The organism is Commensalibacter sp. M0133, from assembly GCF_016101485.1.
GTDB lineage: Bacteria > Pseudomonadota > Alphaproteobacteria > Acetobacterales > Acetobacteraceae > Commensalibacter > Commensalibacter melissae.
In genome coordinates this window covers 1-49854 of record NZ_JACFQI010000006.1, presented here as the reverse complement: position 1 = coordinate 49854, position 49854 = coordinate 1, and the positions used below count along the sequence as shown (strand labels likewise).

Genomic DNA, 49854 nt, shown 5'->3' with positions numbered 1-49854 from the left:
CCAATAACAAAAATAATAGGTTATCAAGACCTTACACCTTAAATAACCATAACCCAGCCAACAATACATCCAAATCTCCGATTCCATCACTCTCAATTTTGTTAAATTATTTTTTTAAAAATTTTATTAATATTCATAAGGTTATAAGAAACTACACCTATAGAATCAAATAAATGCCAAGGCCTTTTATAAAGTAACCATGTTTTTTTAAATATATATGCCTTTAATAATTATTATTTTGTTTACAAAATGTTATAAATACGTAAATATTACTTATAAAGAATTATAAATATTAAATAAACTGCAACGATATTGCAAAAATTGTTTCGAAACATTTTAGAAAGAATTAATATATAATGGCAGACAATAATAAATCCTCAAAAATAGAGGAAGAAATTATACAAGATAGAAATTATCATATTACTCGTAGAATGGTAACCATTCATAACCAGAATACCACCTTCGTCAATGCGACAATTCATGCTTATTATGACCAGGCAACCGGAAAAACCATGTACAAAGTCATCGGTGCTGATACTTGTTTTGGCGCACCTGATGGTATTTATGAAGGACCCATCAATATATCTGGAGGTAAATTAATTGTAGAGAATGGTGCGGTTGCCACTGATTTGATAGTAATTACCAGTGATGGGCAATGGCCAACCGTTGACATTCAAAATGGTGGAATACTTCAAAATTCAAATGTTTATAACGCCTGGTTAAATATTGAAGATGGTGGTTTATCTCAAAACAACACGTATACATCAATAAATATGGCAGACATATGCAAGGGTATCCAAGGCATTTCAAAAAATGATACTTTTGGTGGATATAATAACGGGCAGATTTATGATTCACATCTTATCTCTGCGAATGGTGCCTATCATTTTACACCTGACAATGGCATTGTCAGTGGGTTCAATTTACTGAATAATGCCAAAATAATAAATCCTATTATCAAAGGTGAACCAACGGTTGGTAATTTCACATTAAATGGCGGTACAGAATTTGGAAATATAGATGTAAAAAATAATTATATAAATAATATAAACCAAACATTGGTAAGATTGAATGAAAATCCTGTTTTTATCGGTGGAGACTGGGTTGCAAGCCTGGATCCGGATACTGGAAGAACAGTTTATACAAATAATATCACGAAAATTATCGTTGAAGGCCCTATCAATCTTGTGGACATTAATTCCTTGACCATCAATAAAGGAGCTGTTGTTGAACATCTCAGGGTAACAATAAATACAAGATCAGCTGATTCCACCATTAATAATTATGGGACTCTTAAAGATTCCATATTATCAAACAGCACCATTAATAATCACGTTGGCGCAGTAACAGAAAATAACACCTTTTATTCCATAAATTACAATGGCGCAAAAGGCTCTGTTACTAAGCATGATTTTTTCTATCAATCTGCCACCGCTCCTTTTTGTGCATCAGATTCGAACGGTCAGAACCGAGTTGTCGATTTAACACAAGGGGGTGTTTTTGATGGATCTTATGTTGGTGTTGACAAGGGTGCCGGAACATACCAGGTATTGGTAAACGGTGGTATAATCAACAACCAGGACAATTCCGATCCTTGTTTCTTGGAAGGCACGATGATAGCCAGCCCTAAAGGTTTAATAGCCGTTGAACATATTAAAGAGGGGGACCAGATAACCACCTATCTTGACGGTAAAGAAAAACCATCTCCTGTTATTTGGGTAGGTCATCGTACAATCAAAGTCAAAACAACCCTTAATGACGAGAATGCCGGATATCCTGTACGTATTATCAAAAATGCGATCACTGATGGTGTTCCTTTTAAGGATATGTTGATTACAGCCGAACATTGCATGTTCTTTAAGAATCATTTCATTCCGGTTCGCATGCTGATTAATGGATCCACCATCTTTTATGATCATTCAATTAAAGAATATACCTATTATCACATTGAAACTGAAGAACACGCAATCATCAAAGCTGATGGCGCTCTGACTGAAAGCTATCTGGATACAGGACATCGCTCCGTATTCAATCACGACCAAAAAGTGATCAGCATTATCAATCGGGGAAAAAGCTGGAATATTGATTCAGCAGCTCCCTTGGGAACAACAAAGGAATTGGTTGAGCCTATTTTCAGTCACTTAATGGATAGGGCTAAAGATTTAGGTTATAAAATTGAACTGCCTGAAAAAAGCATCACCAATGACAGTGCATTGCGCCTGGTAACCAATACTGGAATAACTTTGACCAAACTATATCAAAAAGAAGGATATGTTGCTTTTAAGATTCCACCAGACACCGTATATGTACGTTTAGTTTCTCGTGCGAGCTGCCCAAACCGGGTTATCGGTCCCTACATTGATGACCGTCGCATACTCGGTGTTTTAATTGGAAATGTGACGCTTTTGCGTAAAAACCAAGCATTCTCCCTAACAGAGCACCTCTCCTCTCATACCTTGGATGGCTGGCATACACGGGAAAATGCCAATGCTCGCTGGACTAATGGTAATGCTGTAATAAATATTGACAATGGCAAAGCTGACAAACCCGGCATATTGATAATCCAAGTACTATCCCATGATTATTATATTAATGAAAAATCAGAGTATCAACAACAATTACATATAGCCTGATTTATTTAGAGTTTAAGATTTGGACAATAATCAGTCCAAATCTTAATCGATATTAAATATACCCCTTGAACCATCTGACAAAATATTCGACACCGTTTTTTAGGTTTGTTTTGGGTAACCAGCCCGTTTTTTGTTTGATTTTTCTGATATCTGAAAGTGTCGCCTCAATATCCGTATTAGGGCGAGTTACATAATTGATCAATGCTTTCTTACCGAGATAATTTTCCAAATATACAATAAGTTTTTCAACCCGTTCCTGACAATTATTCCCGATATTATATACGTCATAATCCTCCAAGGTAAAACAATCAAATAAACTTGTTAATGCACCCACTACATCATCAATGTAGGTAAAATCACGTGAAAGATTATCCCCTGTATATAATGTGATTGGCTGTTGATGTTCAATTGCCCTTGCAAATATATAGTATGCCATATCAGGTCTACCCCATGGACCATATACTGTAAAAAACCGTAATCCCGTTTGTTTCAGGCCATAAACATGACTGTAACTATAAGACAATAATTCGGCAGACCTTTTGGAAGCCGCGTAAACCGAACCCGGTTTATCGACGCGATCTTTTTCACTGAAAGGAATCTTTTTATTCAACCCATAGACGGAAGAAGATGAAGCGTAAAAAATGCGCTCCAGTTTTTCCAATCTACGTGCTTCCTCTAATATAACCAACTGTCCTGTAACATTGGTCTGGATATAGGCAAAAGGATTTTTCAGGGAATATCTTACCCCCGCTTGTGCGGCTAAATGAACTATATAATTAATATCTCTATATTTGTCGAATAATGAGGTTATCGCCTCTTGATCAGAAATATCAACTTGATGAAAAATAAAATTTTTATATTCTTTTAATCTGTCACATCGAGCATTTTTTAAACCGATGGAATAGTAATCATTAAGATTATCCAAACCAATAACCGTTTCACCACGTTCTAACAATTTTTTTGAAATATGAAAACCGATAAATCCTGCCGCACCCGTAATCAAAAAAATCACTTTTGAGCTCTTGTCACTTAAAATTATAAAAAACGGATTATAATCAGAATTTTCCCAGATCTTCAAGTCTGAAGCCTTGCTTAATTATTTTCTGAACACTTAACTTTACCATAAATAAATATTAATTAATTATTAAATAAAATCGACAACTCATAATTAAAAATAAACTATTATTGTATCATTACTTAAAATATTTTATAATTCTTACAAATAATTATTTTAGGAGATAGTCTAATGACCAAAACAAAATACCCGCTACATCCTACTCGTAATAATTTGCATTCCAATACTAAAACCGTTGTTATCCAACTATTAAATGCCCGTCTTGCGGATGGTCTTGATATCGCGCTTATTACCAAACAGGCCCACTGGAATATGAAAGGACACAATTTTATAGGCGTTCATAAAATGATGGATGATTTCCGCAGTGAACAAAACGAGCTGAATGATAAAATGGCTGAAAGAATTGCCGCCATCGGTGGAACAGCCTTGGGAACAACTCAGGAAATCGCCAAGAATTCAAGCATTGCTGAATATCCAACAGATATCATCAGTGTCGATGACCATTTGACCGCACTTTCTGAACGATTTGCAATCTATGCCAATGCCCTTCGCAAAGCTATTGATGAAGCTGATGAGGCTGGTGATGCGGATACTTCTGACTTGTTTACCGAGGTGTCCCGTGCAATGGATCAACAACTATGGTTCCTGGAGGCACATAAACCCTATCCATCCAAGTTACACGCCAAGTAGCTTTTATCTGAAATTTTGTTTTACATAATTTGTTTTATAATCTGCTGGTATTTCTTCCAGCAGATTTTTTTATTTTCTAAACTGTTATTATTGATTTTGTACAGATTTTTTTTTATTTGATATGGAATTATCAAAAATTGCACTATCAACCACATCCCCTACCTTGATCCCCAATTTTTCTGTTATCCCACCTTTCAACTCCAAGGTGGCGATGACCGGACCCTGGCTACTGACAGAAGCCAAACTATATGGCACCGTATTTTCAGCAATTGCTTGAATATGATGATCCGCACCAATAAAAACCATATCCAGGGAAACAAGTGTATTTTTCATCCACATCATGCTACGTTGCGGGGCTGGCCACATAAACAACATTCCGCCATTTTCAGGAATTGAAGTTCTAAACATCTCCCCTACCTCTTGCTCTTTAGGGGTTTTCGCAACTTCTATTATAAAACTATGCTTTCTTCCATCTTTAGAGGAAATTGTCAGAGGTTCTTTTGCCAATTCAGCCTGCGCTTTATTTATTACATGATCGGGATTTTCTGCAACAACCTCCCGGCTCATTCCTGTAAATAATCCTACAATTCCTACTAATACTGAACTATAGCGGAAAAAAAAATTTTTCATTTTAGACATCCTGAATTTTTAAGTTAATAATGGATTAGTCTTTTTTTCAACACCAATGGTGCTACCCATTCCATGCCCGGGTATAAAGTAAATATCATCTCCCAATGTTAATAAACGCTCTTTGATGCTTTTGATCAGCAGAGCTCCATTACCATATTCCCAATCAGAACGTCCTATCGTGCCCTTGAAAAGAGTATCTCCGGTAATTAACAAACGTGCAGAAGGTTCAAAATAAACTATATGACCTGGCGTATGACCAGGAATATGAATAACTTCAAAATTTATTCCATCAAATGTCAAACGCTCTTTATCCTTTAAAAAACGCGATGGTTTAACATCTCGGATCTCTGAAGTGGGAAAACCGAAATGGTTACAGTTTTCAACAACTTTACTTAACAAGAACAAATCCTCTTTTGATGGACCAAGAAGAGGAACCGCCCTATTATATATTTGCCCAAGTTTTTCCTGTAACAACATAGCCCCACCAACATGATCAAAATGACCATGCGTTAACAAAATAGCCTGTATATCTATATGATTGGTTTGAATTGCAGAAAGAATCGTATCAACATATGCACCCGGATCTATTGCAACTCCAATATTATTATCCTTGTTCCAAACTAGTGTACAATTTTGATAGATGGGTGTAACTGGAATAATTTCTATTTTCAAACTGGACATTTCTAAAAACAAAGCGTGTTCACCCTTAATATTTATAGCTTGTTACTTCAACAATATTCATTCTTTATACAAATATAAATAAATATTCAAATAATAACCTTAACCATACGATCGTTGCTATTTTGCACCATAACAGAACACATTCAGAGAAATTTTTCTAAAAAAATAAAAAACTCCCAAATTAATATTGCCCTTGATATACAGATCAGTATAAGTAAATTTTGTTCGTCGTAAAATCCAAGCCCTAACCTACCAGGATTCCAATGGAAAAGATTCAACCTGTTATTCCCAGAAGAATTAAAATTCTACTTTTTTCCCTTGTATCTTTTTACACTGTGTCAACAAATGTAGAGGCACGCTCCCCTGTTCATCATATACATAAAAGAATCCATAAAAAAGCGAATGTTCACAAGGTTTCTGCCACTCATCATACAAGAAATTCACATTTCAGAACCCGAATCTATAAATTCAAACACAAATCTTATGGTCATGTCATCCAGTGTGTCGCTTTTGCCCGATCCGCTTCTGACATTCAATTAAAGGGAAATGCAAGGGACTGGTGGAATAATGCGGAAGGCGTCTATAAACGTGGAAACACTCCGGAAGCAAATAGTGTTTTGAGTTTTCGTCCAACCAGAAGAATGCCCCTGGGACATGTTGCCGTCGTAAAACAAGTGGTTGATTCGCGAACAATCATAATCGACCAATCTCATTGGGCGCAAAGAGGTATCAGTCATAATACACCTGTCATAGACGTATCCGCAAACAATGACTGGTCAGCCGTTCGTGTGGCTTTAAATGGCAATAAAAATGCCTTTGGAAGTATCTATCCTACTCATGGATTTATATATCCATCCACTCAGGAAACAACCCGTCCTATTATTCGTGAAAATACAAAAGGAAATATACGGACGTGGACAGCTGACGCCGCTACAGCAAAAACAACAACTGAAGTTGCATTGGCGCCAAACATTTCTGACAGTGATCTCTTTGGATCTGACGCCCCTAACCGCTCTTTAAAATAGCCTACGGACGACCCTGTCGGTGATAGGGGTGTCCCGACAAGATCATTTGAGCCCTGTAGATTTGTTCAGTTAACAAGATTCTGGCGATCATATGAGGCCAGGTTAACTTTCCCAAGGAAATAACAGAGTGAGAGGTCTTGATTGCAGAAGCGTGCAATCCCTCTGCCCCGCCAATTAAAAATGAAATTGATTTAGATAATTCCAAACACTTTTGCATATGCATTGCAAAATCAAAACTGTTATAACTTTTTCCACCCTCATCCAAACTAATGATCAAGGATTTTTCTGGAACTGCCTTCAAAAGATTTTGAGCGTCCTTTATCTTGGTCTCAATAGGCTGACCTTTGCTTTCATTAATTTCAATTAGTTCCAAACTGGGACGAATACGTTTGGCATAACGATTGAATAAATCCAGTTCTGCCCTATCCCGCATTTTGCCAATGGCAATAATTGAAAACATAGAAAAATTAGACTTGATCAGGTTCAGAAAATTCAGGAATTTCAACCCCCCAAATACGTTCAATATTATAATATTCTCTTGCCTCTGCTCGAAACAAATGAACTATAATATCTCCTGTATCTAATAAAACCCAATCACTGCTTTTTTCTATTGCGATCTTTCTGATTCCCTGTTCATACAAAATCTTGTCAAGATGTTCAGCCATTGCCATGATCTGGCGATCCACCATACCTGTTGCAATAACCATACGATCTGCAAATGAAGCTTTTCCTACCAAATCAATGACAACAATATTCTCCGCCTTATCTCCTTCCAAAGATTCAATAATCAAATTGACGCATTTCTGCAATTTTTCAATATCTATAATCGTTTTGTCATTGATATCATGTTGTTGTCTGTTTTGTTGTAATGTTTCCGATAAATTATTTTGATTCATTAATAACCCTATTTCTATTGTTTAATATTTACATGTAACCATTATAAACCTGATCTTCCTTGAGCCCTTAAAATTGTGGCTGAAATTTTGTTTTCTGGAGATGGAACAAATACCCAAGCTGGCGGCTTATAACTGGCCAAAACCGAAGCTTTCTGTGAGGACAACCGATATGAGCGGGCCCATTGTGCAGCCTTTCCGTTTAATGCCTTATAAATATAAGGAGGGCGTGGAAAAATTGCTATAGGCACGAGCCGTAAAATCTTTTGCCATCTTGACCAGAATGCCATTTGTGACAATCCATCAGCGCCCATCAGCCAAACAAATTTACAATTTGGGAAGCGCTGATATAATTTTTTCAACGTATCGTAACTATACCGTGTATGTAACCGGCTTTCTATATCTGTCGCAATGATATGCCGACCATCAACGCATTTTTGTACCCCTTGAAAACGTTCCGAAAAAGAAGCCATTTCTTTTCCGGTTTTCAAAGGATTCCCCGGAGATACCATCAACCATACCTGATCCAATTGTAAAATGGTAAAAGCCCGACGAGCCAGTTGTAAATGACCACTATGAACAGGATTAAAGGATCCGCCTAATAATCCAACCTTTATATTTCTCTGATCACCCCATGTCGGTATTGATATCATATAGGTCTCACCTGTCCATTTCCAATAACTTCATAACGATAACTTGTTAATTGTTCAACTCCAACAGGTCCTCGTGCATGTAAACGACCTGTAGCAATGCCAATTTCGGCTCCAAACCCAAATTCACCTCCATCACAAAATTGTGTGGAGGCATTCCACATAACAACAGCACTCTCAACATGATCCATAAAATAACGGGCAACCTCTTTATCCTCAGTTAAAATAGCCTCGGTATGTCCACTACCATATTTTAATATATGCTGAATTGCCTGATAAATATTTTTAACTACCTTAACTGATAACACCGAATCCAGCCATTCTGTGGCAAAATCATTTTCCTTTGCCACATCGATACGGGAATCAATTTTCACTGCCATAGTGTCTCCGACCAGACGGCATCCCAGCTCAATTAAGTCATCGGCTAATTTGGGTAAATATTGTCTGGCTACCGCTTGATCAATCAATAAAGTTTCAGTGGCACCACAAATCCCTGTTCGACGCATTTTTGCATTTATTAAAACAGCACGTGCTTTCTCGAAATCCGCTAATCCATGTATATAGGTGTGACATAATCCAGCTGCATGAGCCAAAACAGGTATACGGGCCTCTTTCTGAATGAATTCAACAAGGGATCGTCCCCCACGAGGGATTAAAACATCAATTAATCCAACGGCCTGCAACATGTCTTTCACATGTTGACGATTATTATCCGGTGCCATGGCTATTATATCAGGATCAAGGCCGGCCTCCTGAACACCCTTTTGCATGGCCTGATGGATTAGAATTGCCGTTTGATAGCATTCGGAACCACCTCGTAATATAACACCATTACCAGATTTGATACAAATACCTGCCGCATCAGCACCAACATTCGGACGACTTTCATAAATCATGCCAATAACACCCAGAGGAACGGTAACTCGTCTAATTTCCAGTCCATTTGGTCTTGTCCAGCAAGCCTGCTCTTTTCCTAAAGGATCAGGTAACGTCGCAATCGCCTCCAAGCCATGCGCCATTGCCTCCAACCGGTTTTCATTCAATGTCATACGATCCTTAAAGGCTTCACCAACTTCTGTTTTCTCCACTTCCTCGGAATTAACAGACAGGATGGCATTCATTGAAGCACGCAGCGCTTGTGCTGCACAAAGCAAGGCTTTGTTACGCTGTTGGAGTGAACTGTGAGCCAATGAATAAGAAGCTTTTTTAACCTTTCTAGCCAATTGTTGGATCGAGTTCGATTGAGATAAGGTAGAATTGCGATTCACTCCACCTACTCCTTAATAATTTTAAACAAATAAATTATTGCAGATTATACATTAAATCTGAACAATAAAATATCTCCATCATGAACGATATAGTCTTTTCCTTCAATTCGAACTTTACCGGCCTCTTTTGCTCCAGCTTCCCCCTTATATTTAACATAATCATCATAAGCGATCGTTTCACAGGCAATAAATCCCCGTTCAAAGTCATTGTGAATAACTGCCGCCGCTTGCGGGGCCTTGGTTCCTTCTGAAATTGTCCAAGCACGGGTTTCTTTTGGACCACATGTAAAATAGGTAATCAGATTTAACAATCTGTATCCTGCAGCAATAACACGATCGAGACCACTATTTTCCAAGCCCAGACCCGATAAAAATTCTGTCTGATCCTCTTTACCCAACTGACTGACCTCTGCCTCGATATCAGCAGAAACAATAACGACTTCAGCCCCCTGTTTTCTTGCCATTTCAATAACCTGCCGAGAATACCCATTTCCAGTTGCGGCGGCTTCTTCGTTAACATTACACACATATAAAACAGGTTTGCTCGTTAGAAGCTGTAATCGGGCAATGGCCTTCTCCTCGCCAACAGGAATGACATCCCTAACCGGCTTACCATCCTGCAGGGCCTTGATCAAAGGTTCAATTAATTCAAGAGTGGCCTGAGCCTCTTTATCATTTCCTCTGGCTTTTTTCTGTAAAGCAACCGTTCTTTTTTCTAAACTTTCCAAATCTGCAATCATCAACTCTGTCTCGATAATTTCAGCATCCCGAATAGGATTCACAGACCCTTCAACATGCGTGATATCATCGTTTTCAAAACAACGCAGAACATGGATAATTGCATCAACCTCTCGGATATTCGCCAAAAACTGGTTTCCGAGCCCTTCTCCACGTGAAGCTCCCTTAACCAGGCCTGCAATATCAACAAATTCCAAGCTTGTGGGAATAATTCTTTGAGAATGCGTAATTTCTGATAAAATAGTCAAACGCGGGTCGGGGACAGCAACCCGTCCAACATTGGGTTCAATGGTGCAAAATGGATAATTCGCCGATTGAGCGGCAACCGTTGCCGTTAACGCATTAAATAATGTTGATTTTCCAACATTAGGCAGTCCAACAATACCACAATTAAACCCCATATCTTTTTTATCCTTTTAACAATAAAGCCACTTTGGATAGATAAGCGTCCATTTTTCGTTCAGTTAACAATGATGCCTTTTCCGCAACTGCATCAATAAATGGATCAAGCCATTCCCTATCCTGTTTTGAAAAATCTCCCAAGACATAACGTACAACTTGAGATCTGTCTTCTGGATGCCCTATTCCCAAGCGCACACGCCAATAGTCCTGACTGCCAAGCATTTTATCCGTAGAACGCAAACCATTATGACCAGCCGCCCCTCCCCCTTTTTTAATCCGTATCTTGGCAGGGACCAAATCCATTTCATCATGAAATACAAAAAGGTTATCAAGTGGAATTTTATAAAAAGCGATACAAGGCTGAATACTTTCACCAGAAAGATTCATATAGGTCATAGGTTTTAGTAAAAGGATTTTTTCACCCTTTATAATACCTTCGGCAATTTCGCCCTTAAACCGCTTACGCCATGGAGAAAATCCATGACGTTCAGCAATTCGATCTATCGCCATAAAACCGATATTATGACGATTTGCCTGCATCCCAGGCTCGGGATTTCCAAGCCCAGCCCACAGTAACATGATCTATTCTTTCGTTAAACTATTCTTCAGTAGAAACTTCGGCCGTTTTTTCTTCAGATGTTTCTTCCGAGGTTTCTTCACTTGTTTCAACTGCAACGGTTGGCGGCGCAATAGTTGCAATTACAAAATCTTCTTCATGCTGATTTGTATGCGTAACTTTATCCGCGCCTTTTAAATCAGACCAACGAATATTATCGTGAATATCCAATTTGGAAAGATCGGCAATAAAGGCTTCTGGAATATGTTCAACGTCACAGTTTACTTCAACAGAATGTTGAACGATATTTACAACACCGCCACGTTTTACACCAGGGGCGATTTCTTCACCTTCAAAAGTGACCGGAATTTCAACGCGAATATGCTGACCAGCAACCATACGTTGGAAATCCACATGTAATGGTCGATCGGTTACGGGATGTAATTGCACGGCACGCATCAAGGCAACTGTTCTCTTATCATCAACCATCAATTGATACAGTTGAGAGCGCCATCCTGATTTTCCCAATTCACGCATAACAAGACGCGGATCAAGGGCAATCATGGCTGGTTCTGATTTGCCACCATATACAACAGCAGGAACCAGTCCCTCACGACGGGTTGCGCGCGCTGCCCCCTTACCAGCCTTCGCACGCATCGATACTTTTAATTCAACAAAATTTCTTGCCACGTTATAACTCCTAGTAAATAAGGCAAAACTGAAACATCAACCTCCAGGGGTGTTGATGCACTATCCTCTTTACCTAATAAACTGGAAAAGTGCAAATATCTTTCTAAATTAATTGAAGATTTTAAGTAAAATACAAATTGATTTTCTTTCTTGTTGAAAATAATAATTACAATCATTCTCAAATTATGCAAGAAAATCTGATCTATGCGATTTAATTATTTTACCGTAACATTCTCTTTATTAATCGTTTCTACAACAATTTTTGCAGACCCAATAGCCTATTCCAAGGAAGATCAAGAAAACAAGGATAATGAAAAAATAACCGTCGTTGGCAAACGTAATTACAATCCATTCGTTGAAACCAATTCTGATGTTGCTACCAAGACAAACAGTCCATTAAGAAAAGTTCCCCAATCCATTACCATCATCACCCGCAAACAGATGGATGACCAAAATGCCAGGACCGTTTCGGATGCACTTGCATATAGTGCGGGTATTTCTGCAGGAAGTCGGCCAGGCGGACGGTTTGATAGTATCTATTTAAGAGGGTTTGGAGGATTTGGGGGAAATGCCAATTATGTCCAGTTCCTTGATGGTCTTCGTCTTTTACGTGGCATGTCATATGCCGTTCCTTCCTTTGATGAATATTTAATGCAAAGCGTTGAAGTCCTGCGCGGACCCGCCTCCGTACTTTATGGACAGGCCAGCCCAGGCGGTTTTGTAAATATGACCATGAAACAAGCACGTCCCGTAGACTCTTATGAAATGAGGGCAAGTGGTGCCTCCTTTAATTATGGAGACATTATGGGTGATGCTGGCGGTTCTTTAAACAAAGACAAGACACTTTCCTATAGGGTAACAGCTGTGGGACGGTATGGAGATACACAGGTTGATTTTGCCAAGGAACGCCATATCGCCATTATGCCCCAGATCAGTTGGCAAGCCACTGATGATACTTCTGTATCCATGCGTTTCTTATATCAGTATGATCCAAATAGCCTTTATGGTATCGCACTTCCCGCGTCAGGTACAGTTCTGCCAAATCGACATGGAAAGATTTCAACACATCTTAACACCAGTGAACCTGGTTTTGATCAGTATCATCGTTCTCAATATATGTTTGAATACAATCTAACCCATGATTTTACGGATTTTATTCAATTCAATCAGAAGTTCAGATACCTGCATCTTGATTCAGATTTCCGATCCATTTCTATCAAGGGACTTGCCAGTGATCAGGCAACTGTATCAAGAATGGCGACAATATCAAATGAACATTTGAACAGTTATAATATCGACAGTAACCTTCAGTTTCATGTTGATACAGGGAATGTAAAACATATACTGATTACAGGAATTGATTATCTGCTTGCAGATTCCAAACGTGCCTTGGGCAATACGGCCATTCCAAGCCTTGATTTGTTCAATCCTGTTTATGGCGCACGTTTTACACCCCTAATCACTTCATACGGAACACAATCCCAGAACCAGTTGGGTGTTTACATTCAAGATCAAGCAAATTATAGAAACTGGTCGTTTATTATGGGTGGGCGATATGACTGGGTCGGCACCTCGACCAATTTCAAATATGGCGGAAAATCAGCCTCTAATTTTGATCGAGCTGTAACCTATCGCGGCGGTATCGTTTACAATTTTCAAAATGGAATTTCACCCTATTTCTCCTATTCCACCTCTTTCATGCCTACACCCGGGACAACCTTTGCAGGTAAGGCTTTTAAACCTACTAAGGGAGATCAATATGAAGTCGGGATCAAATACCAGCCTAATAACAATATCATGGTGACAGGTTCTGCCTATACCATTTCACAAGAGAATGTAACCACAACCGATCCGGAACATACAACCTACAATATTCAGACAGGCAGAACACGATCCCGCGGCTTTGAATTGGAAGCTCGTGCAATATTATTGCCGGGACTGAATCTTATCGCCAGCTATGCCTACAATGATATCCAGATCCGTGCTGACACAAATAAAAATAATATCGGTAACCGCCCATTGGGAGCTCCTGCCAATCTGGTTTCTGGATGGATAACATATGATCTGCAACAGGGGATGTTCAAGGGTGTTGGAATTGGCGGTGGCATTCGTTACAATGGTTATACATTCGGGGATAATGCCAACAGTTTTAAGGTCCCAAGCTTTGTCATTGGTGATATGCAGGTACATTATGACCTTAAAAACAGCTTTCCCACAATTAACAGCACCTTATTACAGCTGAATATAACCAATATTGCTGATAAAAAATATGTTGTTGCTTGCGCATCAAAAGTTAACTGTTTTTATGGAACACGTCGCGTTATAATGGGACAGGTAAGAGCACAATGGTAATATGTTCTTTTCATTATCAAATAATATAATGGATATAATCTTATGATACGCCTCTGGTTCTATCTGACACTAGTCTGTCTGAATTTCCTGTTATTCAGTCCGGTAAAGGCAATTAACAGTAATTCTCCCCTTGCTGGCCTTTCCACCGAACCCTTAACAATCAACGATACTATTACTTTTAACCTGCAAAATAAAAAGACATCACAAATTTATAAGATTTTTGCCTCTATTCCAAAAGAACCACCCCCAGAAGATGGTTATCCAATCATTTATATCACAGATGCCAACAGTATTTTTGACACGGTTCGGGAAACAATAAGATCCTATGAAAAGCGTCCGGATAACATCCATAAAAATCATGCTGTTCTTGTTGGAATTGGCTATCCTCCAGATCAAAATATTCTTAAATTGCGAACTTATGATTTAACACCACCGCAAAATACCTTGATCCCCATTTTATACAAAACTGGAGGGGCTGATTATTTTTATCATTTCATCCAAGATGATCTGAAACCCCTACTGGATAAACATCTTAAAATTAATCACCATAAACAAGCCATCTTCGGTCACTCTTTTGGTGGATTATTTACAATATATAATCTTATCTATCATCCAGATTCCTATCAGATTTATATAGCCGCAAGTCCTTCTTTATGGCTTGATCCAAGCATTATTGACAAGCATACCCAATCTTTTAAATCCAGTCTTGACGTTCATAAACTACATCCCACCCTATCCCTATCCGTTGGAGAGTATGAACAGAAATTTCCTGATTATTGGCAATCAATTCCTCAAGTCGCAAAAATAAAACAACAGCTTCTTAGAAAACAGCAAGTTTCTCGTATTCTGGCAGCTTGTGAAACATTTAAAAAAATAGATGATCTTTCAACAACATGCACAGAATTTGAAAATGAAGATCATCAAAGTGTAATTCCCGCGTCAATCGGGCGAGCCGTTGCAATCATCTTTCGATCATTTGCACAATAAATACCCTATCTAGGAAAGAGAAAAATTGCATCACCCTTTCCAGTCCAACTCTATCAGGCTTCCAGAGAAACAGGATCCAAAGACCAGGACTTACCTCCCTGAAAGGGAGGACAAGCACATAAAGGTTGTGCATTGGCCAATCTTACATTAGGTTTTAATCCCATCATATAACGCAAGGAACGGAAAACACCTCCATGCGCAATAATCAAAACATGACCATCACCAGCTTTCAGTATAGAACGGTTTACAGCGTCGCTAATCCTTTTACATAAAACATGAAAAGGCTCGGCACCTTTTGGCGTAAATTCACCTGAAATCCATTTGTCATACCATGGTCCCATAGGTTTTTGCTCCTCTTCACCAAAACACACCTCCTTGAGCCCATCATCCAATTCCAATGGTAATTGGACACCAACTTTGTCATGAATGATTGATTTCACAATATCTGCTGTACGTCTTGCCCTTCCAAGAGGTGAACTTATAATCTGAGTAATGGATAATTCTAAATTGTTCCAGTTTCTAGCCAACGCATTCCCTGCGGTTATGGCCTGTTTAATGCCGGTATTATTCAAAGGTATATCTGTTCTACCCTGAGACAGATTTGATACATTCCAATCTGTTTGCCCATGACGAAGATACCAGTAGGGTCGATGCAGTAAAGGAGACATAATGATATACCTTTCAAATAATTAATCAAATAAAGAAGAAACGGAGCTTTCATCCGCTACGGCACGAATGGCCCGACCAATCAAATTATTCAAACTAATCTGACGAATTTTACGAACGGAACGCACTGCATCTGTCATTTTGATACTGTCGGTGATGACTAACTCTCCAATAACGGAATCTTCAACACGTTGTGCGGCACTGCCGGATAAAACCCCATGGGTCACATATGCGTCAATTCCAGTTGCCCCCGCATCCATCAAAGCTTGTGCCGCATTACAAAGTGAACCGCCACTATCGATAATGTCATCGACCAATAGACAGTGACGTCCCTTAACGCGACCAATAACATTCATAACCTCGGAAACACCGGCACGCTCACGTCTCTTATCAATAATTGCCAAATCAACATCAAGTCTTTTTGCTAATTGACGCGCTCTTACAACTCCGCCAACGTCAGGAGAAACAACCATTAAATTCGATTTACCAGCATGTTTATGTTTAATATCACGTGTGAATAGAGGTGCCGCATATAAATTATCTACAGGAATATCAAAAAAACCCTGAATCTGTCCTGCATGCAAATCGAGTGTTAAAATACGATTCGCTCCTGCTTCAACCAAAAGATTGGCAACAAGCTTCGCGCTTATGGGCGTTCTTGGACCCGATTTGCGATCTTGCCGGGCATAGCCAAAATAGGGCATAACAGCTGTAATTCGTCGTGCAGACCCTCTACGCAGGGCATCCAACATAATCAATAATTCCATAAGATTATCATTGGTTGGATAACTCGTGCTTTGTACAGCAAAGATATCTTCACCCCTTACATTTTCGTAGATTTCCACAAAAACTTCTTTGTCCGAAAAACGTTGTACGGACGCATCACATAAAGGCATTTTCAACTCTGCCGCAATCGCCTCTGCCAATGGACGGTTACTATTCCCTGCAATAATTTTCATCAACGAACTCCAACACACAGAACCAGTTAAAACGATCTATACCATAAAAAACATATTATTTATGTTGCATCTGAATATTTTTCAATTCTGGTGCATTAGAAGAAGCGGACTCTTTTGCATTATTTGCAGGCAAAGGCTGATTATCACGACCAGAATAATTAGTGATGACCTGCCTAACCCCACCAGCAGCCTCTTCTCCAACCGCAGAGCCAATATCACCCCAATAGTGATCAAGACGATGCGCAGGAACATCATTGATTTGTGAAACTTTACCCGCCTCTTTTCCCTTATTATCGGTCACCCGCCAAATAATTTCAACATGTTGTACCGGATTACCACGTGTCCCCTGCGCACCATCTGTTACACTTACATGACAATCCACAGTATAATCTGCCTGGTCAGGTTTATATTGAATAGCATTTGCCTTGTCTGCAAACGAAATAGCAAATTGCTGAGCAATAATTTTATTTCCGTCTCCAGGAGCCCCAAAAACACCCTTGAAATAAATTTTGGCTGCCCGATGTTTTAAACTATGTGGATCAGCCGCCATCTGCCGAGCTTGTAATCCTGTCAATACCTGATTGATTATTGGCGCAGATTGTTCTGAAACATCATGAAAAATGCTTTGCTGTCCACTTATCCAATCCTTTTTTGAAACGGGCATTCCTTTTCTCACCGCTTCGACTTTTCCATTAGGGGCAATAATTGTAAAAGAAGGAATAATCATATCTTCTTCTGATCTCACCTTGGTCAATAAAATCCAGTCCCCCTTTTGAGCGGGTCGTGCAACTGCGGGAACCGTCTGTTCCAACATTGCCTTTGCCATTTCCTCGGCAAATCCCTGGGCGTTTTTATCATTTAACATTGAATTAGAAGGGGGTGGAACAATTAACCTTGACGGAGGAGGTGTCGTCAATGATGTGGTTTTGTTTTTTTCAAATGGATGTGGAACCTGGATGCAACCTATTAAAGATAAAACACCTAAAAAACTGAATCCAATCTTAAAAGACTTTAAACTTTTAAATTGCATCTTTATGATTTCCCTTACGAATATTAACGACAGGCAATTGTTGAAATTTGATGTCCAAACACCGCTTTCCGTTCCATGACACGTCTACGATTACTAAAAAAATGAGTGGTATCCATAAATGTATCCCTTCCTGTTATAGCCGCAATACCCACATGTTTACGTCTTAACCGGTTAACACAATAACGACCCAAATCAAACAAATAATATCCTTCACGAACGGGGGTAAAAAAAACTCTTCCATCTGGATCCTGTCTCAAAACCTCATTACGCATGTCTTCCCGCACTTCATAATGTGTCACGGCAATACAGGGTCCTACAACAGCAATGATATCCTGTCTATCCGCACCCAAAGCCTCCATTTGATCCACGACATTTTCTAAAATTCCACATGCTGCGCCCCGCCAGCCTGCATGGGCTGCCCCAACAATATCACCAGTTTTTGTACTAAATAATACAGGGGCACAGTCAGCTGTAACAACACTAATAGCAATATCAGGATCGGTCGTCACGGCTCCATCCCCCTCAACAGGTATACAATTCGATTTTGTAATCCATAAAACTTTATTGCTGTGAATTTGTAACCCTCCCCACAAATAATTCGGGGATACCTTCATATACTTAGCAACAATTTTACGGTTCTCCATAATTAAATGAGGGTTATCACCTGATTTCAAACCACAATTTAACGAAGTATATTCTCCTTGAGAAACCCCACCTATTCTTGTAAAAAAACCATGCCGAACAATATTCGACAATAAGGAATGCTGAATGGCCAATGGTTTACAGTTCATGAAATTTATAACCCTTTTAAATTAGCCTTGTTTTTGAAATATAAAAAAGTATAGTGTGTTTTCCTAAAAACCCGGTGGAGCACATAACTCAGCGTTACAAATTGCCATAACTTTAAACAAATCCCCCATTTCTGTAGGGTCAATCAAACGTTGTACAGAAGACCGAATTTCATTTCGTTGTTCTATCGGTACATGATCCAATAAGATTTTTTCCCTTATCAGTATGCCAAGCTGCTTTAAAAAAGCACCTTGTGTTTGTATCCCGTAAACAGTCACATTCTGTTTTTCTGCAATTTCTTTCAAGGAAGGAAAATCTATATGAGCGGTTAGATCAGCCTCTCCGGGCGGAACAAAAGGAGAGACTTTTTCTCGGTTTGCAATTGCCTGTAAACTGTCTCCCCAAACCTGGGAAGAATACCCATAATCAATAAATAAAGCCGCCCCCCCATAATGACAGATATGTGCTGAAACATATTGTACAATATCCTGTCCAGCTTCATTTACCTCTACAGTGTCACCAACCTTTATAGGGCGCTGGAATACAGGTGAAAAAGGCAATTGGAATATGGGTTTATGAAACATATTTCCTTGGGAAACATAATTCTCATCCCATTTTTTTCCGCCCCTGTAAATAAACTGACGAATAGGTAAAGCGTCAAGAAATTCATTCGCCACCATAATCAGGGGTAAAGTCGGGATATCATAAACAGAATCAAGCCATTGAATTTCAATTTCATAATTTTTCAATGTATTTTCTTGAATTTGACGTAAACGCGACGAGGTTTCAATCAGAAAAACCTTACAATATTGGCAGATATCAGGAGCCGAACGGAATAAAACTCTTAAAATATCCATCATGAGCGTCCCCCGGCCCGGCCCGGCCTCCACGATTGCCAATTTGTCTGGTTTGGACATGGACCGAATAACCGTAATGATCCAAACCGCGATCAATTCACCAAAAATCTGTGAAATTTCAGGTGCAGTAATAAAATCAGAAAATGGATCCCTTTTTTCATAATAGGCGGCATTTGCCTTTTCCATAAATTGATCCAATCGCATTTCTGGACAATTCTTCATTTCTGCCTTTACTTTTCAGAAACTGTCAAATTTTGCAATTTCGGCAATTGATAAGACTGCCAAATGAAATATATCCCGGCAATCGCCATTGGGATACATAAAATTTGCCCCATCGTCAAACCAAAAGCAAAGTAACCCAAAAAAGCATCTGGCTCACGAAACAACTCACAAACACTTCGTGCCATGGCATACCCCAATAGAAACACACCGGAAAGAAATCCTGGCCGCTCTCGAATGGCTTTACATTGAATCAAGCAAAGCATGATAAAAAATAGCAACACACCTTCTGAAAAACATTCATATAATTCAGATGGATGTCTTGCACCTTCAACACCGGGATAAATCATACGCCAGGGTAGCCAGTCCGGAGCTTCACGACCCACTAGCTCCCCATTAATAAAATTTGCCAATCTTCCAAATCCTAGTCCCATAGGCACTACGGTTGTGACACGATCAGAAAAACCAAGAAAACTTAAACGGTTATAACGGGTGAATATTATTAAGGCGAATATAACCCCCAAAGCACCACCATGAAAGGACATTCCTCCATGCCATACCTGAATGATCTGTAATGGATGCGTTAAATAATAAGCAGGCTGATAAAAGCAAACATATCCCAAACGTCCCCCCAAAATAACGCCCAACGTTGCCCAAGTTAAAAAATCATCAACTTGTGTAACAGTTGCAACCACGGGTTCCCTTTGAACCAATCGTCTTACCAAAAACCAACCGGCAAGCAATGCTGCTATATAAGCCATAGCGTACCAACGTATCGATAAGGGGCCGATATGCAACATAACAGGATCAAAATTAGGATAATACAAGGGAGATGACATAAAACCTGTCTTTCATTAAAAAATATGACTTTATAAATAAGGGTCTGGCCGTAAAAGATAACCCTGAATATATTTTGAAATACCTTCTTCCAATGAGGTAAATGCCCGTTGATATCCGGCAACTTTCAAACGTGTCATGTCAGCTTGGGTAAAATATTGATATTGTCCCTGCAAACTCTGGGGCATATCTATAAATTCAACCTCTCTTTTACAGCCAACCGCATCACAGACGGCATATGCCAAATCAAGATAGGTTCTAGCTTGTCCGGTACCACAATTATATATTCCATTTACATCGGGATTGTTTAAAAGCCATAAAATAATTTCAATAACATCCCCAACCCAAATAAAATCACGGGCCTGGGCACCGTCTGTCAAACCATCGCGATCAGACTTGAATAAACGGGGAACACCTCCCTTCTGAATATCATCAAATTTGACCTTTACAACTGAAATCATCTTGCCCTTGTGATATTCATTTGGTCCATATACATTAAAAAATTTTAATCCGGCCCATTGCGGGGGGACAGGTTGATGATTCCTAACCTGTTCCAATACAAATCGATCAAAAACCTGTTTGGACCACCCATACAAATTCAAGGGTTTTAAATCTGCAATATGGTTGGGTTCATCTGTAAATTCCTCCAGCTGATTGGCTCCCCCATAGGTTGCGGCAGATGAAGCATAAATAAATCTTACCTGATTCAAAGCGCACCAATGCCATAATTTTTTTGACAAATTGACATTGGTTTTCCAAACCAGATCCCCATCACGGGCCGTTGTTTCACTAATTGCACCCAAATGAATGACAGCCCTTATTACTTTGCGATGCTGCACCAGAAAATCATCAATATATTCAGGAAAAATTAAATCTGTTGGCACATGATTTGCAATATTGCGCCATTTTCCCTCATCCCCCAACCAGTCAATTACAACCGTCTTCTCTTTCAAATCATAGAGTCTGGCCTGTAAACAAGAACCGATAAACCCTGTTGCACCAGTGATAATAATCATATTGTTTTCATACACATAAATTATAAATTAAAAAAAACATGCTATATTATAACTTTGATAACGTATTAGATTAACTTATACTAATTTACTAATTTTGAAATAATAATAAGGAAAAATCATGCCTAATCCAAAAAAAATATTTGACGATGCCTCTCATGCTTCTGGCAGTGTATTTTCTGTTTTCAGTGGTATCAAGGAAGAGATTGCTGCCATTGTCAAGGGACGGGTTGATGAGGTTTTGTCAACCCTTCAACTGGTCAGACGTGATGAATTTGAAATTGTTACAGAAATTGCCAGCCGTACCCGTGCCGCTCAAGAAAAGTTAGAAGAACATGTCAAAAAACTTGAGGAAAAAATCACAGAATTAGAAAAAAAAGCAAATATTTAATCGTAAATATTTTAACAGGGGGATATTTCAAACCCCTTTTATATTGATCAATCCAGGGAAATTTTATTGATGGATTTAATAGAATGGAAAGATTTTGAAAAAATTTTAATGGTAACTGGAACTATTATAAAAATAGAAAAATTTCCTGAAGCCCGTAAACCCGCCTATAAAATATGGGTTGATTTTGGACACTATGGCAAGCTTAAAACAAGCGCTCGACTGGTTAAACTCTACCAGGCCGAGGATTTGATTCATAAACAAATTATAGGAATTATTAATTTTCCTGAAAAACAAATTGGTCCTTTTCGTTCGCAATTCTTACTAACAGGTTTTGAAACAGAAGATGGAATCGTTATTACAACCGTGGAACGTCCCGTGCCTAACGGTACAAAAATAACTTGAATTCTAGCTATCTTGTTGATCCATAATTCCTTTTTGCTCAATAATTTAATTCCATTGAATTTTCAGACAAGAAAAATAATTATGATTTATAAAACTGAACGTTGCAAAACCCTAAAACTTCTAATTCCAGAATGGCAAAGTAGAGATTATGACAGTCAACCCTCCGGCGAGATCTATCCCCTGGGCGCTCGTCTGTTAGCTTTCTTAGCTCCCCAAAATAATACATCCCCGATTGTTGAAGTTCCCATTGAACCTTATCATCAACAACAAAGAACCAGGGAAAATGGTGTTGTTTGGCAAGATGTCATTATTCATCAATTAAAAGCAACGCAAAAAATTATAGATGAACACGAACCTGATCGGATTATTACATTCGGCGGTACTTGTATTGTTAGCCAGGCGCCTTTTGCCTATCTCAATAGACATTATAACGGAAAAATAGGGTTGTTATGGATTGATTCCCATCCCGATATTTCCACCCCCAAACATTTTGATCGAGAACATGCAATGGTTTTGGGAAATTTATTGGGAAAAGGTGATCCATATCTTGCAAATGAAGTCAGATTACCTTTTAAAGCCAACCAGGTTTTAATCATTGGCATTCATAATTATAACAATGCCTATGAAAAAAAAATTGTACATGATTTAGGATTGCAAACCATTGCCAGTCCTGATCTTACCCCAGATAATCAAGCCATTTTGGCATGGATTAGAAAAAACAATTTTGAGCATCTTGCAATACATGTGGACGTTGATGTCCTTAATCCCCGATCTTTTTATTCGCAATTTTCAAATAATCCCATCTCACCACAAACCTTTAATAACGTAAAAGGAGAAATGACCATTCCCCAATTGAGCAAAATCATCCAGGATGTTTCCCTCGTAAAGAATATAGCCGGAATAACTTTTGCAGAACACATGCCTTGGGACGCACTTAACTTAAAAAAAATTATGGAACAATTTTCTTTCATGAAATAAAACATTAAAGTTTATACTAATTATTTAATACTAATTTTTGTTAAATACATATGGTTTTTCTGACAATGTACAAATATTTTTATTTGGACGTTTTTATGTTAGAATTCTTACAATCATATACAAAGAAACAATCCTATTTTATTCACTATTGATCGAGGAATTCATTATGTCATCACTTCCCTCCCTTTTAATGATTGGCTGCGGGCATATGGGGAAAGCCATGTTAAAAGGCTGGATAAAAAAAGGCTTGAATCATTCTTTCATTGTTAATCGACATGATTTCGATCTAGTTACTCCACATCGATTGACACATACTATTCAGGATGTTCCAAAAACGTTTCAACCAGAAGCTGTTGTACTTGCCGTCAAACCGGATCAAGCTGCCGAACTTATCCCCCATTTAAAACCATGGTGTAAAAATATACCTGTTATTTCCGTTCTTGGCGGGAAAACGCTTGCCTGGTTACAACAACAATTCGGAGATCATCAGTCTATTATCAGAGTTATGCCTAATACCCCTTCAGAATTAGGATTAGGTATGACCAGCATGATTGCCAACTCCCAAACGCAATCGGATCAAAAACAAATTGCAGAACGATTGTTTAATGCTATTGGTAAAACCGCATGGCTTGATACAGAACAGGAAATTGACATCGCCACAGCAATTGCTGGATGTGGGCCCGCCTATATATTCCTATTAGCGGAATTATTGCAAAAGATAGGACAAGAGAAAGGATTGTCAGAAGACCTGGCACGTCTTTTAGCCAGACAAACCGTAATTGGCTCTGCCGCATTATTGAATCATTCCCGGGAAGAGGCGGAAACACTAAGAAAAAATGTTGCGACCCCTAACGGGATAACAGAACAAGCTGTTAATGTTCTAATTCAACCCGATGCATGGCCCCATATTCTTTCTAAGGCCCTACAGGCAGCTGCAGATCGTTCCAGGGCTTTATCTTCATAAAATAACAAAAGCAATATAGGAGATTGATGATGTCTGATGAAGAAATACGCCACCGTATTTTAAAAAATTCCATGGATCTGGCGGCAGAACAAGGATGGAACGCCATGTCATTAAGTGACGCGGCACGACGCTGTAATGTTTCGCTTGATATGGCACGAAAATTATTCCCTTGCAAATCCTCCCTTTTACTTTATCTGAACCGTCTCGCCGATCAGGCTGCATTGAAACAATCCTACCAGCATCAACCCGTTCCTGAATATTTATTCGATCTTTTTATGGAACGGTTTGATACGTTCCAACAATATCGACAAGGATTGATTTCTGCAATTCATTCCTTACCCCTTAACCCTCCATTAGCATTTCTTCTACAGATAGCCATTCAAAACAGTATGAAATGGCTAGCTGAAGCAGCGGAAATCAACACAAGCGGCCTACGTGGAATTGCTTGTATAAAGGGACTGACAGCCATTTGGGCGCTAAATATGCGTATCTGGTTAAAAGATGAAAGCTCAGATTTATCCCAAACCATGGCTTCATTAGATAAAAGCTTTAAAAAAGCTGGAAAATTTGCTCGTTATTGTGTTCAAAGAACTGTAACAGATCAAAATGGAAAAAAGAAGAATCAAGTGGATACTTCCTATTATTCAGATAAAGATGGAAACCAACAATAAATTTTAAAATTTTTTTTATTTTTCCTCTTTACGAAACCTAATAACTCCTTTAAAAGATGCTTTAACAAACCTTGGGGTGTAGCCAAGCGGTAAGGCAGCGGATTTTGATTCCGCCATGCGGAGGTTCGAATCCTCCCACCCCAGCCATCTTGTATTATGATATAATTGTCCCCTTCAAAATCTGTTTTATTTTGGATTATCCTGTCAAACATTTTGATTTTTCTTGTAAAAATCAAAAATTAACTGTCAGCTTCATTTAACTCATAATAGGAACAGAATTACCCTTGAAATCACTACAGATAAAATTATCAAAATAAAGGCTCATCCATCTGTTTCCCATCAGCGTGTTCATGAAATTCTGGATTATCATAAGAACTGGATTTTCTCCAATCCTATATTTCAAGAATCCCATTACCAGTATATCAATCATGAAAAACATCTTTATTTAGGATGCCTTTATCCTTTAAAAATTCTTAAAATAACCAATCAGGCACAAACTATCCAGTTAATTGATCATCATATTGCAATAACAGTTCGAGAGAATTTTCCGTCAAGAATCTATAGAATGCTTCAAAACTGGTATAAATTTGAGGCTTTAAAGGTTTTTTCTGAACGTCTTTCCCTTTTAAAATCAAGAATTTGTTGAATTGATTGGCAAAATAAACCACCTTTGTTACGAATTGAAAAATCAATGGGGTAGTTATAATCAAAAAAATAATGTGATCATTACCTTAACTCAACATCTAATCAAGGCAAATCCCGCCGCCATTGATTATGTTATCCTCCATGAGCTGTGCCATACAGCTGAATTTAACCACAGTAAAAATTTACCAAATAGTTACCATGATTATGCCAAATTGAAAAATATTGGCATACCTACTTAAAACAAAATGGTTATATTCTTGGAAAAGAGCAAAAAACCTTTATAATACCTTAATTATTGACCGCTGTTTTTGAAACTTTTTTTACAAAATTCTCTTTCAAACTTTTATATTTTAAATGTTCTCTTGCCTGTTTCCATTTCTGTTTAAAAACTGATGCCGCTTTTGCCTTAATCGGATCCTCAAAACCTTTGGGTAACTCCTGTCTACCATGAGATCCACTCAAACCCTTTTTATCTTTGGGAACAAATCCATTATATTTTTTGCCACCTTTATGATTAGCGTAACGTCGGGCACGCGTATAACCCATCTGCAGAAATTTACGCGCCATATCAGCCCCAACAAAATCTTCTTGTTTCAAATACTGCAAAAATAATTGATATATCCTTTCACTGCTTTCCCTTGCCTTTTCAACAGTCGCAAATTGCCAATACGGCAATATTTCTGACTTGTATGGCTCGACCAGCAATACTCCTTGCTCTCCCTTGCCAATGCGATAATATTCAGGATGTTTACGAAAATCTATTTTTCCAAAATTCAAGGAGTAATCAAAACTGGACAAAACGACACGATTTTTACAACATGGAATCAAATCACTTCTTTTGTTCATTTATTCCACCCAAATTCTGCATCATCAAAAAACAACCATTATATGTTTTGGCTTATAGATTTATTAGGACTATAAACCTAAATTGTCTTATTTGTTTTTTTATAGCAAGTAGGTTATTTTAATCATCAATATTATTTCAATGGAAGAAAATGAAAATTGAAAAAATTCAATATGGTCCCTATGAAGCCTTACGTTTACATTTTTTAGACAGATTTCTTGATTATATTCCTAAAAGAGCCCAGATCATACGTTATGGATCTCTTAAAAAGCCGGATATTTTATGGGGAAATTCAAAGGCTACCTATCAGGATGGCAAAGCCATAAGAAGTGGCATCCCGTTATGCTGGCCCTGGTTCGGTCATCTTAAAGCCAATCCTTCAATAGTCCAAAATATGCATAGCCTAACTCATCCCGCATTATCGCATGGCTTTGCACGTTGCATTGAATGGAAAAATCATCAGCTTGATGCATCAAAATCAGGGGTCATTATCATTAATAGTCTACAAACCTCACCAACATTAACTCCTGAATGGCCACATGAAACGGAATTGAAATTCATTATATGTTTTAATGAGATTTTAAGCATACAACTTCATATTGAAAACAAGAGTAACCAGGATATTGCCATAACTCAGGCTTTACATAACTATTTCCATGTCAGTGATATCCGTAATATCCATATTCATGGATTGGAAAATCTAACCTATACAGAACAAAATGCATTGGGTCAGCAGAAATCAGGCATACAAAAATTCTTTCACCATTTAACTGGTCCCGTTGATCGAATTTACAGTGATGTTCCCTCTGAAATAACTATTATTGATCCTATATGGAAAAGAAACATTATCATCCGAGCTCCTTTCTCACATTCTGCCGTGTTATGGACACCTTGGAAAGAACAAGCCAAAACCTTAGATCAATTTCCTGCATCATTATGGAATCAAGTGATGTGCCTTGAGGTTGGAACACTATTGAATCAAATGCAAATTATTAAACCCAAGACAAAAGACATGATAGAAATGTCTATACATGTTACAGAGCACCAATAACTTTCAATGATTCAATAAATGGGTATATATTTTAAATTTATGGTCTTCATTTAACATCCATATATATCCATTAATGAATAATACAAATTCATGCCCACTGCATTCAATAACCCAATGATACTATTTAATAATAGTATCATTATTAATTATCGGCTAACTTTTAAACAGATTTGACAATTGACTCTGCTACAAATTATTAACATCAAGAACAATAGCCAATTTTACAAGAATGATATTTATTAGGTGATATAATTTATCAACTTATTTTTTGCACATCTTTTAAATTAGATGGCTCCCGAAGTAGGACTCGAACCTACGACCGAGCGATTAACAGTCGCTTGCTCTACCAACTGAGCTATTCGGGATCATTTGGTAGACTTTGTATACCTAATTTAAAATTAATGGTAAAGTGTTTTTTTATATAAAATCCAATTTTTTTCATTTTCTAGAATTTGCTCTATGACCCCTTTTTCAAATAAAACAAAAAAATCTTTTAATCGCCGTAATTTACTGATTGGACTAGGGGCAATAGGCTCTTTAACAGGAATGGGATTATATCATTCCATTAACAAACATGATCCCGAGATAATGCCTCAGGATATCTCACCACAAATGATTCGTATTGCATACCTAAAGAATGAAGAAAACCAGCTTCTCACCATTGCCCAGACAAAAGGTTTTCTGAAACATTACAAAATAAACCTTGATCCCATTGCCAATATTAAAAATAAAACCCAGATTTTCGATCTACTCAAGACCAATCAGTGTGATGCGGCTATTTTATCCATTCTGGACTGGCTGCCACAACTTCTTAAATCCCGCTCTGAAGGTGGAAAATTAATGATTGGTTTAAATGGTGGGGATTTTCGGTTATTGGTTACACATAAACAAAAAATCCAAAGATTGATGGATTTGGCAAATCTATCCATTGGAATTCAACCTCATTCCGAAAAAGAAAAACTGTTCTTTTCTATTCTTCTAAGACGTAAAGGTATAAATCCGGATTTGAATGTTAAATGGGTTGAACTGGAAAAAGATGAATTACTTCCCGCTCTTTTATCAGGTCAAATACAGGCATTAATTGGTTCTGACCCTTTTATCTGGCGAATTCTTCATCTTAACAATAAAAAATTGTTCCAACTTGCCGGGAGCCAGACAGGTAGCTGGAGTCAAAGAATCAATTATGTTTTGGGAATCTCAAATCATTTTCAACAATCCAATCCACTCGCACTCAAATATCTTGCCACAGCAATTCGAAATGCCTCCGTATGGCAATCACAGCATATTCAGGAAGCCAGTCAAATCCTAACTGATGAATGGCAGAAAATGAGACCTGAAGAAATATTAAAAATGTTTTTGAATGAAAACAGAAATATGGCCATAATAAATGATAACTTATGGGAGCAGGTTGCCCAATATATCGATGAATTCAAACTTTTGGGTCAAGTCCCCAACAGCCTGAAATCGGGTCATATCGCCAAGCAGTTTTGTGTAACACTTTAATGCCTCCTTAAAATAATGAGGCATTAACCCAGACCAACGTTTAGCCAACCAATTGTTTATTAAGCAGCTTTTTAGGAAGAAGCCAAAGAGCCATTTTTGTCAAAAAAGGTGCTGTTTCTGGACGTAATAAACGACGGTCATAACCAGAAAAACGACGATCATCTTCTGAAAGACATAAGCGAAGAAAATCAGCAAGGGTCGTTTTTTCATTACCCAGCTCAGCAACTCCGTTAATCGTGAAATTATTATCTTGGAAATGCTCTTCCCCCTCTGCATCCATCGTTTTAATCAAACCGATCCGTTCGTAAACCAAAAATGCATGAACAGCGATAACTTTTAGTTCAAACAAGACACGTTTTATCCAGGGCAAATTCGCACGATGCCAAGCCAACCAGTTTGCAAATAGAAGGATATGGCGACATTCTTCCTGCATAACAGGCTCAAAGGTTTCAATCAGTTCTTTCGTGAAAAATCCAGACTTTTCTGCGATTGCAAACAAACCGAAGGCATAAAAACTATCCCAACATTCACTAAATCCTGTTACCAAATAGGCCCATTCCGGATCTTTTGGGACCGAATAAGGGGACTCTGATGCAAGGGGGATACCATAAAACCTGACCAAATCAGAAAGAACTTCCTTATGACGATTTTCCTCCCAAGCATTCCGTGCAATGGCATCAGCCCATTCTGGATCCACAATTTCTTTGACATAGGCAGCCATCCTCAAACGGGCCTTGCCCTCTGTCTGCACAGCGATATCCCAAATAGGCAAAGATTTTAAACGATCAATTTCCTGATCGGTAAGCTTTGGCCAGTCCATAAAAGTTGGTCTGTAAGGATTAAAAGTCTCACGGAACATCTGACATACCATTTGCCTATGTTCTTTACTACCGATTTTAATCGAGCCTGGAATATTACTCATCCAATGGCGCACTCGATAATTCATCTCCTCGAGCTCTTTATCTGATTTTGGCTGAGGCAAGGTATGTAAATCTTCAGGTAATTGCGTATAAATTGCTTCCAAGTCAGACATTTCCAAATCGACTCCTTACTTTTAAAATCATTAATTTTTTAAATCATTTTAGTTCTGATAATTTATGGATGATACGGTTAACAAGCCCATATTTGATGGCTTCCTGGGCAGACATCCAATAATTTCTATCGGTATCTTTGGCAATTTTATCATAAGAATGTCCAGTCTCTTTTGCAAAAATTGCATTCAAACGTTCACGCATTTTTATAATTTCCCTGGCCTCGATATCAATGTCCGTCGCCGGTCCTCTGACCCCACCCATTGGCTGATGCAATAAGAAACGTGTATTGGCTAAACAGAAACGTCGTTCTTTACGTCCTGCGGCATAAATCAGGGCCCCTGCCGATGCGACCCATCCTGTACCAATCATGTTAATCGGTGCATGGCTGTCCACAAAACGGATCATATCATGAATTGTATCACCACTTTCCACATGACCGCCAGGCGAATTGACATAAATATTGATCGGCTTAGACGACTCATAAGCCAGGGCCAACAAACGCCCGCTTATTTCCCTTGCAAGCTTGTCATTCACTTCACCAAAAATTAGAATTGTACGTTCTTTGAAAAGTTTATTTTCCAATTCATTATTTGCACCAGCCTCAGGAAAATTTTTATCCTCCTTTTTCTCTTCATCATCTGGATCACTATCACTGAAATGTTTTTGTCCACCATCTGAAAGCTGCATAAGCTTCACCAATATCTTCCTTCAAATTATCTTTTCAAAAAAACAATTTTTATTTTATTTACTCTATTTTTTATACACCCTACATTGATAAATGAAAATTTTTTTTATTCACTGATCAGTTTTTTATATATGCCTGTAAAATTATCATTTTTACAACAACACGTATTATGATCTGCAATTTATCTTATAAATCAGGGGGAAAAGATTATTTCTCTATATTATGGAAACAAAATAGCGTATTAAGAAAAAACCTATAAACACTATAAAATTCATCAAATATGTTTTTATTTTATAAATTAAGGGTATAGAAGGGTATAGATAGAGTGTCTTCCATCCAGCAGCCAATTTTACGATATTTCTTATTTTTCAATCTCTTCTGTCTGGGGGGATGCTCCCAATCTGTGTTTATTAAAGCCCCCGTAAACGCATATCATGATATAGAAGGCGGCATTGTATCTCAACCTAGGCTGCCTGTTCCGGGAAATGATCAGAAATATCCCTATGTAGGGTTGACACCAACAGCCTCCCCTCCTCTGCCCTCCCAAGATTTACGTAATGCAATCACAGATTCTCTCTCACAGGATAGAAATGAGACACAGTGGCAGAATGTAAAAAACCCAATTATTATTCCTGATATTCCTCCATTACCTGCACAGCAGAATAACCCACCTGCAAAATCGTCCGTTCAAACCAAATCTGTCAATAATCAACCTGGTCAGAACACCAACATGCAACCTGCGGAAAATCTCGCATCCTCTGCGAATTTTGATGCGGCAGGAGAACCACCTCAACCAAACCAGAACTCGAATATTCACAACACGATCAATCAAAAAGAAAAATCGGTTAAACCAGTCGAGCCTGTCGAATCCCATAAAACCGAACCCGTGATTATGCCAGAACTTAGGGCAAGAATTGATGAACAAAATGTTGTAATTCCCTCTATTCCCGTCAATCCTCCCCCTCCATCCCACTTCCCTGATTTTGATGTCCCACCGGACATCAACCTTCCCCCTCCACCCCATCCTTCAGGTTTATCCTTTAAGGAACCAACAGGAACGCTTATACGTTTTCCGATTGATTCCGACACGCCTTATGCCAAACAAGAAGATATAATAAATAATATTGCCTGGCAAAGAAAAGGCAGAACTGTTTTTGTTCACGGATATGGTGACACAACCTCTCTTGATCCCGATGCACAAACTGCGGCGGTTTCACTTGCCTTGCTACGTGCAAAAACAGTTGCAAAATTATTAATCGCCCATAATGTACCAGAATCCGCTATTGTAATCCGGGCCTATGCGTTTGGACACGGCGTTCGGATTCGTATGGACAATTAGTATTTTCTTTTTTAATTTTAATTTATTCTATTCAAACGAGCCTATGTCATGACAGAAGAATTCCATCGTATTCGTCGCCTGCCACCTTATGTATTTGCTGAAGTAAATGCCGCTAAAAAGGCCGCACGAGCACGTGGAGAAGATATTATAGATCTGGGTATGGGAAATCCAGATAGCCGTCCCCCTGAACATGTTATCCAAAAATTAATTGAAACAACCTCTGCCCCCCGTGTCCACGGTTATTCCGTCAGTCGTGGAATTGCCGGTCTACGCAAAGCCCTTGCAAATTATTATCAAAGACGTTTTAATGTCACCCTTGACCCTGAACATGAAACAATCGTGACTTTGGGATCAAAGGAAGGGTTGGCAAACCTGGCTTCTGCAATCACCAGTCCTGGTGATACTATTCTTGTTCCCAATCCTTCCTATCCCATTCATCAATTTGGATTTATTATCGCTGGTGCTGCAATTCGCTCAATTCCTGCTAAACCAGATGAACATATGCTGGAGGCACTGCATCGTGCTGTTAAACATTCCATTCCGAAACCCACCGCCCTTATCGTCAATTTTCCTTCAAATCCCACCGCCTATTTGGCAGATCTGGATTTTTATCGTGAGCTCGTTCAGTTTGCAAAAAAAGAATCAATCTGGATTCTCTCTGATTTGGCTTATGCTGAAATTTATTTTGGTGAGAAAATTCCCCCCTCCATTTTGGAAATACCAGGAGCAAAAGATATCGCTGTCGAATTTACTTCCATGTCTAAAACCTACTCAATGGCTGGCTGGCGTATCGGTTTTGCCGCCGGTAACAGAAAACTGATTGCTGCACTAACCCGAATCAAATCGTATTTAGATTATGGGGCCTTCACACCAGTTCAAGTTGCCGCAACGGCAGCCCTGAACAATCCCCAGGATTATGTAGAAAAAATTCGGACCCTATATAAAGAAAGAAGGGATACCATAATCAAAGGGTTGCATTCAGCTGGATGGAATGTTCCTTCTCCTGAAGCCTCCATGTTTGCATGGGCCCCCATTCCTGAACAGTTTAAATCAATGGGAAGTGTTGAATTTTCCAAACTTCTTCTCAAGGAAGCCCAGGTTGCTGTCGCCCCTGGTCTTGGTTTTGGTGAATATGGTGACGATCATGTTCGAATTGGTCTGGTGGAAAATACCCAAAGATTGAGACAAGCCTGCCGTTCAATAAAACATTTCATGCAGGCTTACTCTAAATAGCCCAACTATCTTTATTTAAGAAAAAATATATATCTTGCTCGGAGAAATTTTATGGATAATCCTTCGGTTAATAAACCCTTAAACCTTGGAATCGCTGGTCTTGGAACCGTAGGAATTGGCGTGTTACGATTATTGCAAAATAATCAAAAAACTATAACGAACCGTGCTGGACGCCCGATCCGCATCCATGCCGTGAATGCCAAAAACCGCCATAAAAATCGAAATATTGATTTAACAACTTTTAAATGGTACGAAGATCCGTTAGATCTTGCAACTGATCCTGATATAGATGTTGTTGTTGAATTGATCGGCGGTGCAAATGGAGCGGCTTATGAACTTGTCTGTGAAGCAATAAAAAATAAAAAAGCTGTTGTTACAGCAAATAAGGCCCTGATTGCTCTGCACGGTAACGAACTTGCCAAAATGGCTGCCAGTCAAAATATTCCATTACTTTTTGAAGCTGCCGTTGCAGGTGGAATTCCCATTATTAAAACCATCAAAGAAGCCTTGGCGGCAGATCGCCTGATTGAAATTGGCGGAATCTTAAACGGAACCTGTAACTACATGTTGACCACCATGACAAGAACTGGACGAGGTTTTGAAGACATCCTAAAGGAAACTCAGCAACTTGGATATGCCGAAGCTGATCCATCCACCGATATTGATGGACTTGATGCCGCCCATAAACTTGCCATTCTGGCAAGCCTTGGTTTTGGGTATACTTTCAATTTCAAAGATATTTTTGTTGAAGGAATTCGAAACATCTCTCCACATGATATCCATTATGCCCAAGAATTGGGTTACACGATTAAATTGGTGGGTATGGCACAATATCATTCAGAAAACAAACTGGAATTACGTGTTCATCCCGCACTTTTGCCTCAGTCCTCTCCCTTGGCCCGTGTTAATGGCGTAATTAATGCCATTAGAACAAAAGGCGAATTTTCAGGTTATCTGATGCTTGAAGGTGCCGGAGCTGGCGAAGGCCCAACCGCCACGGCTGTTTGCGCTGATATCATCGATATCGCCAGAGGCAATACAATACCCATGTGGGGAACGGACTGGAATGAGCTCCGTCCCGCAACACTTGTCCCCAACTCGGATTTTAATAAAGCCTATTATATACGTCTTATTGTTGAGGATAAACCAGGTGTTGTGGCTGATATTGCAACCATTTTCAAAGAAAACAATGTTTCCCTACGAAGCCTGTTGCAACATAAAAATCATATGACTACTGATTCTGAAAATACAGTTCCTATCGTACTTGTGACTCATAAAAACAGGGAAAGTTCTTTATTAAAGTCATTAAAAGCAATTTATGACCTTCCTGCAATTCTGGAAAAACCCATCATGATCCGCATTGAAGAGCCATAATCATTACATACAAGGAAATTTTAAATCATGAATAAGCCTCCTTTTCAATCTGGTTATACCGTCTCTGATCGAAACTTGGCGCTTGAACTTGTACGCGTGACGGAAGCTGCAGCACTTAAGTCCTTTCACTGGGTTGGACTTGGCAAGAAAAACGAAGCTGATGCAGCAGCCGTTCAAGGCATGCGGCAAGCTTTTGATACTGTTGCCATTTCAGGCACCGTCGTAATCGGTGAAGGTGAAATGGATGAGGCTCCCATGCTTTATATTGGTGAAAAAGTTGGGGCTGGCGGACCCGAAATGGATATTGCTGTCGATCCATTGGAAGGAACAAATCTCGTTGCCAAGAATCTGCCCAATGCGATCACTGTCGTTGCATTGGCGGAAAAGGGAAACTTTCTTCATGCCCCTGATATCTACATGGACAAAATTGCCATTGGTCCGGGCTACCCCGAAGGTGTCATTGACATAGATAATAATGTTAAAACTAATTTAATGAACCTTGCAAAAGCGAAAAAAGTTGATATTTCTGATTTAACTCTCAGCATTTTGGAAAGAGAGCGTCATGAGGAAATTATTGCCAAAGCCCGTGAAGCCGGCGCTCATGTCAAACTAGTTTCTGATGGCGATGTTGCCAGCATTATCTCAACCTGTCTCCCAAAAAGTAATGTTGATATTGTCATAGGATCAGGTGGTGCCCCAGAAGGCGTTCTTGCTGCTGCGGCATTACGTTGTTTTGATGGACAAATGCAGGGCAGACTACTTTTTGAAAATAAAAAGCAGATTGATCGTGCCAGAAAGATGAATCCCCTTGATCCGCAACGCAAACTTTCCCTTCATGACATGGCCAATGGAAATGTCTTATTTTCGGCAACAGGGGTTACAAATGGTGATATCCTTAAAGGTGTACGCTGGAAAGGAAATCATGTATGGACAAATTCAATAGTTACGAGATCAGTATCAAAAACCATCCGTTTCATTAACGCTTGCCACGACCCGCGTAACAAACCTCAAACAACTATTTAAATTCCTCAAATCTCCATGTCGGAAACCTCTTCTCTAGTCCTTAATGTCAGTCAAAGTCTTTCAGGACGCCAATGGGTATGGCGTCATTCTTCTCTGGACCAGCATTTTCTGGATCGTCAGGCACAAGCGATTGCTCAGAAAGCTTCCCTTTTCGAGGTTGTTGGTCGCATGATGGCATTAAGAGGGGTATCCACGGAAAATTTGCCTTTTTTTTTATCCCCAACCCTTAAAACATTACTCCCCAATCCCTCTTGTTTAAAAGATATGGACAAAGCGGCAGCACGTATTGCCGATGCCATAATTAACCATGAGAAAATTGCCATATTTGGCGATTATGATGTAGATGGTGGCTGTGCCACAGCCCTGTTTAGCGACTTTTTTTCCATGCTGGGAAATCAAGCCATTTCATACATTCCAGATCGTTTCAAGGAAGGTTATGGTCCAAATGTGCAAGCGCTGGAACAGCTTATTCAACAAGGGGCAACCCTTATCATCTGTGTCGATTGTGGAACCGCAGCTCATTCCGTTTTTGATCAGATTAATCAGGAAAAAACAGACCTTATCGTTTTTGACCACCATAAATCAGAGATCGTTCCCAATATTTATGCAACCGTCAATCCTAATCGTTTAGACTGCACATCCAGACTAGGCAATCTTTGTGCCGGTGGAGTAAGCTTTATTGCATCCATTGCAATTACCCGAAATCTGCGGGAAAAAAATTATTTTCAAACCAACCCTGAACCTAATCTTTTTAAATTAATGGATCTCGTCGCTTTATCGACAATTTGTGACGTTATGCCTTTGACAGGCTTAAATAGAGCCTTTGTCACACAAGGCTTGAAAATCCTAGCAAAACGTGAACGTATAGGGTTGGCTGCCTTATTGGATGTTGCTGGAATTACGCAATTACCCAACGCCTTTAGTTGCGGATTCGCATTAGGTCCGAGAATTAATGCTGGTGGACGTATTTCCGAAGCAAGTCTTGGATTGCAGCTTTTAACGAACTCTAACCCCTTTGATGCAAGACTGATTGCCGAGCGTCTGGATACCATCAATAAACAACGGCAGAATATTGAAAAAGATGTATTGGATCAGGCCACCGAACAAGCAATGGAACAATATAGACAAGGTAATGCCGTCATTATGCTTAGCAATCCAAAATGGCATTCCGGTATCGTTGGCATTGTTGCAGGCCGCATCAAGGAACAAATCAACCGTCCAATTTTAATCGGGACAGAACTACAGGATGGCACCGTCAAAGGCTCTGGCCGGTCTGTTCCTGGCCTAGATTTGGGAGCCGCCATTATCGCAGCAAAACAGGCTGATTTATTAATCCAGGGAGGAGGTCATACAATGGCAGCCGGTTATTGCTATCATAAAGACAAAGGCCAGAAATTACACGATTTTCTTAATCATTATTTAAACCAGGCCACTCATTATCCGACTGTCGCAGATTTAGAAATTGAAACCGTCATCACTCCAGCAGGAGCCTCAGTTGAACTGGCCAAACAGATTGAAAATCTGGCCCCCTTTGGAAATGGAAATGAAGAACCCCTCATTGTCCTGTCTTATGTACACATTATCCGTACGGACAGGATAGGCAAAGATGGGAATACCTTACGGTTAATCATTCAGGGAGAAGAAAGACAATCCTTAAAAGCCCTTCTCTTCCGTGCAGATCAGAATCCGATAACTGTATTCTTAGAAGATTCTCAAAACCGGCGACCTGTTCATTTGGCAGGATGGTTACGTAACAATCAATGGAATGGACAGGAAAATACAACTTTTTTTATAAAAGATGCAAGTTTTATAAAAAATTAATATTTTTTACTTGACCAAGAGATCACACCCATGTATTAAAACCTTCATTGCCTCTGTCCCGTTCGTCTAGAGGCCTAGGACATCGCCCTTTCACGGCGGCAACACGGGTTCGACTCCCGTACGGGACGCCAATAATTTATTGCATAAATTATTTGCATCGAATATTATTCATATCTAGTCTGAAGTTAAATAACCATTTGTTATTTTAACTTATTCTATTGTTTTATGCTATATAAAGAAATATGTATTCTTTTAAATGGCTCTCCCATAAATGAAATGTGCTGCTCTCATTGTAACTTACAATCGGCTGAATAAATTACAATTATGTTTACGCGCAACTTTTGCCCTTAAATTTGATACAATAATAGTCATTGACAATGCATCCACAGATGGTACAGAACAATGGCTATCCTCTCTAAAAGAATCCCGCCTACAAATCTTGCGCATGAAAAATAATATTGGGGGTGCGGGTGGATTTAAATACGGTGCCCAATATATTGCGTCTTTAGACATAGACTGGATTTTTTTCTTTGATGATGATGCCTATCCAGCTGAGAATTTGCTTGATAATTTTATCCAGTTCAAAAAAGACAATTATCAAATTTTTTGCTGCAGGGTATTAACCCCTGATTATAAAATATGTTCCATGAACATACCCTTTAAAAAAATACCCTCAACTTTACTGGCCACAATACATTATAAAATAAACCCAAAACAGTTTTTACCGCAGTCTGATGCAATCTGTGAAGTACAAACCTTTTCGTTTGTAGGAACCATTATTCATAAAAACATTTTAAAAAAATACGCCCATATAATAATAGATGATCTGTTTATTTATTTTGACGATTTGGCTTTTTCATATTACTTGTCACAAAAAAATAATAAAATTCTGTATGTTCCAGATTTTATTTTTATACATGATGTTATTTTACATTCCCAAATTTTTTCAAATAAGAAATTATATTATCTTGTACGTAACCTGATCATTACCCATAAAATTTACAGGAACAAACCTTTTTTTACTTTTCCTTCAACTTTATGCAGAATTATGACATGTTTCCTTTTATGCGTGATTCAAAAAAATAGAGTCCAATCCTTAAGATATTTGTTTAATGGAATAAAAGATGGATTTAGTTATAAAGTTAAAAATATTCTTATTTAAATAAAATCCTATATTGCATTTTCAAAACACATTTTTTTACGAAATAATACGCTTTCAATAAAATAATGAAACAATTATCCCACTAAAAGCGTAGTTGTTTTAATCAATCAAATAATTTTCTATTTCTAACAGCCCCCTTGTCCGCACTGGTTGCCATCATCGCGTAGGATTTCAAGGCCATACTAACTTTACGTGCTCTTGCCCTGACAGGTTTCCAGCCCTTTTGATCCTGCTCATTTCGGCGCTGTTTCAGGATATCATCCGATACCTGCAAATGAATGGAGCGATTAGGAATATCAATCTTAATTGTATCCCCGTCTTTAACCAAGCCAATTGTTCCTTTGTCGGCAGCCTCTGGAGATACATGCCCAATTGATAAACCGGATGTTCCACCTGAAAAGCGTCCATCTGTCAATAACGCACAAAGTTTCCCAAGATTTTTTGATTTCAAATAACTGGTTGGATAAAGCATTTCCTGCATTCCCGGACCTCCCTTAGGTCCTTCATAACGAATAACAACAATATCCCCGGGTTCAATTTGGTCTGATAAAATGCTTTCAACTGCACTATCCTGGCTTTCAAAAACACGTGCCTTGCCTTCAAATACCAAAATTGATTGATCAACACCGGCTGTTTTTACAACACACCCATCTTCAGCTAAATTACCATACAAAACAGCCAGTCCACCATCTTTGGAATATGCATGTTCAATATCACGGATACAGCCGCCAACACGATCCTGATCCAACGTTTTCCAACGCTGATTTTGACTGAAGGCCTGTTGAGAAGGGATACCACCGGGAGCGGCTTTAAAAAAATCCAAAACAGATTTTTCATGTGTTGAAATAATATCCCAATGAAGAATAGCATCCTTTAAACTATCTGAATGGACCGTGATCGTGTTGAGATGCAATAAATTCGCTTTAGCCAGTTCACCCAGAATTCCGTAAACACCTCCAGCCCGATGCACATCCTCAATATGATAGAGCTGAGTATTCGGGGCCACTTTACATAATTGTGGTATTTTACGAGATAGACGGTCAATATCCTGTAATGTAAAAGGAACTTCCCCTTCTTGTGCTATGGCCAAAAGATGTAAAATCGTATTCGTTGACCCCCCCATAGCAATATCCAAGGCCATCGCATTTTCAAAGGCCTCTTTCGTTGCAATGGAACGTGGCAATATTTTATCATTACCATCCCTATAATAAGAATTACAAAGTTCAACAATTCTTTTGCCCGCCCTTCTGAATAAAAACTGGCGATCTTTATGCGTAGCCAACAAAGTGCCGTTACCAGGAAAGGAAAAACCCAAAACCTCGGTTAGACAATTCATGGAATTGGCCGTAAACATACCAGAACAAGAACCACAAGTTGGACAGGCGTTTCGTTCATATTCCGTTACCTGACTATCTTGAACATTATCATCACCGGCGGCAATCATCGCATCAATCAGATCCAGTTTATGATTAGCCAGATGACTTTTACCCGCTTCCATTGGACCACCGGACACAAAAACAGCAGGGATGTTCAAACGCATTGCAGCCATTAGCATCCCAGGAGTTATCTTATCACAATTCGAAATACAAACCATTGCATCTGCACAATGCGCATTCACCATATATTCAACTGAATCAGCAATAATCTCTCGACTTGGTAAGGAATATAGCATTCCATCATGCCCCATCGCAATTCCGTCATCAATCGCAATTGTGTTAAATTCTTTTGCCACGCCACCGGCATTTTCAATTTCTTTTGCAACCATCTGGCCCAAATCCTTTAAATGAACATGGCCGGGAACAAATTGGGTAAAAGAATTAACCACAGCAATAATTGGTTTATGAAAATCATCATCTTTCATTCCAGTTGCACGCCATAAAGCACGTGCACCAGCCATATTACGACCATGAGTAGAAATGTATGAACGATATTGAGGCATCCGTTAACCCTTGCATGAAAAAATTAAAATAAATTGTGATTAAAATTAATTCCTATTGAATTAGTTCACTATTCTGTAAAAGCAATTTTATACATGATTTTTTTAATAAATTATTATTATATCTTACAATCAACCGCTTTCTTTATTTGAAATCATCATAAATCTTTAAACGTGATAAGAAAACTTTTAAATTGATTTCTGTTTCATAACCGGTCAAAACGAATTGATTATTTTATTTAACAATCGTCAATGAAATAGAAAATATTCTCGAATGTCCCGTTTTTTATCAAAAATTATAAAACCCGCAATCTTTTTTGACCGGGATGGTGTTATCAATATCGATACGAACTATCCTTATCGTCTGGAAGATTTAATTTTGGTTGAAGGGGTTGAAGAGGCTATTTGTCAAGCCAAGAAACTCGGTTTCCTTACCGTCGTAGTAACCAACCAATCCGGGGTTGCACGCGGCTTTTTCACAGAACGGGACGTCCAGAACTTTCATCACTATATTCAAGAAAAACTAAAAAAATATAATACCGCTATTGATGCCTTTTATTATTGTCCCTACCATCCAGAAGCCAAGATTAAAAAGTATCGACAGGATCACCCTGATCGTAAACCGCATCCAGGAATGATTGAACATGCAATTCATGATTTATTCATTGATCGTCAGCATTCTTTTTTGATTGGTGATAAATTGACTGATTTACAGGCTGCAGAAAATGCAAATATTGCAGGATATCTTTTTAAAGAGAAAAATCTTGCATCTTTTTTGAATAAAATAATTAAAAAACAATTAAAATATTAATTTAAGTTCGTTATAAATTCTTTTTTACAATTAAAAATCAATTTTCTATATATATTAACATTATTACTAATCAATTAATACCTCTTAAAATCTTTTCAATTACAATCAAACTTATTCGTCATTTTTATTATTAATTCGTAAAAATTAAAAAGATGTAATTAAAATATATCTTTATTGCCTTTTCATATTAAACGTTATATAAGATGTATTTGAAATAAATCTTTTACTTAAATATTAAGAATCCTTTTATTTCAAATAAATATATTTAAAAATACTGAATCGATAAGTCTATGAAAAGTAATTATCAAGATGGTGTTATCAGTACTCTAACATCAGAAATACTTACAAAGCTTAACAGGAACCCTGTTAACAGAAAATTGAAATGGCTACTTTTAATTTCAGCCTTTCTATGTTTTTTATTTATGGGATGGGCAACATTATTCACCTATCAGCAAAGCCCACCTATTCCAGTTCAATTCATTTCATCACAAGATCAGGTTTTATTCACAGACAAAGATATTTTTCTTGGAAAACAGGGTTTTCAAAAAGCCGATCTGATTGATTACGGTGGATTATACGGTATGGGATCCATGTTTGGACCCGATTATACTGCCAAAACTCTCGTGGATCTTGCCAAAGCAACTCGAGAATATCTAGCCCGAGAAAAATTTCATCAGTCTTTTCATTTATTAACTTCAGATCAACAATTCCTTATTCAAAGGAAAATGCAAATAATGTTACATAACGTTGATCTTACACAGAAATCTTTACGTTTTCCTACTGCGTTTAGTCAGGCAATCGTCGATGTCAGAAAAAATTTATCTCAAGAATTAGTACAGGATAATTCCAAGGCCGGTTACTCGCGGGCTCATACATTAAATCAAGCGGATGCCAAAAGTACTTCTGAATTTATTATCTATACAGCCCTCACATCCGTAGGCCATCGCCCCAACAGCACCATATCCTGGACACAAAATTGGCCTTATGAACCCATTGCAGGAAACCAACCTACCAGCCAAACCTTTACCTGGACATGGGCTGGGTTCTGTTTTGCCTTTGCAGGCTTTGGTGCCGTGATCATGATCAATCGTATCTGGCTATCTGGTGAAGATAGGGAGGCGATGGACCAGGTTATCGACGGATTTAAGAATCTGACCCCAAGCCAGAAAAAAATCGGCAAATATTTTTTATTTGTTGCCACTATTTTCCTCGTCCAGCTTCTAATGGGTGGATTAATGGCCCATTACTATTCTGAACGGACAAGTTTTTACGGATTTGAAATAGGAAAATATTTACCTTTTAATTTTCTACGAAGTATTCATTTGCAAACCCCGATTGTATGGATTGCATTTTCCTGGATTGGTTCAGCTCTATTTTTAGGGCCAATTATCAGTGGAAAAGAAGCAAAATATCAGAATATACTTGTTGATCTTTTATTTTATGCATCAGTGATAGTTATTGCGGGTATTGTCATTGGCAACTATCTGGGCATCATAGGTTACCTGCCTCATTTATGGTTTTGGTTCGGCAACCAGGGCAATTCCTATCTGGAATTAGGCAGAGGTTGGCAATATGCTTTTTTTGCCGCTCTTTTGTTTTGGAGTTATTTAGTATTCCGCTCCTTCTGGCCCGATAAACGTCACTGGCAAAGAGCCTTTAAATCATTCCGTATTGGAAATATACGTCTTGAACATTTATTCTGGTTATCGACCCTAAATATTGCCGTTTTATACGTATTTGGCATGATCCCTATGTTTGAAATAGGCAAGTCCTATACCATGGACGACTTCTGGAGATGGTGGGTCGTTCATCTTTGGGTTGAGGAATCATTTGAATTCTTCACGGCATGTGTTACCGCCTATCTTTTGATGGGGATAGGATTGATTTCCCGTTGTTTTGCTGAGCGGACAGTTTATTTTGAACTCATCCTAATCTTTATTGGTGGGGTCATTGGCACAGGTCACCATATGTATTGGGCCGGTGAACCATCCATTTGGATCCCCATGGGAAGCATGTTCTCATTTATCGAGGTTTTACCCCTAATTCTATTGGTTATCGAATCTATTGACGAATATAAAATCATTACAGCCCATCAGACTTTCCAGTATAAATTGGGATATATGTATATTATTGCTGCTGCAATATGGAATTTTATCGGTGCGGGTGTCTTTGGTGGGGGTGTATTAAATGCACCACTTGTTAATTATTATGAACATGGGACGTTTTTAACCTTGAATCATGCCCACACCTCTCTTTTTGGAGCCTTTGGTCTTTTAGGACTGGGAATGATTTATTTCTGTTTAAGATATATTGCTAGTGACAAATATCCATTTATAGAAAAATGGGGATATATTGCCTTATTCCTCTATAATATCACACTTGTCCTATGGACTACATTAACCTTTTTCCCTGTCGGCTGGCCCCAACTCAACGCTGTTTACGAACACGGATTAACTTACGCCAGAAGCTTAAGCTTTTATGATACCAAAACATTTTGGCAATGGTTACGTATAATAGGGGATATTTTCTTTTCGATAGGCGCTTTAATTATGTGCTGGGATTTTATCGTGAAACTCAAACCTATTTTTAAAAAATAACATTTCTATTTCTTTTATAAAAAGCTCGTCAAAATTCAATAAATAAATAATAATGACGAGCAATTTTATCAGAAAGAAATCATTTTACCGGGTGTAATTTTATTTCCAAGTCCCAACAGCGACTTGGCTAAAGGAATTGCAACAGGTGCAAGTTGTCTCCCCATTAAAATTGAACGGTGCTCGATAGAGGCCAGCATTTCAAAATCATCATTTAATTTTAGGAAATCATCTCGTATCGCTTTGCCTATACGGACCGTTTGGGCAATCCCATGACCACTCCATCCATGAACCGCATAAATAGGCGCTTTTTCTCCTAATTTACGACAATCTACCGCCCCATTTAGGGTTAAATCAGTTGTTCCACTCCACGCTAATTCTAAATGAATATCATCACGTTGAGGAAAAATAGTCTTAATTCGTGACATTAAATAATCAACAACTTTATCAGAATTCCATCGCATTCCTGTTCCTTGCCCTCCAAATAAGATACGCTCTTTACGGACCGGGCGATAATAATCTATTTGTAGCTGCGTATCATAAACAGCCATTTGTGTCGGAAGCAATGTTTTACTCCCCCCCTCAATCGGATTAGTAACACCAACATAAGTATAAAAAGGAATGGTTGAATTAACATCTGATAATAATTGAAAGGTCGTATGGTGAACGGCTAATACCACGCCTTTTTTAGCAAGAATTTTACCCTGTGCCGTTTCAATAGATACCCCTTCTGATACAGTTTCTATTTTTAGAACTTCACTATCCTCATAAACATGCCCACCATTTTTAACAAAACCATAAATCAAACCACGCGTTAAACCTAAAGAATGAATTTGCCCTCCAATCTTATCCAAAGCACCACCATAATAAAGTTCTGAATTGATATGATCACGAATTTCATAAGGCCCTAAAATGCGAACACTATCATCACCTAAATATCGACGTGCATCTGCCCCAACCGTCAAAGCATTGATATGACCAGGATGAATCGCCGCGGTTAAATGCCCACGACGCATATCTAAATCCAAGGCATAATGTTCTGTTATTTCTTGAATAAGATCAAACGATTCAATGGATGTAAATTTCCACAAACGACAAGCTTCGTCATAATCGAAATTCTCAATAATAGATTCTGCTTCCCATCGTGCCAATCCAGGCGTCAATTGTCCGCCATTTCTTCCCGAAGCAGCTGACCCCACCTTATTTTTTTCAAGAAGGATTGTTTCAACCCCAGATTCTGACAAATGTAAAGCCGTAGAAGCCCCAAGCAATCCGCCACCAACCACTACCACATCACATTCACAATCATGTACTAAGGCTGGAAATGTTTTCCATGGGGATAAAGTCGCCTCATAATAATTGGCGGGTCTAGCTAATACATCCTCATCTTGTACTTGTCGCGAATCAACCCAGTTCCATTCTTCCTGTTTAGGACCTTCATCCGTTTTTCTAAAGGTAACATCTTCTGTTAAAATAGGTTTTTCAAGTTTTTGTTCTGTATTCATCATTCTCATCCGACCACACTTATAATGTTGATTTAGCTACATGAATATCTGCTCCAGACGTTAACGACAAATCATGCCTTTTAAATAAAGGCCGTTTACGAACTTTACAGTATAAAATATAGGTTATTCCTAAAGCGGTCCAAAAGCCTCCCAATAAAAGTGCGTCTTCTTTTAAATTAGTCCACATCACAATTACGGAGAACATTCCCAAAGAAGGACAGATAATATTTTTTAAAATTTGTTTAAGCGTTGAAAACTCTTTTTTATAACATACAAACCATATAAACACAGAAATGTTAACCGCACTAAAAGCTACCATCGCACCAAAACTAATTAATGAGACGGCTGTATCTAACCGAAAGAAAATAGCATTTAAAGAAAGAATTCCCACCAACAGCACACAAACGATAGGAGAGCGATAGTGAGAATGAATATATTGCAATTTTTTCCATGGAATAACCCCATCAATCCCCATAATATAAATTAAGCGTGCTGCACTGGCATGCGATGCCAGAGCCGAAGCGAAAGTATTAATCAAGATAGCTAATAAAAAGATCGATTGAAACAATTTCCCCCCCACGTACAAAACAATTTCAGGCATTGCCTCAATAGGATCTTTGAAAGGGCTATTATTCGGATAGTAAAGCTGGATAAACCATGCCGATACAAAAAAGATAATACCACCCGTTAAAACCGTAGCAATAATCGCCCGCGGTATATTTTTTCTGGCATCAAAAGTTTCATTTGCAAGCGTGGTTACAGCATCAAATCCCAAAAAAGAAAAACATAAAATAGCAGCACCACTTACCAAGGGAATAAAAGAATTGTCCCCATTCATCAAAGGTTTTAACGTCATTACGTGCGATACATCATATTTAAAGACCAAAGCATGAATAACCAAATAGATGAAATAAACCATCAAAATTAAAGGAATACCAACGAACAAGGCATTAAGATTGGCAAGAAATTTAATATTTCGACAATTAATAAACGTAACTAATGCCGTATAAAGAATGATTAACATCCACGCGGGGATATCAGGGAATAAAGCTTTGAGATAAATTCCTGAAAGTAAACTATTAATCATTGGCAATAAGAGATAATCAAGCAGGGTTCCCCACCCGACAATAAAACCACTAATTTTACCGCAAACTTGATTGGTATAACTATAAGCAGAGCCTGATTTAGGAAAAATAACAGCGAGTCGACTGTAACTAAAAGCAGTCAACATGATGGCACCCAATGCCAATAAATAAGCCATAGGAACACGACCATTCGTTACACCTGATACGATACCAAATGTGTCAAAAACAGTCATGGGAGTCATGTAAGCTATCCCGATGATAATAACTCGCCAAAGAGATAACTGAGCTTGGTGCGGTGCTAACTCATTCATATGCCTGCCTTTATTATCTAAATAAATTTTACAAACAATTTTGAGAACATTATTTATAAAATTTATAGTAACAAAACATTTTTATTAAGAAACTATTTTTTTTATTAAGAAAATATTTTTTACAAATTAATATCACATATCATTGTTATCAACAGATTTACTTTGCCTTATGCAAAGGATACTGTTAATGAGACATATTTTTGAATTAATCAACCTTTTATTTGCAAAAAAAACAGATATAGGATCGAAACCTGAATTTCGTTTATAAGAATGTTTTTTGCAAAGGAATCAAAAGTAACAGAAGATTTTATGAATAAAAATAGAACCTACTATCTAGACCCATGAAAGAAAAATGTTTTAATTTAATTTATCGGGAAGACGTATCAGTAGTATTATGAAAGCTGACTTAGTAATTCATCATTATATATAACAGAACCAAGTTTTTGAAAAAAAATTATCTTTCAGAAAATTATGTGTTTGCAGAATCACTATTGACACAAGCAGCTTTTAAAACAGTTAATTTATAATCCAGTGCCATAATCTGTCCGGCGACTGAAAAAGATATAAAATTATTTAATATAAAATCTTGAAAATCCATAAATAGAAAAGCTGTTTTTCTTTATTCATTTTTAAATAAACCATTAAATTAGCCTTTTTAATATAATATTAATATTTATAATCCGATATTTTTAGCGCAAACCAATTGCCTATGGCACCAATCAGCAATAGAACACTTGTTGCGAGAAATACGAAATACATACCCATATAACCACTGACAAACCCGCCAGCCAATGGACCGATAACCTGAGCAACATATTGTACGGAAATAGTATAACCCAATACAGTTCCCACTAAATGATTTGGAACTTGATGTCGAATGATTGTTATAATGCAGGGCATTAAACCACCAAGGGCCAATCCCATAAAAAAACGTAATACGATAAGTTGCCAGACTGACGTGACATAGGCTTGAGGAACAAGCAATATCCCGGCGATAATTAAGGTCCAGATAATAATCCGTGCATGACCTATTTTATCCGCTAAATGACCAAGCCATGAAGCAGACAAGATACTCCCAAAAGCGCCAGCCGACATAATCAAACCTGCAAAGAAAGTTATTCTGGATTGCTCAACAGCCAGTTGATGAACATATAAGGTTATAATTGGTTCGATAGACATATTGGCAATCATTAGTAACATACCCGTAACCAGCATTATGAAAATCAATCTTTTATTGGGAATATCGAACCAATTTCCTTTAACGGTTTTTTCATGAATAACCAACTTTGAAGGTTCTCGAATAAAACCCAATGTAACAAGAAACGTAATGAAAATTAAACATCCTGCCCCTATGAACGTAATACGGATTCCTATTAAAGATGGCAATATCCCCCCAATCAGGGGACCAATCAGATTTCCTGCCATGATACCGGATGAAAGCAGTCCAAGTGCCCAAGCAGAACGATCCTTGGGAGTTTGGGCAGCAATCATGATTGTTGCACCTGAAGAATATCCTCCAGCAAAACCCGCAAGCAATCGTAATCCAACCAATTGCCAAATATTTGTCGCACATCCCATCAATGCCATTGTCACGGCCATACCTAGACTCGCCCTAAGAAGCATTGGTTTACGACCATAACGATCCCCCAGATATCCCCAGAATGGCGCAATCATTCCTGCTATAAAAAATGTTGCGCTATAGGCTATTCCTGACCATTGAGCTATACTTGCATGATCTTTGACTCCCAACTGCTGAACATAGATCGGTAAAAAAGGCAACATTAATGTCATTGCAAGAAAGGTTGAAAATGATCCAAATAAACAAACAAAAAGATTGCGAACCCAATATGACTCATCTTGATCCGTTTCAATTGTTGAGGACATGATAAATCTACCATAAAATTGTCTTTGATTGGTATACCAAATTGGTATACCAAAATGATCCTATCATATAATCAATAATAAGAAACAAATTTATGAACGAAACCCTTACTCAAGCTCAGCATGCTGAAATAAAATTAAGAAATCTTATTCTGAATATGGAAATAGCACCGGGTGAACGTATAACAGAACGTGATATTGTAGGGTTCATTGGAATTTCTAGAACCTCCATTCGAACCGCATTATTTAAACTTGCTAGTGAGGGACTGGTTATTCACAAAAAATCCGGTTGGATTGTATCCCCGATTAATCTAGAAGAAATTTCTCAAGTGTGCATTTATCGTAAAATACTTGAGGTTGCCGCTATTCAAGAAACAACACAAATAGTTATAGATAAAAATATTTCAAAAGTTGAAAATCTACTGAATTCAATTTCACCAACCTCAACTCATGAACAGCTTGATCAAATTGGCCATGATTTTCACATATGGATTGCAAAACTGTCAGAAAATGAATTTATTATTCAAGGCACTGAAAATGCAATGATGAGATTAAGACGAGCCCGCTGGCTTGAAAATAAATATGATCACACGGGATGGGATGAACATCGTCAAATAGTGATTGCCTTAAAAAAGGGAAAAATACAAAAAACGATATCACTTATTGAAAACCATATCTCAAGAACACGTCAAAGCTTACTAAGTACACTTCAAAAAAAACAGCTAAGTCTTAGGGCTCAAGGCGCCTTTTTAACATCTAAGTAAATATCTTTTACAAATAATAGAATTAATTCAACCTAATTTCTTTAAATATTAAAGTGAGAATATAAGAATATTTCTTAAAAAATAATTGTTCTACAAAAAATGATATTAAATAATTTTTTTTTAATTTTTAATAAACAAAATATTTTTGATATAAAAACAAAAAAATACAGAACCAAATATATTGCTTATATTTTGTTTCCAACATTA

47 protein-coding genes and 3 tRNA genes are annotated in these 49854 nt (G+C 38.1%); 25 read left to right on the top strand and 25 right to left on the bottom strand.

Going from position 1 to position 49854, the window contains the following annotated elements:
- The first annotated feature begins 356 nt into the window (after window positions 1–356).
- A complete protein-coding gene (locus H3T46_RS08570) occupies window positions 357–2633 on the top strand; it encodes a Hint domain-containing protein (protein ID WP_155566301.1) in 2277 nt (758 codons plus the stop codon).
- A 52-nt stretch (window positions 2634–2685) separates the two neighbouring features.
- Here H3T46_RS08570 and H3T46_RS08565 read toward each other — a convergent pair whose 3' ends face one another.
- Window positions 2686–3645: an SDR family NAD(P)-dependent oxidoreductase gene (locus H3T46_RS08565; RefSeq protein WP_198198232.1), complete on the bottom strand. Its 960-nt coding sequence runs from the start codon at window positions 3643–3645 to the stop codon at window positions 2686–2688.
- 234 nt (window positions 3646–3879) lie between these two features.
- Between H3T46_RS08565 and dps the strand changes: the two genes are divergently transcribed.
- Complete coding sequence (gene dps, locus H3T46_RS08560) at window positions 3880–4398, top strand: DNA starvation/stationary phase protection protein Dps (RefSeq protein WP_155564929.1); 519 nt, start codon at window positions 3880–3882, stop codon at window positions 4396–4398.
- A gap of 87 nt (window positions 4399–4485) precedes the next feature.
- Here the strand turns inward: dps and H3T46_RS08555 are convergent, their stop codons facing one another.
- Complete coding sequence (locus H3T46_RS08555) at window positions 4486–4965, bottom strand: DUF192 domain-containing protein (RefSeq protein WP_155566306.1); 480 nt, start codon at window positions 4963–4965, stop codon at window positions 4486–4488.
- An 81-nt stretch (window positions 4966–5046) separates the two neighbouring features.
- Window positions 5047–5709 (bottom strand): MBL fold metallo-hydrolase, encoded by a 663-nt coding sequence (locus H3T46_RS08550; protein WP_155564928.1) that lies wholly within the window; start codon window positions 5707–5709, stop codon window positions 5047–5049.
- A gap of 263 nt (window positions 5710–5972) precedes the next feature.
- Here H3T46_RS08550 and H3T46_RS08545 point away from each other — a divergent pair, with 263 nt between their 5' ends.
- Window positions 5973–6734 (top strand): CHAP domain-containing protein, encoded by a 762-nt coding sequence (locus tag H3T46_RS08545; protein ID WP_198198234.1) that lies wholly within the window; start codon window positions 5973–5975, stop codon window positions 6732–6734.
- A 1-nt stretch (window position 6735) separates the two neighbouring features.
- On the opposite strand, the gene H3T46_RS08540 is transcribed toward H3T46_RS08545, so the two are convergent.
- The 7 genes from H3T46_RS08540 to H3T46_RS08510 are packed head-to-tail and all read right to left on the bottom strand — an operon-like array spanning window position 6736 to window position 11931.
- Window positions 6736–7194, bottom strand: coding sequence for a 23S rRNA (pseudouridine(1915)-N(3))-methyltransferase RlmH (locus H3T46_RS08540; RefSeq protein ID WP_198198236.1), 459 nt, complete (start codon window positions 7192–7194; stop codon window positions 6736–6738).
- Window positions 7195–7201: 7 nt separating this feature from the next.
- Window positions 7202–7630, bottom strand: a complete 429-nt coding sequence (gene rsfS / locus H3T46_RS08535) for a ribosome silencing factor (RefSeq protein WP_155580001.1) — start codon at window positions 7628–7630, stop codon at window positions 7202–7204.
- 41 nt (window positions 7631–7671) lie between these two features.
- A complete protein-coding gene (locus tag H3T46_RS08530; RefSeq protein WP_155580000.1) occupies window positions 7672–8280 on the bottom strand; it encodes a nicotinate-nucleotide adenylyltransferase in 609 nt (202 codons plus the stop codon).
- Window positions 8277–9545 (bottom strand): glutamate-5-semialdehyde dehydrogenase, encoded by a 1269-nt coding sequence (locus H3T46_RS08525; RefSeq protein ID WP_198198238.1) that lies wholly within the window; start codon window positions 9543–9545, stop codon window positions 8277–8279. The genes H3T46_RS08530 and H3T46_RS08525 overlap by 4 nt, the downstream gene beginning before the upstream one ends.
- Before the next feature lie 44 nt (window positions 9546–9589).
- Window positions 9590–10684 (bottom strand): redox-regulated ATPase YchF, encoded by a 1095-nt coding sequence (gene ychF / locus H3T46_RS08520; protein ID WP_198198240.1) that lies wholly within the window; start codon window positions 10682–10684, stop codon window positions 9590–9592.
- A 7-nt stretch (window positions 10685–10691) separates the two neighbouring features.
- Window positions 10692–11264 carry an aminoacyl-tRNA hydrolase gene (gene pth, locus H3T46_RS08515; protein ID WP_155564923.1) on the bottom strand — a complete coding sequence of 191 codons (573 nt, stop codon included), beginning with the start codon at window positions 11262–11264 and terminating at the stop codon, window positions 10692–10694.
- A 19-nt stretch (window positions 11265–11283) separates the two neighbouring features.
- Complete coding sequence (locus H3T46_RS08510; RefSeq protein ID WP_255412384.1) at window positions 11284–11931, bottom strand: 50S ribosomal protein L25/general stress protein Ctc; 648 nt, start codon at window positions 11929–11931, stop codon at window positions 11284–11286.
- A gap of 204 nt (window positions 11932–12135) precedes the next feature.
- Here H3T46_RS08510 and H3T46_RS08505 point away from each other — a divergent pair, with 204 nt between their 5' ends.
- Complete coding sequence (locus tag H3T46_RS08505; protein WP_198198242.1) at window positions 12136–14283, top strand: TonB-dependent siderophore receptor; 2148 nt, start codon at window positions 12136–12138, stop codon at window positions 14281–14283.
- 42 nt (window positions 14284–14325) lie between these two features.
- Window positions 14326–15270 carry an alpha/beta hydrolase gene (locus H3T46_RS08500; RefSeq protein ID WP_198198244.1) on the top strand — a complete coding sequence of 315 codons (945 nt, stop codon included), beginning with the start codon at window positions 14326–14328 and terminating at the stop codon, window positions 15268–15270.
- Between the two features lie 53 nt (window positions 15271–15323).
- Here the strand turns inward: H3T46_RS08500 and H3T46_RS08495 are convergent, their stop codons facing one another.
- From H3T46_RS08495 to rfaD, 7 genes are all read right to left on the bottom strand, one after another.
- A complete protein-coding gene (locus H3T46_RS08495; RefSeq protein WP_110439574.1) occupies window positions 15324–15938 on the bottom strand; it encodes a histidine phosphatase family protein in 615 nt (204 codons plus the stop codon).
- A 21-nt stretch (window positions 15939–15959) separates the two neighbouring features.
- Entirely contained in the window at window positions 15960–16895 is a 936-nt protein-coding gene (locus H3T46_RS08490) for a ribose-phosphate pyrophosphokinase (protein WP_110439573.1), read from the bottom strand.
- Between the two features lie 55 nt (window positions 16896–16950).
- Complete coding sequence (locus tag H3T46_RS08485) at window positions 16951–17925, bottom strand: hypothetical protein (RefSeq protein ID WP_155568806.1); 975 nt, start codon at window positions 17923–17925, stop codon at window positions 16951–16953.
- A 23-nt stretch (window positions 17926–17948) separates the two neighbouring features.
- Window positions 17949–18716 (bottom strand): peptidoglycan editing factor PgeF, encoded by a 768-nt coding sequence (gene pgeF / locus H3T46_RS08480; RefSeq protein WP_198198246.1) that lies wholly within the window; start codon window positions 18714–18716, stop codon window positions 17949–17951.
- 63 nt (window positions 18717–18779) lie between these two features.
- Window positions 18780–19793, bottom strand: coding sequence for a class I SAM-dependent methyltransferase (locus tag H3T46_RS08475; protein WP_198198248.1), 1014 nt, complete (start codon window positions 19791–19793; stop codon window positions 18780–18782).
- A gap of 8 nt (window positions 19794–19801) precedes the next feature.
- Complete coding sequence (gene lgt / locus H3T46_RS08470; RefSeq protein WP_155564916.1) at window positions 19802–20629, bottom strand: prolipoprotein diacylglyceryl transferase; 828 nt, start codon at window positions 20627–20629, stop codon at window positions 19802–19804.
- Between the two features lie 30 nt (window positions 20630–20659).
- A complete protein-coding gene (gene rfaD / locus H3T46_RS08465; RefSeq protein WP_155579992.1) occupies window positions 20660–21643 on the bottom strand; it encodes an ADP-glyceromanno-heptose 6-epimerase in 984 nt (327 codons plus the stop codon).
- 118 nt (window positions 21644–21761) lie between these two features.
- Here rfaD and H3T46_RS08460 point away from each other — a divergent pair, with 118 nt between their 5' ends.
- The 8 genes from H3T46_RS08460 (at window position 21762) to H3T46_RS09055 (ending at window position 25930) form a co-directional block, all read left to right on the top strand.
- Window positions 21762–22031, top strand: a complete 270-nt coding sequence (locus H3T46_RS08460) for an accessory factor UbiK family protein (protein ID WP_110439567.1) — start codon at window positions 21762–21764, stop codon at window positions 22029–22031.
- 69 nt (window positions 22032–22100) lie between these two features.
- Window positions 22101–22433, top strand: a complete 333-nt coding sequence (locus H3T46_RS08455; protein WP_198198250.1) for a tRNA-binding protein — start codon at window positions 22101–22103, stop codon at window positions 22431–22433.
- An 81-nt stretch (window positions 22434–22514) separates the two neighbouring features.
- Window positions 22515–23411 carry an arginase family protein gene (locus H3T46_RS08450; RefSeq protein ID WP_198198252.1) on the top strand — a complete coding sequence of 299 codons (897 nt, stop codon included), beginning with the start codon at window positions 22515–22517 and terminating at the stop codon, window positions 23409–23411.
- A 166-nt stretch (window positions 23412–23577) separates the two neighbouring features.
- Complete coding sequence (gene proC, locus H3T46_RS08445) at window positions 23578–24375, top strand: pyrroline-5-carboxylate reductase (RefSeq protein WP_198198254.1); 798 nt, start codon at window positions 23578–23580, stop codon at window positions 24373–24375.
- A gap of 26 nt (window positions 24376–24401) precedes the next feature.
- Window positions 24402–25046, top strand: a complete 645-nt coding sequence (locus H3T46_RS08440) for a TetR/AcrR family transcriptional regulator (RefSeq protein WP_155567611.1) — start codon at window positions 24402–24404, stop codon at window positions 25044–25046.
- 72 nt (window positions 25047–25118) lie between these two features.
- A tRNA-Gln gene (locus H3T46_RS08435) sits at window positions 25119–25193 on the top strand.
- A 91-nt stretch (window positions 25194–25284) separates the two neighbouring features.
- Complete coding sequence (locus H3T46_RS09060; RefSeq protein ID WP_198198277.1) at window positions 25285–25692, top strand: YgjP-like metallopeptidase domain-containing protein; 408 nt, start codon at window positions 25285–25287, stop codon at window positions 25690–25692.
- Between the two features lies 1 nt (window position 25693).
- Window positions 25694–25930: a M48 family metallopeptidase gene (locus H3T46_RS09055; RefSeq protein WP_155568799.1), complete on the top strand. Its 237-nt coding sequence runs from the start codon at window positions 25694–25696 to the stop codon at window positions 25928–25930.
- A 49-nt stretch (window positions 25931–25979) separates the two neighbouring features.
- On the opposite strand, the gene H3T46_RS08420 is transcribed toward H3T46_RS09055, so the two are convergent.
- Window positions 25980–26537 carry a DUF4385 domain-containing protein gene (locus H3T46_RS08420; protein ID WP_155568798.1) on the bottom strand — a complete coding sequence of 186 codons (558 nt, stop codon included), beginning with the start codon at window positions 26535–26537 and terminating at the stop codon, window positions 25980–25982.
- A gap of 149 nt (window positions 26538–26686) precedes the next feature.
- Here H3T46_RS08420 and H3T46_RS08415 point away from each other — a divergent pair, with 149 nt between their 5' ends.
- Window positions 26687–27586: a D-hexose-6-phosphate mutarotase gene (locus H3T46_RS08415; RefSeq protein ID WP_155568797.1), complete on the top strand. Its 900-nt coding sequence runs from the start codon at window positions 26687–26689 to the stop codon at window positions 27584–27586.
- Window positions 27587–27875: 289 nt separating this feature from the next.
- Here the strand turns inward: H3T46_RS08415 and H3T46_RS08410 are convergent.
- Window positions 27876–27951 (bottom strand) — tRNA-Asn (locus H3T46_RS08410).
- Window positions 27952–28045: 94 nt separating this feature from the next.
- Here H3T46_RS08410 and H3T46_RS08405 point away from each other — a divergent pair.
- On the top strand, window positions 28046–29089 hold the full coding sequence (locus H3T46_RS08405) for an ABC transporter substrate-binding protein (protein ID WP_198198259.1): 1044 nt from the start codon (window positions 28046–28048) through the stop codon (window positions 29087–29089).
- Window positions 29090–29129: 40 nt separating this feature from the next.
- On the opposite strand, the gene H3T46_RS08400 is transcribed toward H3T46_RS08405, so the two are convergent.
- Complete coding sequence (locus H3T46_RS08400; protein WP_198198261.1) at window positions 29130–30122, bottom strand: ferritin-like domain-containing protein; 993 nt, start codon at window positions 30120–30122, stop codon at window positions 29130–29132.
- A gap of 43 nt (window positions 30123–30165) precedes the next feature.
- Window positions 30166–30810, bottom strand: coding sequence for an ATP-dependent Clp protease proteolytic subunit (locus H3T46_RS08395; RefSeq protein ID WP_110439590.1), 645 nt, complete (start codon window positions 30808–30810; stop codon window positions 30166–30168).
- A gap of 323 nt (window positions 30811–31133) precedes the next feature.
- Here H3T46_RS08395 and H3T46_RS08390 point away from each other — a divergent pair, with 323 nt between their 5' ends.
- The 7 genes from H3T46_RS08390 to H3T46_RS08360 all read left to right on the top strand — a co-directional run bounded on the left by H3T46_RS08390 (window position 31134) and on the right by H3T46_RS08360 (window position 38760).
- Window positions 31134–32147, top strand: coding sequence for a hypothetical protein (locus tag H3T46_RS08390; protein ID WP_198198263.1), 1014 nt, complete (start codon window positions 31134–31136; stop codon window positions 32145–32147).
- A gap of 48 nt (window positions 32148–32195) precedes the next feature.
- The gene (locus H3T46_RS08385; protein WP_155566280.1) at window positions 32196–33380 is read left to right on the top strand and encodes an LL-diaminopimelate aminotransferase; all 1185 of its coding nucleotides are present in this window, start codon (window positions 32196–32198) and stop codon (window positions 33378–33380) included.
- Between the two features lie 51 nt (window positions 33381–33431).
- Window positions 33432–34754, top strand: coding sequence for a homoserine dehydrogenase (locus tag H3T46_RS08380; protein ID WP_198198265.1), 1323 nt, complete (start codon window positions 33432–33434; stop codon window positions 34752–34754).
- 27 nt (window positions 34755–34781) lie between these two features.
- Entirely contained in the window at window positions 34782–35777 is a 996-nt protein-coding gene (gene glpX / locus H3T46_RS08375) for a class II fructose-bisphosphatase (RefSeq protein WP_155579981.1), read from the top strand.
- A 15-nt stretch (window positions 35778–35792) separates the two neighbouring features.
- Window positions 35793–37598 carry a single-stranded-DNA-specific exonuclease RecJ gene (gene recJ / locus H3T46_RS08370; RefSeq protein ID WP_198198267.1) on the top strand — a complete coding sequence of 602 codons (1806 nt, stop codon included), beginning with the start codon at window positions 35793–35795 and terminating at the stop codon, window positions 37596–37598.
- 55 nt (window positions 37599–37653) lie between these two features.
- Window positions 37654–37729: transfer RNA gene (locus H3T46_RS08365), tRNA-Glu, on the top strand.
- Between the two features lie 140 nt (window positions 37730–37869).
- Window positions 37870–38760: a glycosyltransferase gene (locus H3T46_RS08360; protein WP_198198269.1), complete on the top strand. Its 891-nt coding sequence runs from the start codon at window positions 37870–37872 to the stop codon at window positions 38758–38760.
- 103 nt (window positions 38761–38863) lie between these two features.
- Here H3T46_RS08360 and ilvD read toward each other — a convergent pair whose 3' ends face one another.
- The gene (ilvD, locus tag H3T46_RS08355; RefSeq protein ID WP_110439549.1) at window positions 38864–40699 is read right to left on the bottom strand and encodes a dihydroxy-acid dehydratase; all 1836 of its coding nucleotides are present in this window, start codon (window positions 40697–40699) and stop codon (window positions 38864–38866) included.
- 271 nt (window positions 40700–40970) lie between these two features.
- Here ilvD and H3T46_RS08350 point away from each other — a divergent pair, with 271 nt between their 5' ends.
- Entirely contained in the window at window positions 40971–41507 is a 537-nt protein-coding gene (locus tag H3T46_RS08350; protein WP_198198271.1) for a D-glycero-beta-D-manno-heptose 1,7-bisphosphate 7-phosphatase, read from the top strand.
- Window positions 41508–41797: 290 nt separating this feature from the next.
- Window positions 41798–44104 carry a nitric-oxide reductase large subunit gene (locus H3T46_RS08345; protein WP_232350038.1) on the top strand — a complete coding sequence of 769 codons (2307 nt, stop codon included), beginning with the start codon at window positions 41798–41800 and terminating at the stop codon, window positions 44102–44104.
- Window positions 44105–44172: 68 nt separating this feature from the next.
- Here the strand turns inward: H3T46_RS08345 and H3T46_RS08340 are convergent, their stop codons facing one another.
- From H3T46_RS08340 to H3T46_RS08330, 3 genes are all read right to left on the bottom strand, one after another.
- Window positions 44173–45609: an FAD-binding oxidoreductase gene (locus tag H3T46_RS08340; protein WP_232350037.1), complete on the bottom strand. Its 1437-nt coding sequence runs from the start codon at window positions 45607–45609 to the stop codon at window positions 44173–44175.
- 16 nt (window positions 45610–45625) lie between these two features.
- Window positions 45626–47002: an APC family permease gene (locus H3T46_RS08335; RefSeq protein WP_198198273.1), complete on the bottom strand. Its 1377-nt coding sequence runs from the start codon at window positions 47000–47002 to the stop codon at window positions 45626–45628.
- A 666-nt stretch (window positions 47003–47668) separates the two neighbouring features.
- Window positions 47669–48886: an MFS transporter gene (locus H3T46_RS08330; RefSeq protein WP_198198275.1), complete on the bottom strand. Its 1218-nt coding sequence runs from the start codon at window positions 48884–48886 to the stop codon at window positions 47669–47671.
- A gap of 92 nt (window positions 48887–48978) precedes the next feature.
- On the opposite strand from H3T46_RS08330, the gene H3T46_RS08325 reads away from it, so the two are divergent.
- On the top strand, window positions 48979–49647 hold the full coding sequence (locus H3T46_RS08325; protein ID WP_155564895.1) for a GntR family transcriptional regulator: 669 nt from the start codon (window positions 48979–48981) through the stop codon (window positions 49645–49647).
- Window positions 49648–49854: the final 207 nt, after the last annotated feature.

Excerpts from the sequence above, each read along its gene's own strand:
- H3T46_RS08570 (WP_155566301.1), top strand. The coding sequence starts at position 357 with ATGGCAGACAATAATAAATCCTCAAAAATAGAGGAAGAAATTATACAA.
- dps (WP_155564929.1), top strand. The coding sequence starts at position 3,880 with ATGACCAAAACAAAATACCCGCTACATCCTACTCGTAATAATTTGCAT.
- H3T46_RS08555 (WP_155566306.1), bottom strand. The coding sequence starts at position 4,965 with ATGAGCCGGGAGGTTGTTGCAGAAAATCCCGATCATGTAATAAATAAA.
- H3T46_RS08550 (WP_155564928.1), bottom strand. The coding sequence starts at position 5,709 with ATGTCCAGTTTGAAAATAGAAATTATTCCAGTTACACCCATCTATCAA.
- H3T46_RS08545 (WP_198198234.1), top strand. The coding sequence starts at position 5,973 with ATGGAAAAGATTCAACCTGTTATTCCCAGAAGAATTAAAATTCTACTT.
- H3T46_RS08540 (WP_198198236.1), bottom strand. The coding sequence starts at position 7,194 with ATGTTTTCAATTATTGCCATTGGCAAAATGCGGGATAGGGCAGAACTG.
- rsfS (WP_155580001.1), bottom strand. The coding sequence starts at position 7,630 with ATGAATCAAAATAATTTATCGGAAACATTACAACAAAACAGACAACAA.
- H3T46_RS08530 (WP_155580000.1), bottom strand. The coding sequence starts at position 8,280 with ATGATATCAATACCGACATGGGGTGATCAGAGAAATATAAAGGTTGGA.
- ychF (WP_198198240.1), bottom strand. The coding sequence starts at position 10,684 with ATGGGGTTTAATTGTGGTATTGTTGGACTGCCTAATGTTGGAAAATCA.
- pth (WP_155564923.1), bottom strand. The coding sequence starts at position 11,264 with ATGTTACTGTGGGCTGGGCTTGGAAATCCCGAGCCTGGGATGCAGGCA.
- H3T46_RS08505 (WP_198198242.1), top strand. The coding sequence starts at position 12,136 with ATGCGATTTAATTATTTTACCGTAACATTCTCTTTATTAATCGTTTCT.
- H3T46_RS08500 (WP_198198244.1), top strand. The coding sequence starts at position 14,326 with ATGATACGCCTCTGGTTCTATCTGACACTAGTCTGTCTGAATTTCCTG.
- H3T46_RS08495 (WP_110439574.1), bottom strand. The coding sequence starts at position 15,938 with ATGTCTCCTTTACTGCATCGACCCTACTGGTATCTTCGTCATGGGCAA.
- H3T46_RS08490 (WP_110439573.1), bottom strand. The coding sequence starts at position 16,895 with ATGAAAATTATTGCAGGGAATAGTAACCGTCCATTGGCAGAGGCGATT.
- H3T46_RS08485 (WP_155568806.1), bottom strand. The coding sequence starts at position 17,925 with ATGCAATTTAAAAGTTTAAAGTCTTTTAAGATTGGATTCAGTTTTTTA.
- pgeF (WP_198198246.1), bottom strand. The coding sequence starts at position 18,716 with ATGAACTGTAAACCATTGGCCATTCAGCATTCCTTATTGTCGAATATT.
- H3T46_RS08475 (WP_198198248.1), bottom strand. The coding sequence starts at position 19,793 with ATGAAGAATTGTCCAGAAATGCGATTGGATCAATTTATGGAAAAGGCA.
- lgt (WP_155564916.1), bottom strand. The coding sequence starts at position 20,629 with ATGTCATCTCCCTTGTATTATCCTAATTTTGATCCTGTTATGTTGCAT.
- rfaD (WP_155579992.1), bottom strand. The coding sequence starts at position 21,643 with ATGATTATTATCACTGGTGCAACAGGGTTTATCGGTTCTTGTTTACAG.
- H3T46_RS08460 (WP_110439567.1), top strand. The coding sequence starts at position 21,762 with ATGCCTAATCCAAAAAAAATATTTGACGATGCCTCTCATGCTTCTGGC.
- H3T46_RS08455 (WP_198198250.1), top strand. The coding sequence starts at position 22,101 with ATGGATTTAATAGAATGGAAAGATTTTGAAAAAATTTTAATGGTAACT.
- H3T46_RS08450 (WP_198198252.1), top strand. The coding sequence starts at position 22,515 with ATGATTTATAAAACTGAACGTTGCAAAACCCTAAAACTTCTAATTCCA.
- proC (WP_198198254.1), top strand. The coding sequence starts at position 23,578 with ATGTCATCACTTCCCTCCCTTTTAATGATTGGCTGCGGGCATATGGGG.
- H3T46_RS08440 (WP_155567611.1), top strand. The coding sequence starts at position 24,402 with ATGATGTCTGATGAAGAAATACGCCACCGTATTTTAAAAAATTCCATG.
- H3T46_RS08420 (WP_155568798.1), bottom strand. The coding sequence starts at position 26,537 with ATGAACAAAAGAAGTGATTTGATTCCATGTTGTAAAAATCGTGTCGTT.
- H3T46_RS08415 (WP_155568797.1), top strand. The coding sequence starts at position 26,687 with ATGAAAATTGAAAAAATTCAATATGGTCCCTATGAAGCCTTACGTTTA.
- H3T46_RS08405 (WP_198198259.1), top strand. The coding sequence starts at position 28,046 with ATGACCCCTTTTTCAAATAAAACAAAAAAATCTTTTAATCGCCGTAAT.
- H3T46_RS08400 (WP_198198261.1), bottom strand. The coding sequence starts at position 30,122 with ATGTCTGACTTGGAAGCAATTTATACGCAATTACCTGAAGATTTACAT.
- H3T46_RS08395 (WP_110439590.1), bottom strand. The coding sequence starts at position 30,810 with ATGCAGCTTTCAGATGGTGGACAAAAACATTTCAGTGATAGTGATCCA.
- H3T46_RS08385 (WP_155566280.1), top strand. The coding sequence starts at position 32,196 with ATGACAGAAGAATTCCATCGTATTCGTCGCCTGCCACCTTATGTATTT.
- H3T46_RS08380 (WP_198198265.1), top strand. The coding sequence starts at position 33,432 with ATGGATAATCCTTCGGTTAATAAACCCTTAAACCTTGGAATCGCTGGT.
- glpX (WP_155579981.1), top strand. The coding sequence starts at position 34,782 with ATGAATAAGCCTCCTTTTCAATCTGGTTATACCGTCTCTGATCGAAAC.
- recJ (WP_198198267.1), top strand. The coding sequence starts at position 35,793 with ATGTCGGAAACCTCTTCTCTAGTCCTTAATGTCAGTCAAAGTCTTTCA.
- H3T46_RS08360 (WP_198198269.1), top strand. The coding sequence starts at position 37,870 with ATGAAATGTGCTGCTCTCATTGTAACTTACAATCGGCTGAATAAATTA.
- ilvD (WP_110439549.1), bottom strand. The coding sequence starts at position 40,699 with ATGCCTCAATATCGTTCATACATTTCTACTCATGGTCGTAATATGGCT.
- H3T46_RS08350 (WP_198198271.1), top strand. The coding sequence starts at position 40,971 with ATGTCCCGTTTTTTATCAAAAATTATAAAACCCGCAATCTTTTTTGAC.
- H3T46_RS08345 (WP_232350038.1), top strand. The coding sequence starts at position 41,798 with ATGAAAAGTAATTATCAAGATGGTGTTATCAGTACTCTAACATCAGAA.
- H3T46_RS08340 (WP_232350037.1), bottom strand. The coding sequence starts at position 45,609 with ATGATGAATACAGAACAAAAACTTGAAAAACCTATTTTAACAGAAGAT.
- H3T46_RS08335 (WP_198198273.1), bottom strand. The coding sequence starts at position 47,002 with ATGAATGAGTTAGCACCGCACCAAGCTCAGTTATCTCTTTGGCGAGTT.
- H3T46_RS08330 (WP_198198275.1), bottom strand. The coding sequence starts at position 48,886 with ATGTCCTCAACAATTGAAACGGATCAAGATGAGTCATATTGGGTTCGC.
- H3T46_RS08325 (WP_155564895.1), top strand. The coding sequence starts at position 48,979 with ATGAACGAAACCCTTACTCAAGCTCAGCATGCTGAAATAAAATTAAGA.